Source organism: Pseudomonas sp. HLMP, from assembly GCF_046365545.1.
Lineage (GTDB): Bacteria > Pseudomonadota > Gammaproteobacteria > Pseudomonadales > Pseudomonadaceae > Aquipseudomonas > Aquipseudomonas guariconensis_B.
Genome location: NZ_JBDLLR010000001.1, coordinates 439,704 through 491,589 on the forward strand (window position 1 = coordinate 439,704; position 51,886 = coordinate 491,589).

Annotated in this window: 34 protein-coding genes, 2 tRNA genes, 3 rRNA genes and 1 pseudogene (1 of these 40 running past the window's edge); 22 read left to right on the forward strand and 18 right to left on the reverse strand. The window is 63.3% G+C overall.

Features of this window, described 5'->3' with window-relative positions:
- From trxC to ABFA30_RS02230, 4 genes are all read right to left on the reverse strand, one after another.
- On the reverse strand, positions 1-327 hold the 5' portion of the coding sequence (trxC, locus tag ABFA30_RS02215) for a thioredoxin TrxC (protein ID WP_368815413.1). Its footprint begins 108 nt before the window's first position; 327 of the gene's 435 nt are visible here — the first part of the coding sequence; the start codon lies at positions 325-327; its stop codon lies off the left edge, out of view.
- Between the two features lie 83 nt (positions 328-410).
- Entirely contained in the window at positions 411-1,871 is a 1,461-nt protein-coding gene (gene selO, locus ABFA30_RS02220) for a protein adenylyltransferase SelO (protein ID WP_410045114.1), read from the reverse strand.
- Between the two features lie 78 nt (positions 1,872-1,949).
- Positions 1,950-5,258 carry a mechanosensitive channel MscK gene (mscK, locus tag ABFA30_RS02225; protein WP_253079868.1) on the reverse strand — a complete coding sequence of 1,103 codons (3,309 nt, stop codon included), beginning with the start codon at positions 5,256-5,258 and terminating at the stop codon, positions 1,950-1,952.
- Between the two features lie 35 nt (positions 5,259-5,293).
- The gene (locus ABFA30_RS02230; RefSeq protein WP_225787500.1) at positions 5,294-7,036 is read right to left on the reverse strand and encodes a potassium/proton antiporter; all 1,743 of its coding nucleotides are present in this window, start codon (positions 7,034-7,036) and stop codon (positions 5,294-5,296) included.
- Between the two features lie 169 nt (positions 7,037-7,205).
- On the opposite strand from ABFA30_RS02230, the gene ABFA30_RS02235 reads away from it, so the two are divergent.
- On the forward strand, positions 7,206-9,353 hold the full coding sequence (locus ABFA30_RS02235; RefSeq protein WP_368815415.1) for a dermonecrotic toxin domain-containing protein: 2,148 nt from the start codon (positions 7,206-7,208) through the stop codon (positions 9,351-9,353).
- A gap of 195 nt (positions 9,354-9,548) precedes the next feature.
- Here the strand turns inward: ABFA30_RS02235 and betA are convergent, their stop codons facing one another.
- The 4 genes from betA to ABFA30_RS02255 all read right to left on the reverse strand — a co-directional run bounded on the left by betA (position 9,549) and on the right by ABFA30_RS02255 (position 13,876).
- Positions 9,549-11,240: a choline dehydrogenase gene (gene betA, locus ABFA30_RS02240; RefSeq protein ID WP_225787498.1), complete on the reverse strand. Its 1,692-nt coding sequence runs from the start codon at positions 11,238-11,240 to the stop codon at positions 9,549-9,551.
- Positions 11,241-11,386: 146 nt separating this feature from the next.
- Positions 11,387-12,859 (reverse strand): betaine-aldehyde dehydrogenase, encoded by a 1,473-nt coding sequence (betB, locus tag ABFA30_RS02245; RefSeq protein ID WP_253079870.1) that lies wholly within the window; start codon positions 12,857-12,859, stop codon positions 11,387-11,389.
- Positions 12,860-12,889: 30 nt separating this feature from the next.
- Positions 12,890-13,555 carry a transcriptional regulator BetI gene (gene betI, locus ABFA30_RS02250; protein ID WP_225787496.1) on the reverse strand — a complete coding sequence of 222 codons (666 nt, stop codon included), beginning with the start codon at positions 13,553-13,555 and terminating at the stop codon, positions 12,890-12,892.
- A gap of 81 nt (positions 13,556-13,636) precedes the next feature.
- On the reverse strand, positions 13,637-13,876 hold the full coding sequence (locus ABFA30_RS02255; protein WP_225787495.1) for a hypothetical protein: 240 nt from the start codon (positions 13,874-13,876) through the stop codon (positions 13,637-13,639).
- A 99-nt stretch (positions 13,877-13,975) separates the two neighbouring features.
- Here ABFA30_RS02255 and betT point away from each other — a divergent pair, with 99 nt between their 5' ends.
- Both betT and ABFA30_RS02265 read left to right on the forward strand, forming a co-directional pair.
- Positions 13,976-15,979, forward strand: coding sequence for a choline BCCT transporter BetT (betT, locus tag ABFA30_RS02260; RefSeq protein ID WP_368815416.1), 2,004 nt, complete (start codon positions 13,976-13,978; stop codon positions 15,977-15,979).
- Positions 15,980-16,126: 147 nt separating this feature from the next.
- On the forward strand, positions 16,127-20,806 hold the full coding sequence (locus ABFA30_RS02265) for a hypothetical protein (protein ID WP_410045115.1): 4,680 nt from the start codon (positions 16,127-16,129) through the stop codon (positions 20,804-20,806).
- 5 nt (positions 20,807-20,811) lie between these two features.
- Here ABFA30_RS02265 and ABFA30_RS02270 read toward each other — a convergent pair whose 3' ends face one another.
- From ABFA30_RS02270 to gpmI, 4 genes are all read right to left on the reverse strand, one after another.
- Positions 20,812-21,576 (reverse strand): divergent polysaccharide deacetylase family protein, encoded by a 765-nt coding sequence (locus ABFA30_RS02270; RefSeq protein WP_368815418.1) that lies wholly within the window; start codon positions 21,574-21,576, stop codon positions 20,812-20,814.
- Between the two features lie 8 nt (positions 21,577-21,584).
- Positions 21,585-22,901: a S41 family peptidase gene (locus tag ABFA30_RS02275; RefSeq protein ID WP_225787491.1), complete on the reverse strand. Its 1,317-nt coding sequence runs from the start codon at positions 22,899-22,901 to the stop codon at positions 21,585-21,587.
- 138 nt (positions 22,902-23,039) lie between these two features.
- Positions 23,040-24,320 (reverse strand): murein hydrolase activator EnvC family protein, encoded by a 1,281-nt coding sequence (locus ABFA30_RS02280; RefSeq protein ID WP_225787490.1) that lies wholly within the window; start codon positions 24,318-24,320, stop codon positions 23,040-23,042.
- Between the two features lie 247 nt (positions 24,321-24,567).
- A complete protein-coding gene (gene gpmI, locus ABFA30_RS02285) occupies positions 24,568-26,103 on the reverse strand; it encodes a 2,3-bisphosphoglycerate-independent phosphoglycerate mutase (protein WP_225787489.1) in 1,536 nt (511 codons plus the stop codon).
- A gap of 206 nt (positions 26,104-26,309) precedes the next feature.
- On the opposite strand from gpmI, the gene ABFA30_RS02290 reads away from it, so the two are divergent.
- Genes ABFA30_RS02290 through secB form a run of 3 tightly spaced genes read left to right on the forward strand, consistent with a single transcriptional unit; the run spans position 26,310 to position 27,504 of the window.
- On the forward strand, positions 26,310-26,723 hold the full coding sequence (locus ABFA30_RS02290; RefSeq protein ID WP_225787488.1) for a rhodanese-like domain-containing protein: 414 nt from the start codon (positions 26,310-26,312) through the stop codon (positions 26,721-26,723).
- A 2-nt stretch (positions 26,724-26,725) separates the two neighbouring features.
- Entirely contained in the window at positions 26,726-26,980 is a 255-nt protein-coding gene (gene grxC, locus ABFA30_RS02295; protein WP_225787487.1) for a glutaredoxin 3, read from the forward strand.
- A gap of 38 nt (positions 26,981-27,018) precedes the next feature.
- A complete protein-coding gene (gene secB / locus ABFA30_RS02300; protein ID WP_225787486.1) occupies positions 27,019-27,504 on the forward strand; it encodes a protein-export chaperone SecB in 486 nt (161 codons plus the stop codon).
- Between the two features lie 256 nt (positions 27,505-27,760).
- On the opposite strand, the gene trmL is transcribed toward secB, so the two are convergent.
- Complete coding sequence (trmL, locus tag ABFA30_RS02305; RefSeq protein ID WP_225787485.1) at positions 27,761-28,216, reverse strand: tRNA (uridine(34)/cytosine(34)/5-carboxymethylaminomethyluridine(34)-2'-O)-methyltransferase TrmL; 456 nt, start codon at positions 28,214-28,216, stop codon at positions 27,761-27,763.
- On the opposite strand from trmL, the gene ABFA30_RS02310 reads away from it, so the two are divergent.
- Entirely contained in the window at positions 28,215-28,652 is a 438-nt protein-coding gene (locus ABFA30_RS02310) for a hypothetical protein (RefSeq protein ID WP_225787484.1), read from the forward strand. The two genes, trmL and ABFA30_RS02310, sit on opposite strands and share 2 nt — an antisense overlap.
- Positions 28,653-28,966: 314 nt before the next feature.
- Here ABFA30_RS02310 and ntrC read toward each other — a convergent pair whose 3' ends face one another.
- From ntrC to glnA, 3 genes are all read right to left on the reverse strand, one after another.
- Positions 28,967-30,403, reverse strand: coding sequence for a nitrogen regulation protein NR(I) (ntrC, locus tag ABFA30_RS02315; protein ID WP_225787483.1), 1,437 nt, complete (start codon positions 30,401-30,403; stop codon positions 28,967-28,969).
- Positions 30,400-31,485 (reverse strand): nitrogen regulation protein NR(II), encoded by a 1,086-nt coding sequence (glnL, locus tag ABFA30_RS02320; RefSeq protein WP_225787482.1) that lies wholly within the window; start codon positions 31,483-31,485, stop codon positions 30,400-30,402. The genes ntrC and glnL overlap by 4 nt, the downstream gene beginning before the upstream one ends.
- 360 nt (positions 31,486-31,845) lie before the next feature.
- The gene (gene glnA, locus ABFA30_RS02325) at positions 31,846-33,252 is read right to left on the reverse strand and encodes a glutamate--ammonia ligase (RefSeq protein ID WP_225787481.1); all 1,407 of its coding nucleotides are present in this window, start codon (positions 33,250-33,252) and stop codon (positions 31,846-31,848) included.
- 495 nt (positions 33,253-33,747) lie between these two features.
- Between glnA and thiI the strand changes: the two genes are divergently transcribed.
- Both thiI and typA read left to right on the forward strand, forming a co-directional pair.
- Positions 33,748-35,202 carry a tRNA uracil 4-sulfurtransferase ThiI gene (thiI, locus tag ABFA30_RS02330; protein WP_225787480.1) on the forward strand — a complete coding sequence of 485 codons (1,455 nt, stop codon included), beginning with the start codon at positions 33,748-33,750 and terminating at the stop codon, positions 35,200-35,202.
- 117 nt (positions 35,203-35,319) lie between these two features.
- Positions 35,320-37,128 (forward strand): translational GTPase TypA, encoded by a 1,809-nt coding sequence (gene typA / locus ABFA30_RS02335; RefSeq protein ID WP_225787479.1) that lies wholly within the window; start codon positions 35,320-35,322, stop codon positions 37,126-37,128.
- A gap of 191 nt (positions 37,129-37,319) precedes the next feature.
- Here the strand turns inward: typA and ABFA30_RS02340 are convergent, their stop codons facing one another.
- Complete coding sequence (locus tag ABFA30_RS02340; protein ID WP_368815424.1) at positions 37,320-37,724, reverse strand: YkgJ family cysteine cluster protein; 405 nt, start codon at positions 37,722-37,724, stop codon at positions 37,320-37,322.
- A gap of 185 nt (positions 37,725-37,909) precedes the next feature.
- Here ABFA30_RS02340 and ABFA30_RS02345 point away from each other — a divergent pair, with 185 nt between their 5' ends.
- From ABFA30_RS02345 to ABFA30_RS02365, 5 genes are all read left to right on the forward strand, one after another.
- Positions 37,910-40,360: a glycogen/starch/alpha-glucan phosphorylase gene (locus tag ABFA30_RS02345; RefSeq protein ID WP_368815425.1), complete on the forward strand. Its 2,451-nt coding sequence runs from the start codon at positions 37,910-37,912 to the stop codon at positions 40,358-40,360.
- A gap of 250 nt (positions 40,361-40,610) precedes the next feature.
- A complete protein-coding gene (locus ABFA30_RS02350; RefSeq protein ID WP_225787476.1) occupies positions 40,611-41,621 on the forward strand; it encodes a class 1 fructose-bisphosphatase in 1,011 nt (336 codons plus the stop codon).
- A gap of 3 nt (positions 41,622-41,624) precedes the next feature.
- Positions 41,625-42,221, forward strand: a complete 597-nt coding sequence (locus ABFA30_RS02355) for a DUF924 family protein (RefSeq protein WP_225787475.1) — start codon at positions 41,625-41,627, stop codon at positions 42,219-42,221.
- Positions 42,222-42,382: 161 nt separating this feature from the next.
- Entirely contained in the window at positions 42,383-42,637 is a 255-nt protein-coding gene (gene bamE, locus ABFA30_RS02360; RefSeq protein WP_225787474.1) for an outer membrane protein assembly factor BamE, read from the forward strand.
- Entirely contained in the window at positions 42,634-43,206 is a 573-nt protein-coding gene (locus ABFA30_RS02365) for a lipocalin family protein (RefSeq protein WP_225787473.1), read from the forward strand. Before bamE ends, ABFA30_RS02365 begins: the two co-directional genes overlap by 4 nt.
- A gap of 109 nt (positions 43,207-43,315) precedes the next feature.
- Here the strand turns inward: ABFA30_RS02365 and ABFA30_RS02370 are convergent, their stop codons facing one another.
- A complete protein-coding gene (locus tag ABFA30_RS02370) occupies positions 43,316-44,680 on the reverse strand; it encodes a formimidoylglutamate deiminase (protein WP_410045116.1) in 1,365 nt (454 codons plus the stop codon).
- Positions 44,681-44,824: 144 nt separating this feature from the next.
- Here ABFA30_RS02370 and hutC point away from each other — a divergent pair, with 144 nt between their 5' ends.
- The 8 genes and pseudogenes from hutC (at position 44,825) to rrf (ending at position 51,836) form a co-directional block, all read left to right on the forward strand.
- The gene (hutC, locus tag ABFA30_RS02375; RefSeq protein ID WP_368815428.1) at positions 44,825-45,535 is read left to right on the forward strand and encodes a histidine utilization repressor; all 711 of its coding nucleotides are present in this window, start codon (positions 44,825-44,827) and stop codon (positions 45,533-45,535) included.
- Positions 45,532-46,104 carry a HutD family protein gene (locus tag ABFA30_RS02380; protein WP_225787471.1) on the forward strand — a complete coding sequence of 191 codons (573 nt, stop codon included), beginning with the start codon at positions 45,532-45,534 and terminating at the stop codon, positions 46,102-46,104. Before hutC ends, ABFA30_RS02380 begins: the two co-directional genes overlap by 4 nt.
- Before the next feature lie 264 nt (positions 46,105-46,368).
- Positions 46,369-46,503 (forward strand): annotated as a pseudogene (locus ABFA30_RS02385) (hypothetical protein); the annotation flags it as partial.
- A 165-nt stretch (positions 46,504-46,668) separates the two neighbouring features.
- Positions 46,669-48,205 (forward strand): 16S ribosomal RNA (locus ABFA30_RS02390).
- Positions 48,206-48,287: 82 nt separating this feature from the next.
- Positions 48,288-48,364 (forward strand) — tRNA-Ile (locus ABFA30_RS02395).
- A 25-nt stretch (positions 48,365-48,389) separates the two neighbouring features.
- Positions 48,390-48,465, forward strand: a tRNA-Ala gene (locus ABFA30_RS02400).
- Between the two features lie 234 nt (positions 48,466-48,699).
- A 23S ribosomal RNA gene (locus tag ABFA30_RS02405) occupies positions 48,700-51,591 on the forward strand.
- Between the two features lie 129 nt (positions 51,592-51,720).
- A 5S ribosomal RNA gene (gene rrf / locus ABFA30_RS02410) occupies positions 51,721-51,836 on the forward strand.
- Together the 16S, 23S and 5S rRNA genes with 2 tRNA genes alongside form the textbook arrangement of a ribosomal RNA operon.
- The last annotated feature ends 50 nt before the right edge of the window (positions 51,837-51,886 follow it).

Here is a 51,886-nt window from a genome sequence, read left to right on the forward strand (position 1 = left end):
GCGAATGCCCAGTTGCCCGGCCAGGTTGCGGTTGGCTTCGCTGTCGAGCTTGGCCAGGCGGCAGCGGCCACCGAGCTGGCGCGCGGCCTGCTCGAATGTCGGGGCGAAGGATTTGCACGGGCCGCACCAGTCGGCCCAGACGTCCAGCAGCAGTGGCAGGTCGCCCTTGATCTGGCTGGCGTAGCTGCGCTCGGTGAGGTCGAAGGGCTTGTTCAGCAGCACATCCTGCTTGCAGCGGCCGCACCTGGGGTTGTCGCCCAGGCGGGCGGCGGACAGGCGGTTGAGGCCGTTGCAGTGGGGGCAGGGGATCAGTAGCGGGTCGGACATGGGAGCTCCTTATCGGTACGAGGTGGACTTTCAGCCGTCGTCTTGGGGGCGCTTTGCGCCCCATCGCCGGCAAGGCAGCCCTGCTATGACGAACAACTGATCTCCAGATGCTTGCCCCACTCCGGCGGCCGCTCGGCATAGGCCTGCATCCCGGGCTGTTCCTCGAACGGTTTGCACAATACCTGGTGCAACCGCCGCACTTCACTGTAGTCGCCCGCCTCGGCGGCCTCGATGGCCTTCTGCGCCAGGTAGTTGCGCAGCACGTACAGCGGGTTGACGGTATGCATGCGCTCGCGTCGCCCTTCGGCGTGGGCGGCCTCGCGCTGGCAGCGGGTCAGGTAGTCCTTGCCCCAGGCATCGAAGCCGGCCAGGTCGACGAAGTCGTCGCGTACCACCTTCAGGGCCTCGGCCACGGGCTGTTCGCCGAGCCGGCGGAAGAACAGGTTGTAGTCCACGCCGCCGCTCTGCATGCGCTGCAGCAGGCGCTCGACCAGCGCCATGTCATCGTCCTCGGCGCTGGTGAAGCCCAGGCGTCGGCGCATCAGGTCCAGATAATGGGCCTGGTACAGTGGCAGGAACAGCCCCAGCGCCTCTTTGAGCGGTTCTACTTCGATCACCGTGGTCAGCGCCTGGGCCAGGGCGCTGAGGTTCCAGTGGGCGATCGGTACCTGGTTGGCGTAGCTGTAGCGGCCCCGGTCGTCGGAGTGGTTGCAGATGAAGTTGGCGTCGAAGTCGTCGAGGAACGCGTAGGGGCCGAAGTCGAAGGTGATGCCGAGGATCGACATGTTGTCGGTGTTCATCACCCCATGGCAGAAGCCGTAGGCCTGCCAGCGGGCGATCAGCTCGGCATTGCGTTCGACGATGGTGCGGAACATGGCCAGGTAGGGCTGCTCGGCTTCGCGGCACTCGGGGTAGTGCTGCTCCAGGACATGGTCGATGAGCAGGCGCTGCTGCTCGGGCTGACGGGTGTAGTAGAAGTACTCGAAATGGCCGAAGCGCACGTGACTCTGGGCCAGGCGCAGGAGCATGGCGGCGCTTTCGCGGGTCTCGCGCCACACGGGCGTGCTCGAGCCGACTACGCACAGCGCCCGGCTGGTGGGGATGCCGAGGGCCTGCAGGGCCTCGGAAGCGAGGAACTCGCGGATCGACGAGCGCAGTACGGCGCGGCCGTCACCCATACGTGAATACGGGGTCTGGCCGGCGCCCTTGAGGTGCAGGTCCCAGTGCTCGCCGGCCTCGTTGACCACCTCGCCCAGCAACAGGCCTCGGCCGTCCCCCAGGCGCGGGTTGTAGGAGCCGAACTGGTGTCCGGAGTAGACCATCGCCCGAGGGTCGGCTTCTTCCCACAGCTTGTGGCCGCTGAACAGCTCGGCGAACACTGGCAGCTCGGCCTGGGCCGGGTCGAGGTCGAGCAGGGCCATGGCCGACTCGCTCGCCACCACCAGGCGTGGCTCGGCGATCGGCTCGGGCAAAACCTGGGTGGAGAAGGCATCGCCCAGGCGGGCGAAGCGGTTGTCGAACGTCAGTTGATCGAGGGCTTTCACGGGCCGGCTCCTGGAAAATCGCGAGCGAGGGCGCGGCCCTCGCGAGGATACGGGACAGGATAAAGTATTCGAGTGCACTCAGGCCGGCGCAGTGCCATCCGATTTTGGTTGTTCCACAGGGATCAACTGTTGCTTGCCGTCCCTGGGGTCCATGAGGAACACCTCGACCTGGCGCACCGAGATCTTGATGCCGTGGGCCTTGAACTCGCGGTCGATGTAGCGGTTGATCTCGTCCAGCGTCGGGTTACGGTCGCCCAGGTCGCGCACATGCATGCGCAGCTCGTGGTCCAGCGAGCTTTCGCCGAAGTTGAGGAAGTACACGATCGGCTCCGGGTCCTTAAGCACCCGCGGGTTCTCGTGGGCGCCCTTGAGCAGCAGCTCGCGCACCAGCTCCAGGTCCGAGCCGTAGTCGATGCCCAGCTTCAACGTCACCCGGGTGACCGTGTCGGTCAGCGACCAGTTGATCAGTTGGCCGGTGATGAAGGTCTTGTTGGGGACGATGATGTCCTTGCGGTCGAAGTCGGTGATGGTGGTGGCGCGGATGCGGATCTTGCTCACCGTGCCGGACAGGTTGCCGATGGTGATGGTGTCGCCGATGCGCACCGGGCGCTCGAACAGGATCATGATGCCGGAGATGAAGTTGGCGAAAATCTCCTGCATGCCGAAGCCCAGGCCCACCGATAGCGCGGCCACCAGCCATTGCAGCTTGTCCCAACTGACCCCGAGGGTCGACAGGGTGCTGACGAAGCCGACCCCGGCGATCACGTAGGACAGCAGCGTGGTGGTGGCATAGGCGCTGCCCTGGGCCAGGTTCAGGCGCGACAGCACCAGCACTTCCAGCAGTCCAGGCAGGTTGCCGGCCAGGGCGAAGGTGATGCCGACGATCAACAGTGCGCCGAGCAGGTCGCCGAGGCTGATCGGCACCATGCTGGCGGCGGCGCCGGTGCCGCTGCTGTACTCGTACAGGGTGACGTTGTTGAGGTACGAGAAGACCGTGATCAGGTCCGACCAGACCCAGTACAGGCCGCCGATGAAGCCGCCGAGCAGGGCCAGGCGGATCAGGCGCAGGGACTGCTGGTTGACCTGCTCGATGTCCAGGGCCGGTTCCTCGGTGATCACTTCGCCATCCAGGCCTTCCTTGGCCGCCTGGCGCTTGCTCAGGGCGCGCTGGTAGGCCAGGCGTCGCGCTGCCACGGAAAGGCCACGGACGAAGGCGGCCTCGATCACCAGCCAGAACAGCAGCAGGTAGAGGGTGTAGATCAGCCGGTCCGTGAGCTTGAGGGCGGTGTAGTAGTAGCCGAAGCACACCGCCACGAACAGGGCGATCGGCAGGGCGGTGAAGGCCACCCCAACTGCCTTGCGGAACAGCGAGGTGTCACGGTGTGCCGGGCTGCTCAGCAGCAGGCGGCTGAGCAGCCAGGCCATCAGCGCATAGCAGGTGAGCACCACGCCGATGCCGAGGACATCGTCGGCCAGGGCCGAGGGCTGGTGTTCGGCCACTGCCACCACGCCGACCAGCGCCAGCACCACGGTGCCCAGGCGGCGCACCCAGCCACGGAGGAACTCGACCTGCGGCTTGTGCCAGCGGAAGTGGATCTCGGCCACGCCACCGGGGGCGAGGATGCGGTAGGCGGTGTAGAACACCAACCAGGCCTGGGCGATCTGCCAGAGTGCGGCGCCGAGGTTGGCGTTCTGCCCGCGGGCATCGATCTGCAAGGCGTAGCTGCCCAGGGTGAGGGCCAGGCTGACCGGCAGGGCCAGGAGGACGTTGATCAGGATCGCCTGGGGCGTGTGCCACTGGCTGTCGCGCTTGAAGTGGCCGATGTCCTGGTGAACCTTGCCCAGGCGCTGGTACAGGTACTTGCGACGCCACAGCAGGGCGCCGATCACCAGCAGCAGGGGCAGGAACAGCAGTGGTTGCTGGACCAGGCCATCGGTCAGTTCCTTGATGCCTGAGCCCCAAGGCAGGCTGATCACCTGCTCGGCGAGCCGTTGCGGCACGTAGCGCAGCCACTCCCAGTCCAGCGGCTTGTTGCTGGGGATCCAGAACATCTGCTCTTCCAGGGTGGTGCGCAGGTTCTGGGCGGTGCTGAGCAACTGCTTCTGGTTCAGTTGCAGGGTGATGGACTCGTTGAGCAGTGCCGAGAGCTCGCGGTTCAGGCGCTCGAGCAGGTCGCTGCGAGTGAGCGCCACTTCCAGCAGGGCCTTGCGCAGCTGGGGCGTGACGTTTTCCTGGGGCTGGTTGGCCAGCAGCCGGTCGACGTAGGTGGACGGGCTGCTCATCTGTTCGCGCTGCTGGTTGACCTCGAACTGGTACAGGCGGATGTCGGCGATCTGGTCAGCCAGGTCGCGGTCGACTGTCAGGTGTGGCAGGGCTTGTTTCTGCTTGTAGAGGATCTTCGACAGCAGCAGGCTGCCCTTGAGCACGTTGATCTGCTCGTCCAGGGCTTGGTCGGCCTGGGTCAGGGTGTCGAGCTGCTGCTTGGTCCGCAGGTTCTGCTGGGTCAGTTCGTTGAGGCGGTCGGTGCTCTTGAGCAGGTAGTCGGAGAGCTTGAGGTTGGCTGAGCTCTCGTTGGCCAGCAGGGTGCTGCCACCCGCTTTCTGCGCCTCGATCGACTGCTGGGTGACGGTTTGCTGGGACTGGGCCAGGCGCTTGTCGTTGATCAGCGTCTGCAGCTCCTGGATCTCCTGCTCCAGTCGCGTGGCACGCTCGATCAGCAGGTCGTGGCGGGCATTGCCCAGGTCCTGCAGCAAGCTGTTGCCGGCCAGTTCCTGGCGGCGCAGCTGGGTCAGGGCGGTGATCGAGGCCAGCTCGGCATTGAGCTGGTTGCGCTGATCGGTGGACAGCGGCTTGCCGTTGTCCTTGCCGGACTTGAGGCTGTTGTTGATCTGCTGGGCACGGGTCTGGTTGTTGCTGATCTCGGCCTGGGCCCGCTCGGGACGGGTCTGGGAGTTGATGATCAGGCTGTTGGCCTCGGACAGCGCCTTCTGCAGCTCACCCTGCTGGGTGCTGCGCTCGTTGAGCATCTGCTCCAGCTGCGGCACGGTGAGGTTGGCGTAGCGCTGGGCCACCGGCACGCTCTTGCTGTCCTTGAGCTTGGCCAGCTCGCGCTGGCTTTCACGGGTCTGTTCCGGGGCATCGGCCAACTGCTGCTTGAGCGCGGCGAGTTTCTTTTCGCTGTCTTCCTTGCTGACGAGCAGGGCCAGGGTCTGCTCGAGCACTTGTTGCAGAGCCTTCTGCTCGGCTTCGGGCAGCTTGCGCTCGGCGATCTTGTCGAGGCTGTTCTGGATGTTGGCGGTGGTCGGGGCCTCGGCCGCCGTGGCGGCGAACGAGAGGGACAGGCACAGCCCGAGCAGGGCTGCGCGAATGTACACGCGCAGGGACATAGGCAGAATTCTTGCGAAACGGGGCAGATCGGAGTTTAGAGGAACAACCCGGGGCCGGGTCGAGTACCTTCCGGGAATTTGACGCCCACCTTGAGGATCTTGTTCCCTTCCATCAGCGCGACGGTCCACAACGTGCTGTGCCATTCGATCTGATCGCCTACTACTGGAGCGCCTCCGACCTTTTGTCGGATGAACTGCGCCAACGACATTTTCGCGTCCAGGCCGTCCAGTTTCAGGCCATAAAGTGCCGCCACCGCGCCCAGCTCGGCATCCCCTTCGAGGACGAAGTCGCCGAAGAAGCGCAGGTCCAGGCCACGCTGCGGCGGCTGGCTGAACAGTTTGCCCAGGGCTGGCAGGTCGTGCTCATGGCCGATCACGCAGAGCATGTCGTTGGCTTCCAGTACCGTGCTGCCCGAAGGGTGCAGCAGTTGCTCGCCGCGAAACAGCGCGGCGATACGGGTGCCTTCGGGCATCTTCAGTTCGCGCAGGGCGGCGCCGATGCACCACTTCTCGGCGCCCAGGCGATAGACGAACAGCTCCCACTCGCTGGTGATGTGCACTTCCAGTGCGGAACGGGAGATCGGCGCGGGGTTGGGCGGTACCGTGACCTTCAGCAGCTTGGCCATCCACGGCAGGCTGGTGCCCTGCACCAGCAGCGATACCAGGACGATGAAGAAGGCCAGGTTGAAGAACAGCTGGGCATCCGGCAGGCCGGCCATCAGCGGGAACACGGCCAGGATGATCGGCACCGCGCCGCGCAGGCCGACCCAGGAGATGAACGCCTTCTCGCGGCCGTGGAACGCCTTGAACGGCAACAGGCTGGCGACCACCGACAGCGGCCGGGCGAAGAGGATCATCCACAGCGCCAGGCCCAGGGCCGGCACGGCGATGGGCAGCAGGTCGTGGGGCGTGACCAGCAGGCCGAGCACCAGGAACATGCCGATCTGCGCGAGCCAGGCCATGCCGTCGAGCATGTGCAGGATGCCATGACGGCTGCGGATCGGCCGGTTGCCCAGCACCAGGCCGCACAAGTACACGGCGAGGAAGCCGCTGCCGTGCAGGGCGTTGGTCAGGGAGAACACCACCAGACCGCCAGCGACTACCAGGATCGGGTACAGGCCGCTGGCCAGGTTGATGCGGTTGACCAGTTGCAGCACCAGCCAGCCACCGCCCAGGCCGAGCAGGCCGCCGATGCCGAATTCGCGGACCAGATGGCCGAGCAGGCCCCAGTCCAGGCCTGTCTGGCCGCTGGCGATCATGTCGATCAGGGTGACGGTGAGGAACACCGCCATCGGGTCGTTGCTGCCCGACTCGATCTCCAGCGTGGCCATGACCCGTTCGTTCAGACCCTTGCCACCGAGCAGGGAGAACACCGCCGCAGCGTCGGTGGAGCCGACGATGGCGCCAATCAGCAAGCCCTGGATCAGGTTGAGGTCGAACAGCCAGGCCGCGACCATGCCGGTCAGCCCGGTGGTGATCAGCACGCCCACGGTGGCCAGCGACAACGCCGGCCACAGGGCCACGCGAAAACTGGCCACTCGCGTGCGCAGGCCGCCGTCGAGGAGGATCACGGCCAGGGCCAGGTTACCCACCAGGTAGGCGGTCGGGTAGTTGTTGAAGATGATGCCGCCACCATCGACGCCCGCGACCATGCCGACGGCGAGGATGATGACCAGGATAGGAATGCCCAGGCGGGACGAGAGCGAGCTGACCAGGATACTTGCGCCCACCAGCAATGCGCCGATCAGAAACAGGCTATTGATGGTGCTCGCATCCAAAGGCAGTACTCCGGGGAAAAGCGAAGGGAGGGGCGACTTGCGCGCGCACAGGCTGTGTGCCAAGCGATTCTAACCTGATGCCGCAGCGGGCTGTAAAGCGTTACCGCACGGCTATCCGAGACTTAGGGTTCAGTGGGGCTCTTTAATAACGAAGCGAAGGTCGAGCGCCATGAGTACCCACGATGAACCGACACTGGAGATGATTGCCAAGCGCTACCTGGGGCAGTTTCCTGATCTGCAAGGGCTGGCCCGCCAGGCCGCCGGCCATGTACTGAGGCGACAATTGGGCTATTGGCTCGATCCCGACAAGATCTATTGGCATGGCTTCGATACTGCAATCGGCAGCCGGCGCAGTTATACCGGTTGGCAGCACCTTGGGCGGCCGCGCAGGTCCTTGACCCTTACGGAGCTGGTGATACAGCGTTTTAGTCCACAGCAGCAGGACAATGCCGATCTGCTGGCGACCTACGGTGGCTTTTATCGCGTGGACGGCAGCCATGCGTGCTATGACGAGCGCAATGAGCTGCGCCTGGCACCGCAGGCGGTGCTCGAGATGTTCTGGGCAATGGATTTCGCCCAGGTGTACGCGCGTCGGCTGGTGCGTTTCCAGACGCAGCGTGGCGAAGACTTCTGCGTATTGGCGCGGGCGCGCTTTCTAGCCGCGGTCGCTCGGGCATCGCTCGAAGCGCAGGAGCGCAAGCAAGTGCTTGCCGCTGCCTTGGGCAAAGCGCAAACCCCCCTCACGCTCGAGGCCCTGCGGGCGCCTCGCGAGCAGGGGGCAGCTCGGGGTTTCGGTATGTTGATGGTCGATGGGATCCCGGCGCGTACCCTGCTGCACCTTGTGCTGGATACGGGCAGGCACTGCCTGTATGCGGCGGACGACCAGGGCGCGCTGATGATGTTCAAGGGGCTTCGGGGTCTTGAAGACTGGATGCGGGGACTCGTCGGTACGATGCAAGGTCGCGAGCGCTTCATGGCGTATTTTCTCGGCGAGGATGCGCACGCCCGGTCGATGCGTCCGCAGTTGGAGAAAATCTGTGAGCGGTTACACGCCTCGCCCTCCACGGTCCGTATTGAAAACCAGCAAGTGCCCGGCGATGTATTCGTGCGCCTGCGCGACCAGGCCATGGATGAACTGGCGAGCAACGCCCACGAGCGCCTGACCACCAATGCCCAGTTGCGCAAGGCCAATTGGTTGTCAGGGTTGCACACCGCGACCCTCGTCATCGCGCCCATGGCCCCGCTGGGGTGGCCTGTTGCGCTGACAGCGCTTGGCGTCGGCATGGGCAGCCTGGCTTTGCATCTGGACCAAGCGATCGCTGGCAAGACGGCGTGGCGCGCAGCCGCCTGGTGGGCTGTGTTGCTGGATGTGCTGTACATCATCCTGGATTCCCTGATGATCCGCTCAGGCGCGTTGTTCAGTGAGGCGCCGCTGCCGCGACAGGTAGCGCCAGAAATAACCACGCCCACGGATTCGTGGTGGGGCCGCTATATGCGTCCGGCGGCGGATGAACTCCTGCAACTCTCGGATCAGGCGCTGGTACGTCAACGCGGGCTGCTGGGGCAGGTGCCGTGGTGCGATGGGCAGTCGGTCGACGCGGTGGGGCGGTACCTGGATAGCTTTGGCGAGCCCTATGCGGTGTACCAGGATGGGCTTGGCTTTGGCTCACGGGCCATTCGTGAATACACCCACGCGCCGAACCGCTACAACAACCTGTGGCGTGGCCTGCCTCTGGAGGATGATCTTGCTGCGAATATCAGGCGTAGCCATGACCTTGCTGAAGCCTTGGAGTACATCGGTGCCAATGGCCAGGTACGGCTGTATCGAGCCGTATCGGCCTGTCGAGGGACCGGCATGGCGGCCTGGCATGAAGGGCGGTTGGGGGTGGGCGATGTGCTGGTCACGACAGACTTCACCTCGTTCACCGAAAACCCTTATGTCCTCTGGGAGACATTCAACGATCCGGCGGCGCAGGTGAGTGGCAGGGGGGTATTCGACGAAACCGCTGTCGTGTATGTGCTGGAACCGGGGGAATTGGCACATGCGGTACCCGTGGCGCCTTTTTCCGATTTGCAGCACGAGGCCGAATCGCTGGTGATGCCGGGGAGGTATCTGAGGGTCGAGGAGGTGAAGGCGGTGGAGGGGGAAAACTACCGTTTCATGCAGGTACGCCTCAGGGCCTTGGACAAGCCGGCACCTGGCGCTGCTGTGCATGACCTGTACAACGGTGAGCTATTCGACCGGGAGGTATTGGCGCAGCGCCTTGGGGGTGGCGACGACTCTTTGATGCGCCGGTTCTTTGCGCTGGCTTCGTGAGTCTGACGATCCGCAGGGCTTGCGAATCAGGGCTGCCATGCCGCCCATCGCTGGCAAGCCAGCTCGACTCTTGGGTTGCTTAGAACTTTTCAAAAGCCATTGAGTCGCCCCCAGGTTCACCGCAACGTTCAGGAACGGCGGCGAACCCTGTGGGGTCGGCTTGCCGGCGATGGGCCGCGCAGCGGCCCCGCGGGGTCAGCCCTGCTTCACTTCACGCATCGGCTTGCCCTTGACCGGCGCATCACCCGCCACATAGTACTTGGCGGTGCTGCGTGGCAGTGGCTGGCGGCCACGGATCCGGTCGGCGATCTTCTCGGCGATCATGATCGTGGTGGCGTTGAGGTTGCCGGTGATGATGATCGGCATGATCGACGCATCGACCACCCGCAGGCCCTGCATGCCATGCACGCGGCCCTGGCCATCGACCACCGCCATGTCGTCGTCGCCCATCTTGCACGAGCAGGACGGGTGGAAGGCGGTTTCGGCGTGGGTGCGGATGAACTCGTCCAGTTGCTCGTCGGTCTGCACGTGCTCGCCCGGGCTGATCTCGCGGCCGCGGTACGGGTCCAGCGCCGGCTGGTTCATGATCTCGCGGGTCAGGCGGATGCCGTCGCGGAACTCCTGCCAGTCCTGCTCGGTGGCCATGTAGTTGAACAGGATGCTGGGGTGCTGGCGCGGATCCTTCGACTTGACCTGGACGCGGCCACGGCTCGGCGAGCGCATCGAGCCCATGTGCGCCTGGAAACCGTGCTCCTTCACGCCGTTGGAGCCGTTGTAGTTGATGGCCACCGGCAGGAAGTGGTACTGGATGTTCGGCCATTCGAACTCGGGACGGGTGCGGATGAACCCGCCGGCCTCGAACTGGTTGCTGGCGCCGATACCGGTGCCGTTGAACAGCCACTCGGCACCGATGGCCGGCTGGTTCCACCACAGCAGCGACGGGTACAGCGAGACCGGCTGGGTGCAGGCCCACTGCATGTACAGCTCCAGGTGGTCTTGCAGGTTCTCGCCGACGCCCGGCAGGTCATGCACCACCGGGATGTCCAGGCTTTCCAGCAGGGCGCGCGGGCCGACGCCGGAGCGCTGCAGCAGCTGCGGCGACGCGATGGCCCCGGAACTGACGATGACTTCCTTGCGTGCACGGGCTTGCACGCGCTCCTCGCTGTCGCCGACCAGGTAGGTCACGCCGATGGCACGCTTGCCGTCGAACAGCACGCGGTCGCTCAGGGCGTGGGTGACGATGGTCAGGTTGGGGCGCTTCCTGGCCTGGTCCAGGTAGCCACGGGCGGTGCTGGCGCGGCGGCCTTTCGGGGTCACGGTGCGGTCCATCGGACCGAAACCTTCCTGCTGGTAGCCGTTGAGGTCTTCGGTACGTGGGTAGCCCGCCTGTACGCCGGCCTCGACCATGGCGTGGAACAGCGGGTTGTTGCCGGCCTTGGGCGTGGTCACGCTGACCGGGCCGTCGCCGCCATGGTAATCGTTGGGGCCGATGTCACGGGTTTCGGCCTTGCGGAAGTACGGCAGGCAGTCCAGGTAGCTCCAGTCTTCCAGGCCTGGCAGCTTGGCCCAGCCGTCGAAGTCCAGGGCGTTGCCGCGGATGTAGCACATGCCGTTGATCAGCGACGAGCCACCCAGGCCTTTGCCGCGGCCGCACTCCATGCGGCGGTTGTTCATGTGTGGCTCCGGGTCGGTCTCGTAGGCCCAGTTGTAGCGGCGTCCCTGCAGCGGGAAGGCCAGGGCGGCCGGCATCTGGGTGCGGAAGTCGAGGCGGTAGTCCGGGCCGCCGGCTTCGAGCAGCAGGACGCTGACGTTGGCGTCTTCGGTCAGGCGGGTGGCCAGCACGTTACCGGCAGAGCCGGCGCCGACGATGATGTAATCGTATTCCATGGGGTTCTCCCATTTGAGCGGCAGGCTTCAAGCGACAAGTAAGGGTAGTCGTGCGAAGCGTGCGAATGGTTGAGGCCTGCAAGGGCCGGTGGCGCAACGCCGACCGGCTCTTTCTTGCAGCTTGAGGCGTGGCGCTTGGCGGTCGGTCAGAATACCGACGTGTAGTCACCCAGCTCGACCTGGACCGACTTGATACGGGTGTACTGGGCCAGCGAGCTCACGCCGTTCTCACGGCCGACACCCGACTGCTTGTAGCCGCCGACCGGCATTTCCGCCGGCGACTCGCCCCAGGCGTTGATCCAGCAGATACCGGCCTCGAGCTTGTGGATGATGCGGTGCGCGCGGCTGATGTCGTTGGTGCACACGCCGGCGGCCAGGCCGTACTCGGTGTCGTTGGCGCGGCGGATGACTTCGTCTTCGGTTTCGTAGGTCAGGATGCTCATGACCGGGCCGAAGATCTCTTCCTTGACGATGGTCATGTCGTCGCGGCAATCGGTGAACACGGTCGGCGCGACGAAGGCGCCCTTGGCGAAGTCACCCTCGGTCATGCGCTCGCCGCCGCACAGCACCCGGGCGCCTTCTTCCTTGCCCTTGGCGATGTAGCCGAGCACGCTTTCCATGTGCGGGAAGCTGACCAGCGGGCCGAAGTTGGTGTTCTCGTCTTGCGGGTTGCCGGCGCGGATGCGGGCCACGCGCTCGACGATCTTGGCTTCGAAGGCCTCTTTCAGCGCAGCCGGGACGAACACGCGGGTGCCGTTGGTGCAGACCTGGCCGGAGCTGTAGAAGTTGGCCATCATGGCGATGTCGGCGGCCTTGTCCAGGTCGGCGTCGTCGCAGATGATCAGCGGCGACTTGCCGCCCAGTTCCATGGTGACTTCCTTGAGCGAGGAGCTCGAGGCGCTGGCCATGACTTTCTTGCCGGTGGTGGTGCCGCCGGTGAAGGAGACTTTCTCGATGCGCGGGTGTTCGGTCAGCCAGGTGCCGACTTCACGGCCGCTGCCGGTCAGGACGTTGAACACGCCGTCCGGCAGGCCGGCTTCGGTGTAGATCTCGGCCAGCTTCAGGGTGGTCAGCGAGGTGACTTCCGAAGGCTTGAAGATCATCGCGTTGCCGGCGGCCAGGGCCGGGGCGGATTTCCACAGGGCGATCTGGATCGGGTAGTTCCAGGCGCCGATGCCGACGGTCACGCCCAGTGGCTCGCGGCGGGTGTAGACGAAGGAGCTTTCGCGCAGCGGGATCTGCTCGCCCTCGATGGCCGGGACCAGGCCCGCGTAGTACTCCAGCACGTCGGCGCCGGTGACGATGTCGACGTAGCGGGTCTCGGAGTAAGACTTGCCGGTGTCCAGGGTTTCCAGCATGGCCAGCTCGTCGTTGCGCTCGCGCAGGATCTCCACGGCGCGGCGCAGGATGCGCGAACGCTGCATGGCGGTCATCGCGGCCCAGACCTTCTGGCCACGTTCGGCGCTCTCGACCGCGCGCTCGACGTCAGCTTCGGTCGCGCGCTGCACATGGGCGAGGACTTCGCCGTTGGCCGGGTTGATGGCTTCGAAGGTGGCATCGCTGCCAGCGTCGACATAACCACCATCGATGTAGAGTTTTTGCGTTCCGAAACGGGCCATAGTGTCCTCGCAAGTGCAGTGTGTGGTGGGCTATCCGCGTCGTGCTCCTGCCGTTTGGGCAATCGCTTCGCGCGGGTGTTCAGAGGCCTGGTCGATCGTGTCCGGGCGCTGCTGCTTAGCCAGTTGTAGTTCCATGTATTCGTAAGCAATCCGTATCGCCTGGTCGGTGTCGAATGCGTCTCCCGACAGGGCTCCACGCAGCCACAGGCCGTCGATCAGGGCCGCCAGCCCGCGGGCTGCCGTGCGCGCTTGATCCAGCGGCATGGCGCGGCGGAACTGGCAGCACAGGTTGGAATACAAGCGGTGGTCGTTGATCCGCTGCAACCTGTGCAAGGACGGCTGGTGCATGCTGGAGGCCCAGAAGGCCAACCAGGTTTTCATCGCCGGGCCGTTCACCTGGCTCGCATCGAAGTTGCCCTCGATGATCACCTTCAGGTGGGCGCGCGGGCTGTCGTCCGTCAGTGCCTGGCGCCGTGCTGCCACGCCTTCGTTGAGCATGCTCATGATGTAGCGCATGGTCGCTGCGATCAGGCCGTTCTTGTCCCGAAAGTAGTGGCTGATGATGCCGTTCGACACCCCGGCCAAGCGGGCGATCAGCGCAATGCTGGCATCTCCCAGTCCGACCTGATCGACCGCCTGCAAGGTGGCTTCGATCAACTGCTGGCGGCGGATGGGTTGCATACCGACCTTGGGCATCTTGCTATCTCCTCAGGCCTGCGAGCAGACGACGAGCGGCTGACTCGGCGAAGGCCAGTCTATTTTGTTTTGATTGAACGTTCAATCAATAAAGAATAAGCTCTGCGACAATTTGTGCCATTGACAGTTTTTCAGGCGGTCGAGCAGGCACGGATTGACACCCCAGGAAATCGCGTAACCCCCGGAATACAAGGCGTTGACGGGCATGAGCGATGCATGTGGCAGATTCTGCCGAACGGTCGTTGGCTGTGCGGCAAGCCCTCGGAGCGGGGCTTCGGTCTGTTTTTTCGCATCGATTCGATTCGGGATCACGGTTTCCAAGGTGCTTTTATAACACCTGACGCAGTGGGGCTATTGCACCATTTGCTCGGGAAAAGACTGATTAGCCTCCACTCCCGCACTGCCCGGAGCATTCGTGCAATGAGTTCTGCCTCCCTAACCAAACCCCCCGCCGAGAGGGTCCGGGTCAACAGCGTGGTGTTCTACACCTCGGCGCTGCTGATCCTCGTGTTGACTGCCTTGCTTATCGCTGTCCCTGACACTGCCGGCCGTGTGCTCGGCGTCGCCCAGTCGTGGCTGACGCGCACGTTCGGCTGGTACTACATGCTGGTGATCTGCGGCTACCTGCTGTTCGTGATCGTTCTTGCCTTCTCCGACTTCGGCAAGCTCAAGCTTGGCGGCAAGGATGACAAGCCGGACTTCAGCTATGGCGCCTGGGCCGGCATGCTGTTTTCCTCTGGTATCGGTATCTCGCTGCTGTACTTCGGCGCCTCCGAGCCGCTGGACCACTACTTCAACCCGCCGGAAGGCACGCCCGCCAGCCTCGAGGCTGCACGCCAGGGCCTGCAACTGACCTTCCTGCACTGGGGGCTGCACGGCTGGGCGATCTACGCCCTGGTGGGCCTGGCCGTGGGTTACTTCGCCTATCGTCACAACCAGCCGCTGGCCCTGCGCTCGGCCCTGTACCCACTGGTCGGCGAGCGTTGGGTCAAGGGTGGCGCCGGCCATGCCGTGGACATCTTCGGCATGTTCGTCACCCTGTTGGGCCTGGTGACCAACCTGGGGATCGGTTCGATGCAGGTGGCATCGGGCCTGGAATACCTGTTCGGCATGGACCACAGCAAGACCAACCTGCTGGCGGTGATCCTGACCATGAGCAGCGTGGCCACCATCGCCGCGGTGTCGGGCGTGGAGAACGGCATCCGCCGCCTGTCCAACCTGAACATCCTGCTGTTCAGCGGCTTGCTGGTGTTCGTCCTGCTGGGCGGTAACACCCTGCACCTGCTCAACGGCTTCGTGCAGAACGTTGGCGACTACCTCAACGGCATCGTGCTCAAGACCTTCGACCTCTACGTGTACGAGGGCGAAAGTGGCAAGTCCGAGCGCTGGCTGGGTCTGTGGACCGTGTTCTACTGGGCCTGGTGGATTTCCTGGGGCCCGTTCGTCGGCATGTTCATCGCCCGTATCTCCAAGGGCCGCACCGTGCGTGAACTGGTCGCCGGTGTGTTGCTGATCCCGCTGGGCTTCACCCTGGCCTGGCTGTCGATCTTCGGCAACACCGCGTTGGACCTGGTGATCAACCAGGGCGCGGTGGAGCTGGGCAAGACTGCCTTGGAGCAGCCGTCGATGTCGATCTACCAGTTGCTGGAATACTTCCCGGCGGCCAAGATCGTCGTCGGTGTGGCGGTGTTCGTCGGCTTCGTGCTGTTCCTCACGCCGGCCGACTCCGGTGCGGTGATGATGGCCAATCTGTCGTGCAAGGGCGGCCAGGTGGATGAAGACGCGCCCAAGTGGCTGCGCATCTTCTGGTCGGCGGTGATCACCCTGGTGACCATCGGCCTGCTGTTCGCTGGCAACTTCGAGGCGATGCAGACCATGGTGGTGCTGGCCGGCCTGCCGTTCTCGGTGGTCCTGGTGCTGTTCATGTTCGGCCTGTACAAGGCCATGAAACAGGATGCCCAGGTCGAGCAGGAGCGTGCCGAGCTGGCTGCCCGTGGTCGTCGTGGCTTCAGCGAGCGCCTGACCCAGCTCGAGCTGCAGCCGACCCAGGCCGTGGTCCAGCGCTTCATGGACAAGCAGGTCAGCCCGGCCCTGAAGGAAGCCGCGGCGCAGTTGCGTACCCTGGGCTTCGAGGTCGAGACCCGTGTCGGCCAGTCCCGTGCCCTGATGGGCCTGCGGGTGATGATGGAGGAGGGCAACCCCTTCGTCTATGAGGTGAGCCTGGATGGCTACCTGGCCGCGCCGAGCGAGGCGCCGGTCGAAGGTGAACCGCAAGTACGCCAGCGCTTCTACCGCGCCGAGGTGTACCTGCACGATGGCAGCCAGGAGTACGACCTGATGGGCTTCACCCCTGACCAGATCGTGCGTGACGTGCTGGATCAGTTCGAGAGCCACCGCCAGTTGCTGGGGCGCGTGTACAGCTGATCGAGGCTGAAGTGGGCAGGGGCCCGGCGTGCGAGCGTCGGGCCCCTGTCGTTTCGGGAGCGGTAAGTCGTCAGTTGCAATATGTAGTGCCTGTGGCGAGGGGATGCGACGCATCGTTGGCGGCTCATCAACCAGCAGGCCAATCCCATGACGCACCCATCGACCCCGATATTCGATTTCAAAGCCGCTGCCGCCAGGCAGTTCGCCAGCCGACCGACCCTGCGCCAGGTGGTGAGCAAGCAGGTCCTGGACCTGTTGCTCCAACAGCTTCCCTGGCTGGCCTATGTCGAACCCAAGCTGGTGGACGCCGATCCGCTCATGCTCGACAGCCCCGATCCCGATACCGAGTACTGGACCACCGAACCCTTGGTGGACGTGGTGCTGCAGGCGATGCTGGAGGGCAAACCGCTGGACCTGGAGCCCATTGGCGCGCGTGCCCATAACCTTGGGCTGGCGGACACCCATCGTTTTCCTGGTTCCCACAGCGCGTTCGATACACGGCGCCTGGCGGGAACGAGCGAAGCGTTCAACGAACTCCTGTCACGTTTGACGGAGCACTTCTGCCAGGCGCAGGTGGACTACTGGCGTGGTCAGGGGACCTCCGGCAAGAGCCGTGATCAGTGGTTGCAGTTGCTGTTGAAGATGGCGCTGCTGCGCAACCTGCCCCTGCAAGGGTTGGACGAGCAGCAGCAAGCTGTCATTCGTGGCTTGGTCAAGGGCGGTGCGCAGCAACCCCCGGTCTTTGTCGTGCAGGCCCATCTGACGGTGGGCGATCGGCATTTCAACGAGGTGCAGCCTGGTCTGCTGGTCACCGGTGAGTGGGATGAGCGGCACGTTGTCCTGTGGTGTTCGCCATCGAGTCAGGTCAGGGCATTCGATACCCTGGATGATTTTGCCCTGGCGCTGCGCGACGAACTCGCCCTTCGCTACCATTTCGACGCCCTGCGCTGGGACCGCCAGGCACTCGAAGGCGATGTGTTCGCCCAACAATGCACGCTGCTGCTCGCCCGCATGCTCGACAACATCGGGCGGGCGCGCTACCGGGACCTCACCGTGGCGCAGATGGAGCGCCTTTTCGCCGACCTCAGCGACCCTGCGCAGTGGTTCGTCGAGGGTTACTACATCGAGGAAAGCGCCACGGTCATACCGCCACCCGGCATCCACTGGGCGTCGGCCAACGACAGCTTCGCCTACCAAGAGGCGCTGTTGGACCTGGCGCTGGATCACGCCGATGCCGGCGGGCTGGCGGCGCTGGATGGCGTCCTGGACCTGCAAAGCTACACCCGCCAGCGCCTGCGGGAGCGGATGCTGGCGGACTACCCGGTGGAGGCCAACTACTTCCCTGACGATCTGATCCTGGAGCTTGAAATCGCCCGTGGCATGCCGGGTGGCGCCGCCACAGGCAGTGGAGGCGGCGAGCCGCTGGAGCCGGCAGGCGAAAAGACCCTCACCGAGTTCGCCATCGGCAACCTCAGTTCGCTCGCAGGCGCCGTCATCAAAGGGATCAGGCATCGGGACGATCAACTGATCATGCCTTGGATGAATGCCGACTACCTCAAGTCGCTGGTGCAGGCCGTCGATATCGGGGGCAACTATCCCCGCTACGTGGCCGATGCCCTGAACGACCCGCAGACGCGTTCCGAGCGTACCAGGCGGTTTGCCCGGGAATGGCGCCAGTCCTTGGTGTTCAGCGCCCTGCAGGCGAAGCTCGATCGCAAGATCACGGAGCTGGGGCTGCAATGCATCGTCGACTTCTGCAGGGGCCATGTCGATAGTGTGTTGCCGAACATCGCGCTGATCCCGCTCGCCTTCAAGCGTCAGCCCCATTCCGCGAAGCATGACCTGGTTCGCGGCATGTATGTGCTTTTTTCGGCCGAGCCTGCCGTGGTGCTGCTGTATCGCCCCCTGTATGGCCATGATCCGCTACGGCAGTTCGCCAGCATCGAGGCGATGATGGCGGGTATCCGTGAGTCCGAGTCGCTCCAGGCCAGCATGGTGAACTGGATGGAACCCCATGTGCGGCATATCTATGACCACGGCGGGTTCACCGAACCCCATGTCACCAGCATCGGCATGGACCCTTACGACCTGCCTGAAAAGCCCGAGCCCGCTGCACTGGGTGCACGCCTGTGGCTGACCGACGTGGATGAAAAGCTGTACACGGCGAACTACGAGCTGTTGCTGGAACTCGCCAACCGGCAGGCAACCTCCACTGCGCAAAGCCGCTGGGCGATCCTCAGCCAGGGCGCCTGGCTGCTGTTCGACCTGGCCACGCTGCTGTTGCGCGGGCCCGTCGCTTCGGCAGCCTGGCTCGTGCAGGCTATCTCCAGCCTCGAGCGCGATACCGGGGCTTTCGAGCAAGGCAGCGAATTCGACCGCAGCGCTGCCACCGTCGACCTGATCGTGAACCTTGGCATGGCGTTGTTGCATGCGCGCCTGCCAAGCGAGGCCCCGGCAAGCTCGCAGCCGCTGCCCGGCGCTGCCGCTTTCGATGGGCCGCCCGCGCAAGATGGCGGCTACCAGGCAATGCGTGTCAGGCCAACCCAGGGCAAGGTCGGCATGGCCGGGCCGTTGGCGTTTGCGTTGGAGCCGAGCGAGGCGGGCCTGCAGCTCGATTTCTCCTGGCGTGGCAATCGGGGCTTCAACTGGCTGGCGCCGGAACAGCGCAAGGCATTGATGGCCATGCGTTCGAAGGTCGGTCTCGATGGTTTGCAGTCTTCGGCGGATGGGCTCTATCAGCTCGGCGAGCAGCGCTATGTGACGATGCTGGGTGAAACCTTTGCCGTGAGTGTGCTGGAGGAGGGCGTCCGAGTCGTCGATGCCGCAGGCAACCTGGGGCCTTGGCTGTCGTTCGAGCTAGGGGCCTGGCGTATCGACTCGCAATTGCGCTTGAGAGGGGGCGCGCCCGAAGGGCGTGTCAAGCAGGCCTTTGGCAGACTGTACGCGTCCTCCAACGACCTCACCCGCAGGACCAACGAGGCCGGGGAGGTTTTCACTCACCTTGGCAGGGAGATCGTCACCTTGCAGGGCAAGGTCGATAGCCTCGAAAAATTGAGGGAGGCCGAGAACGCCAGGCGCAAAGCGGCCGAGGAAGACAAGAGCGTGCCCTTTGACTGGGCTGGCTCCGACAGGATGATCGACTCCTACGATAAGCGCTGCGCCGAATTCGCTGCACAGGTGAAATCCAAGCGGTTGCTGGCTGTCGAGCATCTCGAGATCACGGTACGGCTCGACCGCGAGCAGCGTGGTGTCCTGGAGAGCATGCTCGAAGCCAAGTATGGCTCCTTTCTCAATGACCAGCTTGAAGAGAGCATAAGGCAGCAGAGGATCCAGGTCGTGACCAACCTGATCCGTAACAGTGACTTTATCCTTAACGAGCTCAAGAGCCTGGCGGATTATCCGCATATCAACGAGCTGATGAGGCGGCACGAGGGACGTGTCATCTCGGAAGTCCGCGAGGGCTACCAGGAGCTTCGCGGTTATCTACAAGCGTTGACCGAGTTTCAGGAGCGTATGCTCGATGCCATGGGCGTATTGGACGAGCTGTTGACCGAGGCACCCCGTGACCTGGATATCGGTATGGTGGATACCCGGCGGACAGTGACCGAACTGATCGATGAGCGAAAATACTCAACCGTCGACTTTCGTTTCCAGCATGCCCTGGTCCTGGCGGAACTGACCTTGCATCTGGATCTCGCCACGGGAGAGCGACGGGTGGCGCGGATCAGGGAAGGGCTTGCAGGTACTCGGCTCAGAAGTGCAGCCAACGCTCATGGTGAGTCGCTCATGTCCAACCTGGATGTGGCCGACAGGATCAGCATCCTGCAGGAGGCATGGGACGAGTATGCCGCGGCGATCATCCGTACCTTGTACATCGAGCGTACGGGTGGGGCGATGATCGATGTCGCGATGCTCGCGCGCTACCGGACGCACATGCAACTGCTCAAGGACGACGCCGGGCGTCGATTGGTCGCTGCCATCGCCGAGCAAGACGGTACGCCGCTTCCATCCCCGACGTACTCGGCCTACAGGATTTCCAGCGATCACCAGCGAGTGCTGCACAACAACGCAGGCCAGATCGTCATCGCCACCGAAGTACAGGAAGATGGGCGCACCGTCTATGAAGTGCGCGCCCCATTCAACGGAGACATCCTGCAGGTCTTTGACTTCAAGGACGGTGCCTGGGTAGAGCGCCCTGGCCAGCCGCTCAAGCCGATCCCGTTGGACGAAGGGAGCGACGATGCGCAGGTACAGGCCTTGCTCAACGACAACCAGGAGGTTATCTCCATCGCCAGGGCGTATGTTGACGAGGGCGCAAACGGCGCGGCACTGGAGGCCCTGCTTCAACGTCAGGTGGATCGGTTGCAGCACGCGGCTGCGGAGTTGGCCGAGCGGGGGGCGGGCGAGGGTGTGAGGGCTCGTCTGCACACCGGGGTACAGGACCTGGAGTCGCTCAGGATCAGCCTGTTGACCGAACTGTACACGCGCACCAAGTACCCGACCGCCGATGCCTTGCGCTTCCTCCATGACCAGCGATTGATCAAGGTGGATTATGTCAGGCGCGATACGTCGGCCATGACCAGCCCTTTCGACGAGTTCAAGATCACGCGCTTGAATACTCCCGGTGTCGACAAGGGGAGGGCCATCTGGGCTGCGCATTTTCATCTGCTTTCGCAGGATGCGCCGCTGGCGGACTTCACCCATGGGCACCTCAAGCTCTGGACCCATCGGCACTTGGGGCGGCGCTACGAAACCGTCAGTGGTGAGCGGGTGCATCGGGGGCGCCTGACGCATGCCGATGTGGCAGGCATCATTCCCTTGACGTAAGCGGCTTAGCGGTTCGTGTAACGGCCTTGCCTGCCATGAGCAGGCATGGCCTGGTTGCCGCGTTCGGCGATCATCTGCTCAAGGCCGATCAATTCGATGCCCTGGCTCCGTAGCCGGGGCATTTCCTTTTCCAGCACCTCGAGGGTCTGGGGGTAGGGGTGACCGATCAGCACCGCCGAGCCCTGTTTGCGCGCCAGCTCGATGCCTTGGCGCAGTTGCCCGGCGATGGCTTCGCTGGTGCGTACGTCATCCAGGAACACGTCTCGCGAGACGTGCGCCAGCCCCTGCGCTTGCGCCTCGGCCGCCGCCACCGTGGCCGCGCTGGTGCGGCTGTCGACGAAGAACAGGTGGCGCCGCTGCAGCTCGCTCATCAGCCAGGCCATAGGTTCGCGGTGGGCGGTCATGCGGCTACCCATGTGGTTGTTGATCCCGGCAGCGAAGGGCACCTTGGCCAAGGCGGCGTCCAGGCGCCGGGCCAGTTCCTCGATCGGCGTGCCGGGGTGCCAGGCGTAGGGGCCGGTGGCCGGGTCCATGGGCATGTGCAGGATGACCGTCTTGCCAGCCTTGTGGGCCTGGCGAGCGAAGTCGGTGGCATGGGGCGTGTCGGGCATGATGGCCAGCGTGACCGGGCCAGGCAGGGCGAGGGTGCGGTTGTCGCGTTCGATGCTCTGCCCCAGGTCGTCGATGATGATGCTCATGTAGGCCTTGGCCGGCGCCGCGTGAGCGACACCGGCCAGCAGGCAGGACAGGGCCAGCAACAGCAAGCGCATGGGCTGGGTCAGTCGCCCTTGGTGATGTTCAGGCCCTTGAGCAGGCTCAGGGCCTGGCTGAGCTGGAAGTCATCGTCCTGCGGGCGCTCCTTGCGCTTGCTGCTGCCGGATGGTCGGTCGGCGCCGCCATTGCCATTGCCCAGGTGGCCCTGCAGGTCGGCTTCCTTGAAGTTGTCGGTGTCGGCCTCGGCGGTGAGCTTGGCCGGGCGCACCTCGATGTCCGGGACGATGCCCTGGGCCTGGATCGAGCGGCCGTTGGGGGTGAAGTACAGCGCGGTGGTGAGCTTGAGCGCGCGGTCGTTGGCCAGCGGCAGCACGGTCTGCACCGAGCCCTTGCCGAAACTGTCGGTGCCCATGAGCACCGCGCGTTTCTGGTCCTGCAGGGCGCCGGCGACGATTTCCGAGGCCGAGGCGCTGCCGCCGTTGATCAGCACCACCAGCGGGACGCGCTCGCTGGCGTCGGCAGGGTTGGCGGAGAAGCGCAGCTCGGAATTGGCGATGCGGCCCTTGGTATAGACGATCAGGCCCTTGGTGAGGAAATGGTCGGCCACTTCCACCGCCGACTGCAGCACGCCGCCGGGGTTGTTGCGCAGGTCCAGGACCAGGCCGCGCAATTTCTTGCCGTTGTCCTTGCGCAGCTTGGCCAGGGCCTTGCCCACCTCGTCGCCGGTCTTGACCTGGAACTGGGTGATGCGGATGTAGCCGTAGTCGTTCTCCAGCAACTGGCTCTTGACGCTCTTGACCTGGATCACCGCGCGGGCGAGGGTCACGTCGAATGGCGTGCCGCCATCGCGCACCAGGGTCAGGGTGATCTTCTCGCCGACCTTGCCGCGCATCTTGTCGACCGCTTCGGTCATGCTCTGGCCGCGGGTCGGGGCGCCGTTGATCTTGACGATCAGGTCGCCTGCCTCGATGCCCGCGCGCGAGGCGGGGGTGTCGTCGATTGGCGACACCACCTTGACGAAGCCGTCCTCCATGCCGACCTCGATGCCCAGGCCGCCGAATTCGCCGCTGGTGCTTTCCTGCAGCTCCTGGAAGTCTTCCGGGCCGAGGTAGGCCGAGTGCGGGTCGAGGTTGCTGAGCATGCCCTTGATGGCGTTCTCCAGCAGGGTCTTGTCGTCCACCGGCTCGACGTAGGCGGCCTTGATGCGGTCCATGACCTCGGCGAAGGTGCGCAGTTCGTCCAGCGGCAGGGGTGCCTTGGCCGTCACCTCGGTGGCGGGCACCGCGGCAGGCCTGGCCGGTTCGGCGGCGATGGCCAGGGGCGCGCCGACCACCAGGGCGATGGTCAGGGCCAACTGGGTGAGGCGAGGCGAGTGCAGCATGTCGAACGAACTCCTGATCCTGTTGGCGCTCCGCGAGGAGCATCGGCGCAGCCAGGGCCTGCGCTACGCCGTAAGAGAGTGAATGTGCCTAGTGGCCTGCGTGCTCGATTCGTGCACTCGAATCAACCGCCCGGGCCACTAGCCACGGCACCATTGCGCAGGGTCGGTCGGTCGGCCCTGCTGGCGAATGGCGAAGTACAGGCCTGCGCTGTCCTGCCCACCGCTGTCGCCGACGGTGGAGATGGCCTCGCCGGCCTTGACGATGTCGCCGGCGCTCTTGAGCAGGCTCTGGTTGTGGCCGTACAGGCTCAGGTAACCATTGCCATGATCGAGAATGACCAGAAGTCCGGCGCCGCGCAACCAGTCGGCGAACACCACGCGCCCGCCGTGCACGGCACGTACCTGGGTGCCGGGCGCGGCACCGATCATCACGCCGTCCCACTTGGCCCGGGCATCGCCGCCTCGCGCATCTCCGAAGCGTGCCAGCAATCGACCATTGACCGGCCATGGAAGTTTGCCTCGCGCGGCAGAAAATGCGCCGCCGTAGCTGGCGCCAGTACTGGACACCATCGGGCCGAGGGTGGTGCGGGCCTTTTTCGGTGCCTCTTCCTCGCGGTTGGCCGAGGCTTGCTGCTGGCGGCGTCGCTCGGCTTCCTGCTGGGCCAGGAGCGCCTTCTTGCGTGCCTCCTCGGCTTCGCGGGCCTGGCGCGCCAGGGTTTCCTCGATGGTCTTGAGTACCTTGGTCAGCTCGGCCTGGTCCTGCTGGCGGGCCTGGAGCTTCTTGTCGCGCGCCTTCAGGTCGCTGTCGAGCTTGGCCAGGACCTGCCGGCGCTCACTGCGCACGGCCTCGAGCGCCTGGCGACGGCTGTCGAGGTTGCCGCGCTGGACCAGCAACTGGGCCTGCTGGCGGCTGATGTCCTGTTCGACGCCGGCCAGTTGGCGCAGGGTTTCGTTGAAGGCGCGCAATTGCTCCAGGCGCGCCTTGCTCAGGTAGTCGTAGTAGGTCAGGGTGCGGGCGAATTTCTCGGGGTTCTGCTGGTTGAGCAGCAACTTGAGGTATTCCTCGCGGCCGTTCTGGTAGGCGGAGCGGGCCTGGATGGCGATCAGTCGTTGTTGTTCAACGCGGGCGCTCTGGAGTTTTTTTTTCTCGGTATCAAGGCGCTCCAGCTCGCCCTCGGTCTTTTTTAGTTCCTGTTGCAGAGCCTCCACCTGCTTTTCGAGATTGCCGATGTCGGTCTCGGTGGCCTTGAGGTCTTTCTGCACGCCGGACTTCTCCGCCTGCAGCTTGCCCAGCATCTTCTTCAGCTCGGCGATGTCCTGGCGGGTGGCGTCCAGTTGTTGCTGGGTCTGCGCGCGCTCGTCGGCGAAGGCCGGGCTGAGCAGGCAGGACAGGGCGAGTAGGATCAGGGCGCGGAGCATGGAGTCGGGCGTACCAGGGATGGAGACTGGCCTAGTATGCCCGCCCGGGGCTGCAAAAAAAACGTTTCGCGGTATCAGCGGCAAGCTTCGAGCTGCAAGCGGCAAGAAAAAGCTCAACTGGCGGCCTGTGCTGGCAGTCAGGCGGGGCCTTGTGATCCTGGGGCTGCTTTGCAGCCCATCGCCGGCAAGCCGGCTCCCACAGGGACCGCGCCGCCCTTGAGGTTGGCGCAGAACCTGTGGGGGGCGCTCAGCCGTCGACCAGAATGGAGGTCCCGGTCATTTGCGCCGGTTTTTCCAGGCCCAGCAGCTTGAGCATGGTCGGCGCCACGTCGGCCAGCACGCCGCCTTCGCGGACCTTGAGGTTGCGCTTGCCAACATAGATGAACGGCACGGGCTCGGTGGTGTGGGCGGTGTGCGCCTGGCCGGTGCACTCGTCCTCCATCTGCTCGACGTTGCCGTGGTCGGCGGTGATCAGTGCTTCGCCGCCTACCTGCTCCAGGGCCTCGACGATGCGCCCGACGCAGTTGTCCAGGGCCTCGACCGCCTTGACCGCGGCGTCGAACACGCCGGTATGGCCGACCATGTCGCCGTTGGCGTAGTTGACCACGATCACGTCATAGCGCTGCTGCTCGATGGCCTCGACAATACGGTCGGTGACCTCCGGCGCGCTCATCTCTGGCTGCAGGTCGTAGGTGGCGACCTTCGGCGACGGGATGAGGATGCGCTCCTCGCCCTCGAACGGCTCTTCGCGCCCGCCCGAGAAGAAGAAGGTGACGTGGGCGTACTTCTCGGTCTCGGCGATGCGCAGCTGGGTCTTGCCGTGCTTGGCCAGGTATTCGCCGAGCACGTTGTCCAGGCTGGCCGGGGCGAAGGCCGCCGGGGCGGGGATCTTGGCCGAGTACTGGGTCAGGCCGATGTAGGCGGCGAGCTTGGGCAGGCGCGTGCGCGGGAACTCGTTGAAATCGGCCTCGACGAACACGCGGGACAGCTCGCGTGCGCGGTCGGCGCGGAAGTTCATGAAGACGACGGCGTCGCCATCCTCGACCTTGACCGCCTCGCCGATGCGGGTGGCCTTGACGAACTCGTCGCTCTCGTCGCGGGCATAGGCTGCCTGCAGGCCGGCCACGGCATTATCGGCGCTGTATTGGGCGACGCTGTCGACGATCAGCTCGTAGGCGGCGCTGACGCGGTCCCAGCGATTGTCGCGGTCCATGGCGTAGTAGCGGCCGATGATGCTGGCGATACGGCCCTTGCCCAGGCGGGCGAAGGTGGCGTCGAGCAGCTCGAGGGACGATTGCGCGCTGCGCGGTGGCGTGTCGCGGCCATCGAGGAAGGCGTGCAGGTAGATCTTCTCGGCGCCCCGCTGGGCGGCGAGTTCGGCCATGGCGATGATGTGGTCCTGGTGGCTGTGCACGCCGCCATCGGAGAGCAGGCCGAGGATGTGCACGGCCTTGCCGGCGGAGGCCGCCTTGTCCACCGCATTGGTGAGGACCGGATTGTGGAAGAACTCGCCGTCGCGGATGGCCTTGGTCACGCGGGTGAAGTCCTGGTACACCACGCGCCCGGCACCGAGGTTCATGTGACCGACCTCGGAGTTGCCCATCTGCCCGTCGGGCAGGCCGACATCCATGCCCGAGCCGGAGATCAGGCCGTGCGGCTGGCTGGCGCGCAGGCGATCGTAGACGGGGGTGTTGGCTGCGAAGATGGCGTTGTACTCGGGGCTTTCGCTGTGACCGAAACCATCCAGGATGATCAGGACCAGGGGTTTAGGCGTGCTCGTCATCAATCCCACTCACGGTTGTTCAAAGATGATAAAGACACGCATTTTAGGGCAAATACGCCATGTGCGGCGAATATTCCTCCTGGCGCCCGACCAGCGCCGCCACAGACCGGACATGAAAGCTGTTTCGCGGCCGGTCCGTCGGGCTTTGGCCGGCTTGGGGGGCTGTGTATACTGGCCGGCATTTTCAATCGCGTGGAACACCCCTGATGGTTGCTAACCTGATTCAATTTGCGACAAACCACTACATCCTGGTGGCGATCTTCTTTGTTCTGCTGATCCTGCTGCTGGTCAACGAAATCCGCCGTGGCGGCCAGAGCCTGAGCAGTGGCCAGCTGACCGCACTGATCAACGCCGAGAAAGGCGTGGTGATCGACATTCGTCCGAGCAAGGAGTACTCGTCCGGCCACATCGTCGGCGCGCTGAACATCCCGCAGGACAAGCTGGTCAACCGTATGGCCGAGCTGGAAAAGCACAAGGGCAAGACCCTGATCGTGGTAGACAGCATGGGCCAGCAATCCGGCTCCATCTGCCGCGAGCTGCTCAAGGCGGGCTACACCGCCGCCAAGCTCAGCGGTGGCGTTTCCAGCTGGAAAGCCGATAACCTGCCCCTGGTGAAGTGAACATGAAGCCTGTCATCGTCTATTCCAGCGACTACTGCCCCTATTGCATGCGCGCCAAGTACCTGCTCGAGAGCAAGGGCGTGGCGTTCGAGGAAATCAAGGTCGATGGCAAGCCGCAGGTGCGTGCCGAGATGAGCCAGAAGGCCGGCCGCACCTCGGTGCCGCAGATCTGGATCGGCAGTACCCATGTCGGTGGATGCGATGACCTCTATGCCCTGGAGCGGGCGGGCAAGCTCGATGCCCTGCTCGAGGCCTGACTCACACCTTTTTCAAGACCATTAGGAAAAGATCTGCCATGACCGACCAACAGAACAACGGCGCAGCCGCCGACGACAACGCCCCGCAATTCTCCATGCAGCGCATCTACGTGCGCGACCTGTCCTTCGAGGCACCGAAGAGCCCGCAGATCTTCCGCCAGCAGTGGGAGCCGAGCGTCTCGCTGGACCTGAACACCAAGCAGAAGGCCCTGGAAGGCGACTTCCACGAAGTGGTGCTGACCCTGTCGGTGACCGTCAAGAACGGTGAGGAAGTCGCCTTCATCGCCGAGGTGCAGCAGGCGGGCATCTTCCTGATCAAGAACCTCGACGCGGCCTCCATGAGCCACACCCTCGGCGCGTTCTGCCCGAACATCCTGTTCCCGTACGCCCGCGAGACCCTGGACAGCCTGGTGACCCGTGGTTCGTTCCCGGCCCTGATGCTGTCGCCGGTCAACTTCGACGCCCTGTACGCTCAAGAAATGCAGCGCATGCAGGAAGCCGGCGAGGCGCCTTCGCTGCAGTGATCTGCCGCGAGAGACGAAAACCCTGCGGGGTAATGCTGTTCACTTAAGTCTGATGCGACATCGATTGGGGCTGCCTTGCAGCCCATCGCCGGCAAGCCGGCTCCCACAGGATCGTGCATTCCTTGAGGCTTGCAGCGTACTTGTGGGAGCGGGCTTGCCCGCGAAGGGCCGCAAGGCGGCCCCAATTGCTTAAGTGAGCAGCATTACCCTGCGGGGCGCTTTTTTCATGGGGTGTGTCGGCGGAGCTGGCGGCACCTCAAGCAAACCCTTGCTGGCGCCACGCCTCGTACACTGTCACCGCCACCGTATTGGACAGGTTCAGGCTGCGGCACCCTGGCCGCATCGGCAGGCGCAGGCGCTGCTCGGCCGGCAGGCTGTCCAGCACCTCGGCCGGCAGGCCACGGCTCTCGGGGCCGAACAGGAAGGCGTCGCCCGGCTGATAGTCGACTTCATGAAACGGATGCGAGCCCTTGGTGGTGAAGGCGAACAAGCGCGGATGGCCAAGGCTTTCCAGGCATCCAGCCAGGCTCTGGTGGCGTTTGAGCGTGGCATACTCGTGGTAGTCCAGCCCTGCCCGGCGCAGGCGCTTGTCGTCCAGCTCGAAGCCCAGCGGTTCGATCAGGTGCAGGTCGCAACCGCTGTTGGCGCAGAGCCGGATGATGTTGCCGGTATTCGGCGGAATCTCTGGTTGAAAGAGGATGACATGAAACATGCACGGCTCCAGGCGTGAAGATGGCGAGCATTCTACCCTCGAACCCGACCCGCGTTCGAAGGCCTGGCCGCGCGTGCTGTTTTCCCTGGCCATCGTCGGCCTGATGGTCGGGCTGATGATCGGCCGCCTGACCGCGCCCGAGGAGCACGTGCTGGAGCGGGTGGAGGTGGTGCAGGACGGCCTGGACCTGTGGTTCGACGACGAGCCCAGGTTGCATGGGGAGAACGTGGACGGGACCCTGGCCTTGCTGTTCCAGGCCGAAGGCAAGGCCCAGCAGGGCCAGTTGCGCTTGCAGGGGAAGCCGGTGGGTTGGCGTGTGCGCAAAAGCGAGGAAGGGTTGTTGCTGACCGTGGTCGCCGCGCGCCCCCTGCACGGCGAATGGGCCGGTGCGAAGGAGGCGGGGCGCTGGCGGGTGCAGGTGAGGCTGCACGAATAAAAGAGGGGATATCCCGGCCTGCCTGTACCGAGGTCCCCAAAACTGGAGATACCTGGCTTATTGCAGATGCCGTGCCAGTTTTGCAAAGCCCGGAAATAGTGGGGTTGGAGCGGTTTTTCTGGGGGATTTTCGGGCCAGCATGCATCTGGGCGGTGCAGCGGGCACAGAATCGGTGCGCGGGGGGATTGATGGCGATCCTGGCGAAGGCGGGGCTGCAAAGCAGCCCCACAGGTGTGCCGTTGCGCTTGAGTGCGGCGCCGGACCCTGTGGGAGCGGGCCTGCCCGCGAAAGCGCCTGTGGGGTAACGCGAAACCTCAGTGTTCCTCGCCGTCGTCGTCATCCCCGCCATCGACATTCATCCCCAGCTCCTTGATCTTGCGGGTCAGGGTGTTGCGTCCCCAGCCCAGCAGCACGGCGGCATCGCGGCGGCGGCCGGCGGTGTGCTTGAGGGCGGTCTCGATCATGATGCGTTCGAAGCTGGGCACGGCGCTGTCGAGCAGGTTCGACTGGCCCCGGGCCAGGGCCAGGTCGGCCCACTGGCGCAAGGCCTGCTCCCAGTTGGTCACCGGAGCGGCGTCCTGGGGCAGGTTGAGCAATTCCGGCGGCAGGTCGCCGATCAGCACTTCGCGGCTGGAAGCCATCACGGTGATCCAGCGGCAGGTGTTCTCCAATTGCCGCACGTTGCCCGGCCAGGGCAGGTTGCGCATGAATTCCTCGGTTTCCGGCTTGAGCAGCTTGGGCTCGACCGCCAGCTCCTGCGCCGCGCGGCCAAGGAAGTGGCGGGCAAGGGCGGGAATGTCCTCGCGGCGGTCGGCCAGGCGTGGAATGTGGATGCGGATCACGTTCAGGCGGTGGAACAGGTCTTCGCGGAACTTGCCGGCCTGCACCAGCGACTCGAGGTTCTGGTGGGTGGCGGCGATGATGCGCACGTCCACCTTGACCGGCACATGGCCGCCGACCCGGTAGAATTCGCCATCGGCCAGCACCCGCAGCAGGCGGGTCTGGGTGTCGGCGGGCATGTCGCCGATCTCGTCGAGGAACAGGGTGCCGCCGTCGGCCTGCTCGAAGCGGCCGCGCCGCAGGTTGGCCGCGCCGGTGAAGGCGCCTTTCTCATGGCCGAACAGCTCGGACTCCATCAGGTCCTTCGGGATGGCCGCCATGTTCAGGGCGATGAACGGCGATGCTGCCCGCGGGCTGTGGCGGTGCAGGGCGTGGGCCACCAGTTCCTTGCCGGTGCCCGACTCGCCGTTGATCAGCACGGTGATGTTGGAATGGCTGAGCCGGCCGATGGCGCGGAACACTTCCTGCATCGCCGGCGCCTCGCCGATGATCTCCGGGGTGCGGGCCAGGGTTGGCGGCACGTCGAGGGCCTGCTGCTCCTGGGCATGCTGGTTGGCGCGCTTGACCAACGACACCGCTTCGTCCACGTCGAACGGCTTGGGCAGGTACTCGAAGGCGCCGCCCTGGTAGGAGGCCACGGCGCTGTCCAGGTCGGAATGGGCGGTCATGATGATGACCGGCAGACGCGGGTGCTGCTCGCGGATCTGGGCCAGCAGGTCAAGGCCGCTGGTGCCAGGCATGCGGATGTCGGAGATGATCACGTCCGGCTGCTGGCGGGCCAGGCGGCCCATGACGCCATCGGCGCTGTCGAAGCTCTGGGTGGTCATGCCTTCCTGTTGCAGGGCTTTTTCCAGGACCCAGCGGATGGAGCGATCATCGTCGACGATCCAGACGGTTTCACTTCGGCTCATGAGGCGGTGGCTCCTTGTTCCAGAGGCAGGAAGATCGAGAATGTGGTGTGGCCGGGGTGGCTGTCACATTCGATCAGGCCCTGGTGCTGGCTGATGATGTTCTGGGTGATGGCCAGGCCGAGCCCGGTACCGTCCGGGCGGCCACTGACCATGGGATAGAAGAGGGTGTCCTGCAGTTCGGCGGGGATGCCCGGGCCGTTGTCGGTGATCTCGACCCGCGCCACCAGCCGGTGGCGGATGTGCCCGATGGTGAACTGGCGCACCGCGCGGCTGCGCAGGGTGATGCGGCCCAGGCGCAGCTCGTTCTGCCCGCCGATCGCCTGCATCGCGTTGCGCACGATGTTGAGCACGGCCTGGATCATCTGCTCGCGGTCGATCAGCACGTCCGGCAGGCTCGGGTCGTAGTCGCGCACCAACGTGATGCTGCCTTGGCTTTCCGCCTCCACCAAGCTGCCGACCCGCTCCAGCACTTCGTGGATGTTGGTCATGGCCAGCGACGGCAGCTTGTTCGAACCGAGCATGCGGTCGACCAGGTTACGCAGGCGGTCGGCCTCCTCGATGATCACGTTGGTGTAGTCGCGCAGCCCCTCGTCGGGCAGCTCGCGCGACAGCAACTGCGCCGCGCCGCGAATGCCGCCGAGCGGGTTCTTGATCTCGTGGGCGAGGCCGCGCACCAGCATCTTGGTGGTTTCCTGCTTGCTCAGCTGGGCCTCTTCCTTGGTGATGCGCAGCAGCCGGTCGCGGGGGTGGACCTCCAGCAACAGCAGGGTCTGCCCTTGGTGCAGGATCGGCGTCACGGCATAGTCGACGGTGATGGTCTGGCCGGTCAGCGAGGTCAGCTGGGCCTCGCGCTTGGTGAACGGGTGCGCCTGTTCCACGGCTTGGCGCAGGGAGTTGAGCGCTTCGGTGGACTCGGTGAACAGCTCGCTGATGAACTGCCCGTGGCTGCGCTGGCCGCTGACGGCCAGGAGCATCTCCGCGGCCGGGTTCATGTACTCCAGGCGCAGCTCGGCATTGAGCAGGAGCGTGGCGGTGGTCAGGTTGTCCAGGAGCAGACGGTGCTGTGCATCGCTGATGGTCATAAGGCGTCGTTGACCTCTTTTGGCACATGGAGTGCCCTGGCGGTAAACAGGGGCGGGCGCGCAGGTGTCCGCTCGTTGCCAGGAAAATGCAAGAAACAAACCAAAGCTCCGAAAAGAAGCGGCATTTGCGGATAAAGCCCTGGATCTGCGCGAATTCGGGCCAGAAAGCCCTGGTTTTCCGTGGCTGCTGACCCAAATTGGGATGCATGGCGGGGCGTAGCGGTTTTCTGTGCACCAATATAGAGCATAGGGTGCGAGAGGGCTGCCTGCCGCTTTCCATCGGAGCGGGACGCGAAAACGAAAACGGCCTCCCGAGGGAGGCCGTTTCGATGAGGGCGTCGACGCGAGGCGTCGCCTACATCAGACGCTGTAGTACAGGTCGTATTCCAGCGGGTGGACGAAGGTGCGGACCTTGATCTCTTCTTCCGACTTCAGCTCGATGTAGGCATCGATGAAGTCGTCGGAGAACACGCCGCCCTTGGTCAGGAACGCACGGCCCTTGTCCAGCTCTTCCAGGGCTTCCTTCAGGCTGCCGCAGACCTGCGGGATTTCCTTGGCCTCTTCAGGCGGCAGGTCGTACAGGTTCTTGTCGGCGGCATCGCCTGGGTGGATCTTGTTCTGGATGCCGTCCAGGCCGGCCATCAGCAGCGCGGCGAAGCACAGGTACGGGTTGGCGGCCGGGTCCGGGAAGCGCGCTTCGATACGGCGGGCTTTCGGGCTCGAGACGTACGGGATGCGGATCGAGGCCGAGCGGTTGCGGGCCGAGTAGGCCAGCATGACCGGCGCTTCGAAGCCTGGCACCAGGCGCTTGTAGGAGTTGGTGGACGGGTTGGTGAAGCCGTTCAGGGCCTTGCCGTGCTTGATGATGCCGCCGATGAAGTACAGGGCGGTGTCGGACAGGCCGGCATAGCCTTCGCCGGAGAAGGTGTTCTTGCCGTCTTTGGAGATCGACATGTGGACGTGCATGCCCGAGCCGTTGTCGCCGTACAGCGGTTTCGGCATGAAGGTCGCGGTCTTGCCATAGGCGTCGGCGACGTTGTGCACGCAGTACTTCAGGGTCTGGACTTCGTCAGCCTTGGTGACCAGGGTGTTGAACTTCACACCGATCTCGTTCTGGCCGGCGGTGGCCACTTCGTGGTGGTGAACTTCGACGACCAGGCCCATTTCCTCCATGGCGTTGCACATGGCGGTACGGATCTCGTGGTCGTGGTCGCATGGCGGAACCGGGAAGTAGCCACCCTTGACGGCCGGACGGTGGCCCTTGTTGCCGCCTTCGACGTCCTGGTCGGTCATCCAGGAGCCTTGTTCGGAGTAGATCTTGAACATGGAGCCGGAGATGTCGGACTTGAATTTGACCTGGTCGAAGATGAAGAACTCAGGCTCCGGGCCGACGAACACGGTGTCGCCGATGCCGGTGGACTTCAGGAATTCCTCGGCGCGCTTGGCGATGGCGCGTGGGTCGCGGTCGTAACCTTGCATGGTGGAAGGCTCGATCACGTCGCAGACCAGGATCAGGGTCGGCTCTTCGGTGAACGGGTCGAGCACGGCGGAGGAGTCGTCCGGCATCAGGATCATGTCGGAGGCTTCGATGCCTTTCCAGCCTTCGATCGACGAGCCGTCGAACATCTTGCCGGCTTCGAAGAAGTCCTCGTCCAGCGCATCGCGAGCGGGCATGGTGACGTGGTGCTGTTTGCCTTTGGTGTCCGTGAAACGCAGATCAATCCACTTGACGTCATGATCTTTGATGAGTTGAACCGACTTCGACATGTTGTCCTCCGGATGGGTCTAGGGCGCGGTGGGCCGCTGCCCTGGAAAAAGGGTGTCGCCGGGCGCGGATAGTCGGCCAAGCTTACCTGCCTCACAAGAGAGCAAATTGCATGCCAGTGCCCAAAAATGGCGAGGCGGGGATAAAACCTGGCGGTTTCGGGCGTTTTGCGGGGTTAGGGGGCTTTAGGCTGCACCTATAAGAGGCGTTTTTCTGGCTGGATGCACCAATATGGTGCTTGCTGGATTTTGCGCTGACTGCCTTGGCCTTATTCGCGGGCAAGCCCGCTCCCGCAGAGGGGCGAGTCAAACAGTCGATGCGGTTTGCAGGGCTTGGGCCCCTGTGGGAGCCGGCTTGCCGGCGACAGGGGCGGTACAGGCACCCCGAAAATCATTCCCTATCGTCGAAATACCAAAACCTTCTGCTCAAACCTTGAGCAATTTCCGCTATAATTCGCGCCCCTCATTTTCGGCAGGCCCCGCGCGCGCTGTTATCCAATGAAACTCATCGTCAAAGTCTTCCCTGAAATCACCATCAAGAGCCGGCCGGTGCGCAAGCGTTTCATCCGCCAGCTCAGCAAGAACATCCGCCTGGTGCTCAAGGACCTGGATCCCGAGCTGGTGGTCGATGGTGTCTGGGACAATCTCGAGGTGGTCACCCGCGTCGAGGACGAGAAGGTCCAGCGCGAGATGGTCGAGCGCCTCACCTGCACCCCGGGCATCGCCCACTTCCTGCAGGTCGAGGAATACCCGCTGGGCGACTTCGACGACATCGTCGCCAAGTGCAAGGAACACTTCGGCCCGCTGCTGGCCGGCAAGCGCTTCGCCGTGCGCTGCAAGCGCGGCGGCCACCACGACTTCACCTCGATGGACGTCGACCGCTATGTCGGCAGCCAGCTGCGCCAGCAATGCGGCGCCGCGGGTATCGACCTGAAGCACCCCGAGGTGGAAGTGCGCCTGGAGATCCGCGACCAGCGCCTCTATGTGGTACACACCCGTCACCCGGGCATCGGCGGCTACCCGCTGGGCGCCCTGGAGCAGACCCTGGTGCTGATGTCCGGCGGCTTCGACTCCACCGTGGCCGCCTACCAGATGATGCGCCGCGGCCTGATGACCCATTTCTGCTTCTTCAACCTCGGTGGCCGCGCCCACGAGCTGGGGGTGATGGAAGTCGCCCACTACCTGTGGAAGAAGTTCGGCAGCAGCCAGCGCGTGCTGTTCATCAGCGTGCCGTTCGAGGAAGTGGTCGGCGAGATCCTCGGCAAGGTCGACAACAGCTACATGGGCGTGACCCTAAAGCGCATGATGCTGCGCGCCGCGGCCAAGGTCGCCGAGCGCCTGGAGATCGACGCCCTGGTCACCGGCGAGGCGATTTCCCAGGTATCGAGCCAGACCCTGCCGAACCTGGCGGTGATCGACCAGGCCACCGACAAGCTGGTGCTGCGCCCGCTGCTGGCCAGCCACAAGCAGGACATCATCGACACCGCCTACCAGATCGGCACCGCCGAGTTCGCCAAGCACATGCCCGAATATTGCGGCGTGATCTCGGTGAACCCGACCACCTGTGCCAAGCCGCACCGGGTCGCCCATGAAGAGAACCAGTTCGACATGGCGGTGCTCGAGCGCGCCCTGGAGCGCGCCCGCTTCATCTCGATCGACCACGTCATCGACGAGTTGGGCCAGGACATCGAGGTCGAGGAAGTGAGCGAGGCCCTGCCGGGCCAGATCATCCTCGACATCCGTCACCCGGACGCCCAGGAAGACGAACCCCTGGTGCTCGAAGGCATCGAAGTCCAGGCGCTGCCGTTCTATGCGCTCAACAGCCGCTTCAAGCACCTGGATGCCAACCGTCAGTACCTGCTCTATTGCGATAAAGGTGTCATGAGCCGTCTGCATGCTCATCACCTGCTCAGCGAGGGACACGCCAATGTGCGCGTTTATCGCCCCGCCTAGGAAGCACGATGGCGACCGTTCTCGCCATCGTCCTCCCGACCGGTACTGAGCGCCGAATGCCTTGAACCCGATGCCTGCGGGCAGCGGTCACCGAATACCTAGATCGAGAAACACACAGTGATTGAGAATCTGCGCAACATTGCCATCATTGCCCACGTCGACCATGGCAAGACCACCCTCGTCGACAAGCTGCTGAAGCTCTCCGGCACCCTCGACCGCAAAGAGGCGGAAAGCGAGCGCGTGATGGACTCCAACGACCAGGAAAAGGAACGCGGCATTACCATCCTGGCGAAGAACACCGCCATCAAGTGGAACGGCTACAACATCAACATCGTCGACACCCCCGGTCACGCCGACTTCGGTGGCGAGGTCGAGCGCGTGATGTCGATGGTCGACTCGGTACTGCTGGTGGTCGACGCCCAGGACGGCCCGATGCCGCAGACCCGCTTCGTGACCCAGAAGGCGTTCAAGGCCGGCCTGCGTCCGATCGTCGTGGTCAACAAGATCGACCGTCCGGGCGCCCGTCCCGACTGGGTCATCGACCAGATCTTCGACCTGTTCGACAACCTGGGCGCCACCGATGAGCAGCTGGACTTCCCGATCGTCTACGCCAGCGCCCTGAACGGCATCGCCGGCATGGACCACGAGAACATGGACGACAACATGGACGCCCTGTTCCAGGCGATCATCGACCATGTGCCGGCCCCGGTCGTCGACACCGAAGGCCCGTTCCAGATGCAGATCTCCCAGCTGGACTACAACAGCTTCCTGGGCGTGATCGGCATCGGTCGCATCACCCGCGGCAAGATCAAGACCAACACCCCGGTCGTGGCCATCAGCGACGACGGCACCAAGCGCAACGGTCGCGTGCTGAAGATCATGGGCCACTCGGGCCTGCAGCGCGTCGAAGTCGCCGAGGCCGAAGCCGGCGACATCGTCTGCGTCTCGGGCATGGACGAGCTGTTCATCTCCGACACCCTGTGCGACCCACAGAACGTCGAGGCGCTGCCGCCGCTGACCGTCGACCAGCCGACCGTGAGCATGACCTTCCAGGTCAACGACTCGCCGTTCGCCGGCAAGGAAGGCAAGTTCGTCACCAGCCGTAACATCAAGGACCGCCTGGACAAGGAGCTGCTGCACAACGTGGCGCTGCGTGTCGAGCAGGGCGACAGCCCGGAGAAGTTCAAGGTTTCCGGCCGTGGCGAGCTGCACCTGTCGGTCCTGATCGAAACCATGCGCCGTGAAGGCTTCGAGCTGGCCGTGGGCCGTCCGGAAGTGGTGATCATCGAGAAGGACGGTGAGAAGCAGGAGCCGTACGAGAACGTCACCATCGACATCGAGGAACAGCACCAGGGCCCGGTGATGGAGCAGATGGGCCTGCGCAAGGGCGACCTGACCAACATGGTGCCGGACGGCAAGGGCCGTATCCGCCTGGAGTACATCATCCCGGCCCGTGGCCTGATCGGCTTCCGTAACGCTTTCCTGACCATGACCTCGGGTACCGGCATCCTGACCAGCACCTTCGAGAAGTACGGCCCGATCAAGGCCGGTGGCGTGACCCACCGCCAGAATGGCGTGCTGGTCTCGATGGCTGGCGGTACCGCGCTGACCTACTCCCTGGAAACCCTGCAGGACCGCGGCAAGCTGTTCCTGTCGCCGGGCGACGAAGTCTACGAAGGCATGCTGGCCGGTATCCACAGCCGTGACAACGACCTGGTCATCAACCCGACCAAGGCCAAGAAGCTCGACAACATGCGTGCTTCCGGCAAGGACGACACCGTCCAGCTGACCCCGGCGGTGAAGTTCACCCTGGAGCAGGCCCTGGAGTTCATCGACGAAGACGAGCTGGTCGAAGTGACGCCGAAGTCGATCCGCCTGCGCAAGAAGCTGCTGACCGAGAACGAGCGTAAGCGCGCGAGCAAGTGATGCTGCTTTGAGGCATGAAAAACCCGGCTGGCTGGCCGGGTTTTTCATGCCTGCATTGTCGAGACGGCGGGGCATCGTTCCAATGCTGGTGGTTAAGGGGTGTGTTGTCGTTTTGGGGCGCGCAGCGGCCCCAGGATCTCAAGGTCCGCTCAACCGGTAGGGATCGAGGCTTGCCCGGCCGATAAAAAGGCTCAGCGCCCGGTTTGCTTCGGTTTGTATGCACAATACCCCGGTCGCGGCCCCACCTTCGGGTGGTTGCGGCAGGTGTCTGGCCGTACGTCGTAGATGGTGCACATCCGGCTCTTGCGATCCAGGTACAGGCAGTCGTCGTTGCTCATGCGCGCCAGGGTGAAGATCCCTGACTTCTGGTTGAAACGCTCGATGATGCCTTCCTTCTGCAAGCGCTTGGCCACGTTCTTCGGCGGTTCGTCCTTCTCGAACTCATCCACCACGCCGATGCGGATCAGGTCCTTGATCTTCACCTCCACGGGTAAGGTGCAACAGGTCGAATGGCAGCCCCCGCACATGTGGCTGGCATAGCGTTGCCAGGTATCCAGGCGGTCGACTTCGGCGGCGGCGATCAGGGTCGGTTTCATCGTTATGGGGGCGGATCACGGTCTTGGGGCGCGCGATCATACCGGAGCCGTTCAATTTGTGAACAACCTTTCGCCCGATTGCCCAACGGATCATGAAAACCGCGAACCGGCACTGTCGCTCCGTGTCGAAGCGTCTAGGCTGAACAATCTCCCTCCGCTTTCGTCAACTTGCCCGAGGATGCCGCATGTCCCAGGAACCCAAAGCTCGTGACGCAGAGGTGGCTGCTTTTCGCGCCGCTGTACTGGCCAAGCTGACCTATGCGGTCGGCAAGGACCCGGAGCACGCCTTCGACCACGACTGGTTCGAGGCCATCGCCCTGGCTGCCCGCGATCACATGGTCGATCACTGGATGGACCACACCCGACAGGCCTACCGGCGCAGCCAGAAGCGGGTCTACTACCTCTCCCTGGAGTTCCTCATCGGCCGCTTGCTGTACGACAGCCTGAGCAATCTGGGCCTGCTGGACATCGCCCGCGAGGCACTGGAAGGGCTGGACGTGGACCTCGAGCGCATCCGTCTGCTCGAGCCCGATGCGGCCCTGGGCAACGGCGGCCTGGGGCGCCTGGCGGCGTGCTTCATGGAAAGCATGTCCACCCTCGGGATCGCCGCCCATGGCTATGGCATCCGCTACGAGCATGGCCTGTTCCGGCAGGCGCTGGTCGACGGTTGGCAGCAGGAGCAGACCGAGCACTGGCTGGATTTCGGCAACCCCTGGGAGTTCGAGCGGGCCGAGGTGATCTACCCGATCAGCTTCGGTGGCAGCGTCGAGACGGTGTACGACACCCACGGCCAGCAGCGCCAGGTCTGGTGGCCGGGCGAGACGGTGCGGGCGGTGGCCTACGACACGCCGGTGGTCGGCTGGCGCGGGGCCAGCGTCAACACCCTGCGCCTGTGGCGCGCACGGGCCCTGGAGGAACTGCACCTGGAGCGCTTCAATGCCGGTGACCACCTGGGGGCGGTGGCCGAGGTGGCGCGGGCCGAGAGCATCTCGCGGGTGCTTTACCCGGCCGACAGCACCGAGGCCGGCCAGGAGCTGCGCCTGCGTCAGGAGTACTTCTTCGTCTCGGCCTCGCTGCAGGACCTGTTGCGCCGCCACCTGAACATGCACGACAACCTGCTCAACCTGCCGGAGGCCGCGGCCATCCAGCTCAACGACACCCACCCGTCGATCGCTGTGGCCGAGTTGATGCGCTTGCTCGTCGACCAGCACGAGATCCCCTGGGACACCGCCTGGGACCTGACCGTCGGCACCCTGGCCTACACCAACCACACCCTGCTGCCCGAGGCCCTGGAAACCTGGCCGGTGGCCCTGATGGAGCGCATGCTGCCCCGGCACATGCAGATCATCTACCTGATCAACGCCTACCATATCGACGCCCTGCGGGCCAAAGGCCTGCACGACTTCGACGTGCTGCGGGCGGTGTCGCTGATCGAGGAGGACAACGGCCGCCGGGTGCGCATGGGCAACCTGGCGTTCCTTGGCTCGCACAGCGTCAACGGCGTCTCGGCGCTGCACAGCCGGCTGATGAAGAGCACGGTGTTCGCCGAGCTGCACAAACTCTACCCGCAGCGGATCAACAACAAGACCAACGGCATCACCTTCCGTCGCTGGCTGTTCCAGGCCAACCCGCAGTTGACCGCCATGTTGGTCGAAGCCTTGGGCGCGGAGGTGCTGGACGACCCGCAAGGCAAGCTCGAGGCCTTGGCGCCGTTCGCCGACAAGGCCACCTTCCGCCGCCAGTTCGCCGCCCAGCGTCTGCACAGCAAGCGTGCTCTGGCCAGCATCATCCAGGACCGCCTGGGTGTGACGGTCAACCCCGAGGCGCTGTTCGACGTGCAGGTCAAGCGCATCCACGAATACAAGCGCCAGCTGCTCAACCTGCTGCACACCGTGGCCCTGTACCAGGCCATGCGCGCCGAGCCGGACACCGACTGGGTGCCACGGGTGAAGATCTTCGCCGGCAAGGCTGCCGCCAGCTATCACCAGGCCAAGTTGATCATCAAGCTGGCCAACGACATCGCCCGGGTGGTCAACAACGACCCGACCGTGCGGGGCCTGCTCAAGGTGGTGTTCCTGCCCAACTACAACGTCAGCCTGGCCGAGAGCATCATCCCCGCCGCGGACCTGTCCGAGCAGATCTCCACGGCCGGCTACGAGGCCTCGGGCACCAGCAACATGAAGTTCGCCCTCAATGGCGCCCTGACCATCGGCACCCTGGACGGCGCCAACGTCGAGATGTGCGAGCAGGTCGGTGCCGATAACATGTTCATCTTCGGCCTGACCGCGCAGCAGGTGGAGGCGCGCCGGCGTGCGGGCGACTTCGGCGCGGCCACGGCGATCGCCGCCTCGAACCGCCTGGGCGATGTACTCCAGGCGATCCGCAGCGGGGTGTTCTCGCCGGATGACCCGGCGCGTTACGCGGGCCTGCTGGATTCGCTGGTGGCTCATGACCGCTTCCTGGTGTGCGCCGACTTCGACGCCTATTGGGATGCCCAGCGGCGGGTCGAGGAGCTTTGGCACGCGCCCCAGGACTGGTGGCGCATGGCGGTGCTCAACACGGCGCGGATGGGCTGGTTCTCGTCGGACCGGACGATCCGCGAATATGCCACCGAGATCTGGAAGGCCCTGGATTGAGGAAGGGCACTCATGGGGCGAGCGGTGCTTTTGGGGGCCGCTTCGCGCCCCAGATGACAGCTGGAAGTCTAGACTGACCGGCATCGAGGCCCGCCAATGAGGCCTCACCTGACAACCGGCCCGGCACTGGCTGAACTCACTGCCCGATGTGCCGTCTGAAAGCCCAGGCGAGTCTCACTGCTCGCTAGCCCGCAACTCTCCCTGTAAACTGCGGGGGTTTTTCTACCCCTTTCCATCTTCGGAGCCATACATGTCCCGCGTTACCCTGAGTCGCTATCTGATTGAGCAGACCCGCAGCAACGATACCCCTGCCGATCTGCGCTTCCTGATCGAAGTGGTGGCGCGTGCGTGCAAGGAAATCAGCCATAACGTGTCCAAGGGCGCCCTGGGCGGCGTGCTCGGCAGCCTGGGCACCGAGAACGTGCAGGGCGAGGTGCAGAAGAAACTCGACGTGATCTCCAACGAGATCCTGCTCGAGGCCAACGAGTGGGGCGGTCACCTGGCCGGCATGGCTTCCGAGGAAATGGACAACGCCTACCAGATCCCGGGCAAGTACCCCAAGGGTGGTTACCTGCTGGTCTTCGACCCGCTGGACGGCTCGTCGAACATCGACGTCAACGTCTCGGTCGGCACCATCTTCTCGGTGCTGCGTTGCCCGAACGAGTACCTGAGCCAGAACGAAACGCTGAACGAGAAGGCCTTCCTCCAGCCAGGCGCCAAGCAGGTCGCCGCTGGCTACGCCATCTATGGCCCGCAGACCATGCTGGTGCTGACCCTGGGCAATGGCGTCAAGGGCTTCACCTTGGACCGCGAGCTGGGCAGCTTCGTCCTGACCCACGAGAACATCCGCGTGCCGGAAAGCACCGCCGAATTCGCCATCAACATGTCCAACCAGCGTCACTGGGAAGCCCCGGTGCAGCGCTACGTGGGCGAACTGCTGGCCGGCGACACCGGCCCGCTGAAAAAGAACTACAACATGCGCTGGATCGCCTCGATGGTCGCCGACGTGCACCGCATCCTGACCCGTGGCGGCCTGTTCATGTATCCACGCGATGCCCGCGAGCCGAGCAAGCCGGGCAAACTGCGCCTGATGTACGAGGCCAACCCGATGTCGTTCATCATCGAGCAGGCCGGTGGCGCGTCCACCAACGGTTACGAGCGTATCCTCGACATCCAGCCAGAGAGCCTGCACCAGCGCGTGTCGGTGATCCTCGGCTCGAAGGAAGAGGTGGAGCGCGTCACCGCCTACCACAAGGAGTAAGTCATGCTCGCACCTTGGCAGCCGTTGCTGGAATGGTGGTTCGGTTGGGGGGCCAGCCCCCAGGCCGTGGCTGACGAGAAGAGTACGCTGTGGTTCGGCAAGCACCACGACGACGAGGCGCGCGAGTACTTCGGCGAACTCGTGGAGCATGCCCTGGCCGGCGGCCTGGACGAGTGGCAGCAGAGTCCCCAGGGCTGGCTTGGCCTGCTGTTGCTGCTCGACCAGTTGCCGCGCATGATCCACCGCGACACGCCACGCGCCTTCGAGGGCGACCGGCGTGCCCAGGTGGTGGCCATGCAGGGCTTGCAGAAGGGCTGGGACTACCAGCTGCTGCCGATCCAGCGGGTGTTCGTGCTGCTGGTGCTGGAGCATGCCGAGGTGCTGGACTGGCAGAACCTGTGCGTCGAACGCTACCAGATGCTGCTGGACGAGCAGCCGGAGGCCAACCGCCGGCTGTTCGAGGGGTTCCTTGACTATGCCGAGCAGCACCAGCGGGTGATCGCTCGGTTCGGGCGCTTCCCGCATCGCAACCTGGTGCTCGGCAGGCCGAGTACCAGCGAAGAGATGGACTTTCTCCTGGAACCTGGGTCCAGGTTCTGATCCTGCTGGGGCCGCGCAAAGCGGCCCCACTGCCATCTGCCATCAACCGACCAACGGCAGGGGGTAAAAGCGGGGTGGCCAGGGAACCGAGGCGGCTTTTTGCCTTCTAAGCTGCCTGCAGGCCGTTGCGCTTGTGCCTACATCTCCAGGAGTGTCCCTTCATGTCGTTGCGTTCCCTCGCCCTGTTGTCCTTGTGCGTCGTCCTGACCGCCTGCAGCAAGATCAACCAGGAAAACTATTCCAAGCTCAAGGCCGGCATGAGCAAGGCCGAGGTCGAGCAACTGCTTGGCACGCCCACTGAATGTTCGGGGGCATTGGGCATGAGCAGTTGCACCTGGGGGGACGAGACGAGCTTCATCAGCGTGCAGTACGCGGCGGACAAGGTGCTGATGTATTCCGGGCAGGGTCTCAAATGAGGCCCCTGTACCTGCTGCTGGGGCTTTGCCTGGCCATGCTGCTGGGCGGTTGCGCCACCTCCGCCAACGACCCGCTGGCGCCCAAGACCGCCGGTACCGTCGACCTCAAGCGCTACCAGGGCAAGTGGTTCGAGCTGGCGCGCCTGCCGATGGCCTACCAGCGTGAGTGCGCCCAGTCCGAGGCGCATTACAGCCTCAAGCCCGATGGCAGCGTCGCCGTGATCAACCGCTGTCGCACCCTGGGCGACGAGTGGCTGCGCGCCGAAGGCAAGGCCAAGCCCCAGGAGCAGGGGCGCACCGACCGGCTGTGGGTGGAGTTCGACAACTGGTTCACCCGCCTGGTGCCAGGCGTGGCCAGGGGCGAGTACTGGATCCTGTACGTGGATGAGCGCTACCGCACAGCGATCGTCGGCAGCCCCGACCGCAAGTACCTGTGGATTCTGTCGCGCAACCCGAACCTGCCGGCGTGGGAGCGCGAGAGCCTGCTGTCCAGGGCGCGGCAGCAGGGGTACGACACCACGCGGCTGATCTGGCGGGAAGCGGACAAGCAGATCGTCAGCAGGCATTGAAAGCCTGTACCGCTGCCTTTCAAGGTAGTTCCATGAGCCAGTTGAGGCCGCGAAGCGGCCCCAACTGGCGACGCTGAGTTTCAACTGACGGGCTTGGCGCTTGCCCGCATCAGCCGAGCAACTGGCGCAGCACCTCGACGAACGCCCGCCCGCTTTCCTCTTCCTGCCCGTGTCGTCCCTGGCGCACCACCCATTGCCCGTTGACCATCACATCGCGCACCTGGCGATCGCTGCCGGCGAACAACCAGCGATTGACAATGGCATCGCCACTGGCCGTGGCCAGGTAAGGGTCCTGCCCATCGAGCACCAGCCAGTCGGCGCGCTTGCCGACCGCCAGCTCGCCCACCACCTGGCCCAGCGCCTGGGCACCGCCCGCCAGCGCCGCGTCATACAGCGTGCGCCCGACCATCGGCTGGTCGCCCCGGTACAAGCGGTTGCGCCGCTGGTCACGCAGGCGCTGGCCGTACTCCAGCCAGCGCAGTTCCTCGACCACGCTCAGCGACACATGGCTGTCCGAGCCGATACCCAGGCGGCCACCTTGGGCCAGGTAGTCCACCGCCGGGAAGATACCGTCGCCCAGGTTGGCCTCGGTGGTCAGGCACAGACCGGCCACCGCGCCGCTGCGCGCCATGGCGGTGATTTCGCCAGGGTCGGCATGGGTGGCATGGACCAGGCACCAGCGCTGGTCGACGTCCACATGCTCGTACAACCATTGCAGCGGACGACGCCCGCTCCAGGCCAGGCAGTCGTCGACCTCCTTCTGCTGTTCGGCGATATGGATGTGCACCGGGCTGGCTGGATCGCCGGCGGCCAGTACCGTCGCCAGTTGCTCCGGGGTGACTGCGCGTAGCGAGTGGAAGCACAGCCCCAGCCGCTGTGCCGGTTGCGCCGCCAGCAGCGGCGCGAGCTGCTGCTGCAGGTCCAGGTAACGCTCGGTGGAGTTGATGAAGCGACGCTGCCCCTCGCTGGGAGGCTGGCCGCCGAACCCCGAGTGGCTGTACAGCACCGGCAGCAGGGTCAGGCCGATGCCCGAGGCCGCGGCCGCCGTGCTGATGCGCCGGGACAGTTCGGCCGGATCGGCATAGGCCTGGCCTTGAGGGTCGTGGTGCACATAGTGGAATTCGGCCACCGAGGTGTAGCCGGCCTTGAGCATCTCGATATACAGCTGGCGGGCGATGACCTGCAGTTGCTCCGGGGTGATCCGGCCAACCAGGCGGTACATCAGTTCGCGCCAGGTCCAGAAACTGTCGTTGGGGTTGCCGGCCACTTCCGCAAGGCCTGCCATGGCGCGCTGGAAAGCATGGGAGTGCAGATTGGGCATGCCCGGCAGCAGCGGGCCGGCCAGCCGCTCGGCGCCCTCGGCCGAGGCCTCGGCGTCGACCTTGGACAGGTGGCCGTCGTCGCTGACCTCGAGGCGGACATTGCGGGCCCAGCCTGTAGGCAGCAGGGCGCGTTCGGCGAAATAGGCGGACATCGGTGGATAACCCCGTTCTGATTATTTGTATATACATATACAGACGTTTGCCTGCCAGGTAAACTCCGGCAAGCTACCGCTCATTCAATCGCACAAGGAAACAAAGCCGTGCCGACACCTCCTGTCTCCGCGCTGGTTGCCCAGATGGGCGAAGGGCCGGCGCCGCTCTACGCCCGGGTCAAGCAGATGATCGTCCAGCAGATCGAGAACGGCAGCTGGCCGCCGCATCACCGGGTGCCCTCGGAAAGCGAACTGGTCAGCCAGCTGGGTTTCAGCCGCATGACCATCAACCGCGCCCTGCGCGAACTGACCGCCGAAGGCCTGCTGGTACGCATGCAGGGCGTCGGCACCTTCGTCGCCGAGCCCAAGACTCGTTCGGCGTTGTTCGAAGTCAACAACATCGCCGACGAGATCGCCGGCCGTGGCCACCAGCATAGCTGCCAGGTGATCACCCTCGCCGAGGAGGCCGCTGGCTCCGAGCGCGCCCTGGCCCTGGACATGCGTGAAGGCGGGCGGGTGTTCCATTCGCTGATCGTGCACTACGAGAACGGCGTTCCGGTGCAGATCGAGGACCGCTACGTCAACGCGCAGGTCGCCCCGGACTACCTCAAGCAGGACTTCACCCGGCAGACGCCCTACGCCTACCTGTCTCAGGTCGCGCCGCTGACCGAGGGTGAGCACGTGGTCGAAGCCATCCTCGCCGAGCCCGACGAATGCCGCCTGCTGCAGATCGAGCGTGGCGAGCCCTGCCTGTTGATCCGCCGCCGCACCTGGTCCGGCCGCCAGCCGGTGACCGCCGCGCGGCTGATCCACCCCGGTTCCCGTCATCGCCTGGAAGGACGATTCAGCAAATGAGCCCGTTGCAGCTGTTGCGCGCCCAAGACTACCCGCGCATGCCCTGGAAGAACGGTGGAGGCTTCACCGAAGAGATCACCCGCGACGCCGGCGAGGGCCTGGAGGGCTTCGGTTGGCGGTTGTCGATCGCCGATATCGAGGAGTCCGGTGGGTTCTCCACCTTTGCCGGCTACCAGCGGATCATCACCGTGCTGCAGGGCGATGGCATGCGCCTGCTGGTCGATGGCCAGGCCAGTCGGCCATTGTTGCCGTTCGATGCCTTCGCGTTCGGTGGCGAAAGCCAGGTCAGCTGCAAGCTGCTGGGCGGGCCGATCCGCGACTTCAACCTGATCTATGCGCCCCAACGCTACCGGGCACGGCTGCAATGGTTCGACGGCACCCAGCGGGCGTACAGTTCGGCGTCGACGGTGTTGTTGTTCGCGGCCAGCGGGCATGTCGAGGCGAGCGTGCCGGGGCATGGGGTACAGCAGTTGGGCTTGTACGACTGCCTGCACCTGGAAGGCAACGACGGCTTGCTGGAGCTGGATGTGCAGGGACGGTTCTGCCTGATCGAACTGATGCCACGCTGATATTTTCACCGTGAAAAGGGGCTGCTGTGCAGCCCAATCGCGGGCAAGCCCCCCACAAGTACTGCGCCGCCTGCCAGGGCTACGCGGAATCCTGTGGGAGCGGGCTTGCCCGCGATTGGGCCGCGTAGCGGCCCCTTCTTATTTTCTGCCGGGCGAGGAACGGTCGAAAATTTTTAGTTGTCCATGCTTGTACATACAAGTAAAGGTGTGTTTGTATATCCCCATCGACACACCGCCGTCGACCTGACCGCAGAGGACATTCCCGTGACTGACAACAACAAATACCGTGACGTAGAAATCCGCGCCCCGCGTGGCAACAAGCTGACCGCCAAGAGCTGGCTGACCGAAGCGCCGCTGCGCATGCTGATGAACAACCTCGACCCGCAGGTGGCCGAGAACCAAACGCTCTTTAACAATCGAATCAAGCAATTCGTGTGGGTGCTTGTGAGTACGGACTGATAGTCGCCAAGATTATCAGCATCACAAGTGGCCATATGAGAAATCACATAGTCATTTGAGATTGCTGAGCCAAGTTTAGGGTTACTTAAAAACCCAAGCAGTATTGAACTGAAGAGTTTGATCATGGCTCAGATTGAACGCTGGCGGCAGGCCTAACACATGCAAGTCGAGCGGATGAAGTGAGCTTGCTCATGGATTCAGCGGCGGACGGGTGAGTAATGCCTAGGAATCTGCCTGGTAGTGGGGGACAACGTTCCGAAAGGGGCGCTAATACCGCATACGTCCTACGGGAGAAAGTGGGGGATCTTCGGACCTCACGCTATCAGATGAGCCTAGGTCGGATTAGCTAGTTGGTGGGGTAATGGCTCACCAAGGCGACGATCCGTAACTGGTCTGAGAGGATGATCAGTCACACTGGAACTGAGACACGGTCCAGACTCCTACGGGAGGCAGCAGTGGGGAATATTGGACAATGGGCGAAAGCCTGATCCAGCCATGCCGCGTGTGTGAAGAAGGTCTTCGGATTGTAAAGCACTTTAAGTTGGGAGGAAGGGCAGTAAGCGAATACCTTGCTGTTTTGACGTTACCAACAGAATAAGCACCGGCTAACTCTGTGCCAGCAGCCGCGGTAATACAGAGGGTGCGAGCGTTAATCGGAATTACTGGGCGTAAAGCGCGCGTAGGTGGTTCGTTAAGTTGGATGTGAAAGCCCCGGGCTCAACCTGGGAACTGCATCCAAAACTGGCGAGCTAGAGTACGGTAGAGGGTGGTGGAATTTCCTGTGTAGCGGTGAAATGCGTAGATATAGGAAGGAACACCAGTGGCGAAGGCGACCACCTGGACTGATACTGACACTGAGGTGCGAAAGCGTGGGGAGCAAACAGGATTAGATACCCTGGTAGTCCACGCCGTAAACGATGTCAACTAGCCGTTGGAATCCTTGAGATTTTAGTGGCGCAGCTAACGCATTAAGTTGACCGCCTGGGGAGTACGGCCGCAAGGTTAAAACTCAAATGAATTGACGGGGGCCCGCACAAGCGGTGGAGCATGTGGTTTAATTCGAAGCAACGCGAAGAACCTTACCAGGCCTTGACATGCAGAGAACTTTCCAGAGATGGAGAGGTGCCTTCGGGAACTCTGACACAGGTGCTGCATGGCTGTCGTCAGCTCGTGTCGTGAGATGTTGGGTTAAGTCCCGTAACGAGCGCAACCCTTGTCCTTAGTTACCAGCACGTCATGGTGGGCACTCTAAGGAGACTGCCGGTGACAAACCGGAGGAAGGTGGGGATGACGTCAAGTCATCATGGCCCTTACGGCCTGGGCTACACACGTGCTACAATGGTCGGTACAGAGGGTTGCCAAGCCGCGAGGTGGAGCTAATCTCACAAAACCGATCGTAGTCCGGATCGCAGTCTGCAACTCGACTGCGTGAAGTCGGAATCGCTAGTAATCGCGAATCAGAATGTCGCGGTGAATACGTTCCCGGGCCTTGTACACACCGCCCGTCACACCATGGGAGTGGGTTGCACCAGAAGTAGCTAGTCTAACCTTCGGGAGGACGGTTACCACGGTGTGATTCATGACTGGGGTGAAGTCGTAACAAGGTAGCCGTAGGGGAACCTGCGGCTGGATCACCTCCTTAATCGAAGACATCAGCCTGCTGATGAGCACCCACACGAATTGCTTGATTCCTTGAAGAAGACGATGTGACGCGACCCTGTGATAGGTCTGTAGCTCAGTTGGTTAGAGCGCACCCCTGATAAGGGTGAGGTCGGCAGTTCAAATCTGCCCAGACCTACCAATTTGTTGTGGTGCAGCCTGTATACGGGGCCATAGCTCAGCTGGGAGAGCGCCTGCTTTGCACGCAGGAGGTCAGCGGTTCGATCCCGCTTGGCTCCACCATGTTGCCGTTACCTGCAGAACTTAGAAATGAGCATTCGTGAATGAATGTTGATTTCTGACTTTTGTCAGATCGTTCTTTAAAAATTCGGATATGTGATAGAAAGACTGATGACGCACTTTCACTGGTGTGGCATCAGGCTAAGGTAAAATTTGTGAGTTCCGCTCGAAAGAGCGACATGCGAATTTTCGGCGAATGTCGTCTTCACAGTATAACCAGATTGCTTGGGGTTATATGGTCAAGTGAAGAAGCGCATACGGTGGATGCCTTGGCAGTCAGAGGCGATGAAAGACGTGGTAGCCTGCGATAAGCTTCGGGGAGTCGGCAAACAGACTGTGATCCGGAGATCTCTGAATGGGGGAACCCACCTAGGATAACCTAGGTATCTTGTACTGAATCCATAGGTGCAAGAGGCGAACCAGGGGAACTGAAACATCTAAGTACCCTGAGGAATAGAAATCAACCGAGATTCCCTTAGTAGTGGCGAGCGAACGGGGACCAGCCCTTAAGCTGGCTTGAGATTAGTGGAACGCTCTGGAAAGTGCGGCCATAGTGGGTGATAGCCCCGTACACGAAAATCTCTTGTCAGTGAAATCGAGTAGGACGGAGCACGAGAAACTTTGTCTGAACATGGGGGGACCATCCTCCAAGGCTAAATACTACTGACTGACCGATAGTGAACCAGTACCGTGAGGGAAAGGCGAAAAGAACCCCGGAGAGGGGAGTGAAATAGAACCTGAAACCGTATGCGTACAAGCAGTGGGAGCCTACTTTGTTAGGTGACTGCGTACCTTTTGTATAATGGGTCAGCGACTTATATTCAGTGGCGAGCTTAACCGAATAGGGGAGGCGTAGCGAAAGCGAGTCTTAATAGGGCGTTTAGTCGCTGGGTATAGACCCGAAACCGGGCGATCTATCCATGGGCAGGTTGAAGGTTAGGTAACACTGACTGGAGGACCGAACCGACTACCGTTGAAAAGTTAGCGGATGACCTGTGGATCGGAGTGAAAGGCTAATCAAGCTCGGAGATAGCTGGTTCTCCTCGAAAGCTATTTAGGTAGCGCCTCATGTATCACTGCTGGGGGTAGAGCACTGTTTCGGCTAGGGGGTCATCCCGACTTACCAAACCGATGCAAACTCCGAATACCAGCAAGTGCCGAGCATGGGAGACACACGGCGGGTGCTAACGTCCGTCGTGAAAAGGGAAACAACCCAGACCGTCAGCTAAGGTCCCAAAGTCATGGTTAAGTGGGAAACGATGTGGGAAGGCTTAGACAGCTAGGAGGTTGGCTTAGAAGCAGCCATCCTTTAAAGAAAGCGTAATAGCTCACTAGTCGAGTCGGCCTGCGCGGAAGATGTAACGGGGCTCAAACCATGCACCGAAGCTACGGGTGTCATCTTTGATGACGCGGTAGAGGAGCGTTCTGTAAGCCTGTGAAGGTGAGTTGAGAAGCTTGCTGGAGGTATCAGAAGTGCGAATGCTGACATGAGTAACGACAATGGGTGTGAAAAACATCCACGCCGAAAGACCAAGGTTTCCTGCGCAACGTTAATCGACGCAGGGTTAGTCGGTCCCTAAGGCGAGGCTGAAAAGCGTAGTCGATGGAAAACAGGTTAATATTCCTGTACTTCCGGTTATTGCGATGGAGGGACGGAGAAGGCTAGGCCAGCTTGGCGTTGGTTGTCCAAGTTTAAGGTGGTAGGCCGAGATCTTAGGCAAATCCGGGATCTCAAGGCCGAGAGCTGATGACGAGTGCTCTTTAGAGCGCGAAGTGGTTGATGCCATGCTTCCAAGAAAAGCTCCTAAGCTTCAGATAACCGGGAACCGTACCCCAAACCGACACAGGTGGTCGGGTAGAGAATACCAAGGCGCTTGAGAGAACTCGGGTGAAGGAACTAGGCAAAATGGCACCGTAACTTCGGGAGAAGGTGCGCCGGCGAGGGTGAAGGACTTGCTCCGTAAGCCCATGTCGGTCGAAGATACCAGGCCGCTGCGACTGTTTATTAAAAACACAGCACTCTGCAAACACGAAAGTGGACGTATAGGGTGTGACGCCTGCCCGGTGCCGGAAGGTTAATTGATGGGGTTAGCGCAAGCGAAGCTCTTGATCGAAGCCCCGGTAAACGGCGGCCGTAACTATAACGGTCCTAAGGTAGCGAAATTCCTTGTCGGGTAAGTTCCGACCTGCACGAATGGCGTAACGATGGCGGCGCTGTCTCCACCCGAGACTCAGTGAAATTGAAATCGCTGTGAAGATGCAGTGTATCCGCGGCTAGACGGAAAGACCCCGTGAACCTTTACTATAGCTTTGCACTGGACTTTGAGCTTGCTTGTGTAGGATAGGTGGGAGGCTTTGAAGTGGGGACGCCAGTTCCCATGGAGCCATCCTTGAAATACCACCCTGGCAACCTTGAGGTTCTAACTCAGGTCCGTGATCCGGATCGAGGACAGTGTATGGTGGGTAGTTTGACTGGGGCGGTCTCCTCCCAAAGAGTAACGGAGGAGTACGAAGGTGCGCTCAGACCGGTCGGAAATCGGTCGCAGAGTATAAAGGCAAAAGCGCGCTTGACTGCGAGACCCACACGTCGAGCAGGTACGAAAGTAGGTCTTAGTGATCCGGTGGTTCTGTATGGAAGGGCCATCGCTCAACGGATAAAAGGTACTCCGGGGATAACAGGCTGATACCGCCCAAGAGTTCATATCGACGGCGGTGTTTGGCACCTCGATGTCGGCTCATCACATCCTGGGGCTGAAGCCGGTCCCAAGGGTATGGCTGTTCGCCATTTAAAGTGGTACGCGAGCTGGGTTTAGAACGTCGTGAGACAGTTCGGTCCCTATCTGCCGTGGACGTTTGAGATTTGAGAGGGGCTGCTCCTAGTACGAGAGGACCGGAGTGGACGAACCTCTGGTGTTCCGGTTGTCACGCCAGTGGCACTGCCGGGTAGCTATGTTCGGAAGAGATAACCGCTGAAAGCATCTAAGCGGGAAACTCGCCTCAAGATGAGATCTCACTGGGGTCTTGAACCCCCTGAAGGGCCGTCGAAGACTACGACGTTGATAGGTCGGGTGTGTAAGCGCTGTGAGGCGTTGAGCTAACCGATACTAATTGCCCGTGAGGCTTGACCATATAACACCCAAGCAATTTGCGTGCAGCGGATTGCGGTGGTGAAGACGCAAGGCCGAAAGTTCGCAACCACAAAGATCACATATCCGAATTGGCTGGAGTGTCCATCTGGATGTTCTGGCAACAGAATTTCTTGACGACCATAGAGCATTGGCACCACCTGATCCCATCCCGAACTCAGCAGTGAAACGATGCATCGCCGATGGTAGTGTGGGGTTTCCCCATGTGAGAGTAGGTCATCGTCAAGATTCATTTCGCAAAACCCCTATCTGCGCGAGCAGGTAGGGGTTTTGTCTTT

Bases quoted from the DNA above. Each gene is read 5' to 3' on its own strand.
- mscK (WP_253079868.1), bottom strand. From the start codon at position 5,258: ATGTCCCTGCGCGTGTACATTCGCGCAGCCCTGCTCGGGCTGTGCCTG.
- ABFA30_RS02235 (WP_368815415.1), top strand. From the start codon at position 7,206: ATGAGTACCCACGATGAACCGACACTGGAGATGATTGCCAAGCGCTAC.
- betA (WP_225787498.1), bottom strand. From the start codon at position 11,240: ATGGAATACGATTACATCATCGTCGGCGCCGGCTCTGCCGGTAACGTG.
- betB (WP_253079870.1), bottom strand. From the start codon at position 12,859: ATGGCCCGTTTCGGAACGCAAAAACTCTACATCGATGGTGGTTATGTC.
- betI (WP_225787496.1), bottom strand. From the start codon at position 13,555: ATGCCCAAGGTCGGTATGCAACCCATCCGCCGCCAGCAGTTGATCGAA.
- betT (WP_368815416.1), top strand. From the start codon at position 13,976: ATGAGTTCTGCCTCCCTAACCAAACCCCCCGCCGAGAGGGTCCGGGTC.
- ABFA30_RS02265 (WP_410045115.1), top strand. From the start codon at position 16,127: ATGACGCACCCATCGACCCCGATATTCGATTTCAAAGCCGCTGCCGCC.
- ABFA30_RS02270 (WP_368815418.1), bottom strand. From the start codon at position 21,576: ATGCGCTTGCTGTTGCTGGCCCTGTCCTGCCTGCTGGCCGGTGTCGCT.
- ABFA30_RS02275 (WP_225787491.1), bottom strand. From the start codon at position 22,901: ATGCTGCACTCGCCTCGCCTCACCCAGTTGGCCCTGACCATCGCCCTG.
- ABFA30_RS02280 (WP_225787490.1), bottom strand. From the start codon at position 24,320: ATGCTCCGCGCCCTGATCCTACTCGCCCTGTCCTGCCTGCTCAGCCCG.
- gpmI (WP_225787489.1), bottom strand. From the start codon at position 26,103: ATGACGAGCACGCCTAAACCCCTGGTCCTGATCATCCTGGATGGTTTC.
- ABFA30_RS02290 (WP_225787488.1), top strand. From the start codon at position 26,310: ATGGTTGCTAACCTGATTCAATTTGCGACAAACCACTACATCCTGGTG.
- grxC (WP_225787487.1), top strand. From the start codon at position 26,726: ATGAAGCCTGTCATCGTCTATTCCAGCGACTACTGCCCCTATTGCATG.
- secB (WP_225787486.1), top strand. From the start codon at position 27,019: ATGACCGACCAACAGAACAACGGCGCAGCCGCCGACGACAACGCCCCG.
- ABFA30_RS02310 (WP_225787484.1), top strand. From the start codon at position 28,215: ATGCACGGCTCCAGGCGTGAAGATGGCGAGCATTCTACCCTCGAACCC.
- trmL (WP_225787485.1), bottom strand. From the start codon at position 28,216: ATGTTTCATGTCATCCTCTTTCAACCAGAGATTCCGCCGAATACCGGC.
- ntrC (WP_225787483.1), bottom strand. From the start codon at position 30,403: ATGAGCCGAAGTGAAACCGTCTGGATCGTCGACGATGATCGCTCCATC.
- glnL (WP_225787482.1), bottom strand. From the start codon at position 31,485: ATGACCATCAGCGATGCACAGCACCGTCTGCTCCTGGACAACCTGACC.
- glnA (WP_225787481.1), bottom strand. From the start codon at position 33,252: ATGTCGAAGTCGGTTCAACTCATCAAAGATCATGACGTCAAGTGGATT.
- thiI (WP_225787480.1), top strand. From the start codon at position 33,748: ATGAAACTCATCGTCAAAGTCTTCCCTGAAATCACCATCAAGAGCCGG.
- ABFA30_RS02340 (WP_368815424.1), bottom strand. From the start codon at position 37,724: ATGAAACCGACCCTGATCGCCGCCGCCGAAGTCGACCGCCTGGATACC.
- ABFA30_RS02345 (WP_368815425.1), top strand. From the start codon at position 37,910: ATGTCCCAGGAACCCAAAGCTCGTGACGCAGAGGTGGCTGCTTTTCGC.
- ABFA30_RS02350 (WP_225787476.1), top strand. From the start codon at position 40,611: ATGTCCCGCGTTACCCTGAGTCGCTATCTGATTGAGCAGACCCGCAGC.
- ABFA30_RS02355 (WP_225787475.1), top strand. From the start codon at position 41,625: ATGCTCGCACCTTGGCAGCCGTTGCTGGAATGGTGGTTCGGTTGGGGG.
- bamE (WP_225787474.1), top strand. From the start codon at position 42,383: ATGTCGTTGCGTTCCCTCGCCCTGTTGTCCTTGTGCGTCGTCCTGACC.
- ABFA30_RS02365 (WP_225787473.1), top strand. From the start codon at position 42,634: ATGAGGCCCCTGTACCTGCTGCTGGGGCTTTGCCTGGCCATGCTGCTG.
- ABFA30_RS02370 (WP_410045116.1), bottom strand. From the start codon at position 44,680: ATGTCCGCCTATTTCGCCGAACGCGCCCTGCTGCCTACAGGCTGGGCC.
- hutC (WP_368815428.1), top strand. From the start codon at position 44,825: ATGGGCGAAGGGCCGGCGCCGCTCTACGCCCGGGTCAAGCAGATGATC.
- ABFA30_RS02380 (WP_225787471.1), top strand. From the start codon at position 45,532: ATGAGCCCGTTGCAGCTGTTGCGCGCCCAAGACTACCCGCGCATGCCC.